This is a genomic window from Subtercola boreus, from assembly GCF_003399645.1.
In the GTDB taxonomy this organism is placed as follows: Bacteria; Actinomycetota; Actinomycetes; order Actinomycetales; family Microbacteriaceae; genus Subtercola; species Subtercola boreus_A.
In genome coordinates this window covers 1-57,671 of the sequence record NZ_NBXD01000007.1, presented here as the reverse complement: position 1 = coordinate 57,671, position 57,671 = coordinate 1, and the positions used below count along the sequence as shown (strand labels likewise).

Here is a 57,671-nt window from a genome sequence, read left to right as displayed (position 1 = left end):
CATGGAGGGAAACAAGATCTTCTGGGCGAGCGACTTTGTCGGATTCCTGTTGCGGATCCAATATTCGGGCCAGTGGGCGTGAAAGACGTCGAACTTCCCGAAAAGCGCTATCCGCCAAGTGAAGAACACGTTTGTCACCTCAGGTGCTGCGCCCTCCACCAGGGACGTGACGTACTCCGTACCCCCAACGGGCTTTTTCGTCGACTGCAGCACCCTGACAGGTGGCCGTTCGGCGGAGACATTCACAGAATTCTTCTTGCCCATCTGGTGCAATCCTTCTCGCAATGCGGGTTCTCTCGTGGCGTGTCTGATGACGTCGTAGGCGGGATTCGGAGGCGGATGTGCGCATCTGAGGGCAGATGCAGATTGAGAACCCCAAGGATATGCCTCCTACGTTTCGGAGAGGTTGCGGGATGCCCAACGGCCTTGCGAATCATTTTGGAAACACAAGGCCGCTAGTATGAGGCCCTCTGATGGGGGTGACGGGGCGTTCGCAGCGCCACGTCTCATCAGTTGAGCAAACAGGGGGAGATCAGCACGATGAGTAGCCATGCAAATGTCAGGTTCAACCATCTACTGCTGACCAAATTCAACATCCTCACCACACTGGAATACGGTCCGTTGGAGCAACGGCTGGATTCTGAGTGGCTACGAGCCCGCCTGGTCGAGTTTGAGACATTCTGCCTCCCATCGGTTGCGGGCCAAGTCGGGGCTGACTTCAGGTGGGTAGTTTTCTGTGATGAAGCGAGCCCAGACTGGTTCAAGCAAAAAATGCGGTCGTTTGGCGATGTGTTGATTCCGCTGTTTGTTTCCGGCATGACAAACGCCACGATGGGCCAGCGGTTGAAGACCGAGGGGTTGACCGACGAACGACCTCTCATCAGCACGCGTCTGGATAACGACGACGCTATTGCTCGAGATTATCTTTCGAATGTTCAATCACACTTCGCTAATCAGGACCGCCTCTTCGTGGATTATCCAATCGGGCTACGAGCTTGTGAAGGTGCTCTATTCTCCGGATTGTGGCGGTCCAATCCGTTCATGTCACTCATCGAAGCCTCGCCCGACAACGGCGTCCCCTACCTCGGTGTTTACTTCAAGCAGCACCACAAGGTGCGGAAGACCGAGCAGATCAAGACGGTTTGGCACTCGCCTGTTTGGCTTCGGGCGATGCATTCGGCCAACACTGTGCAGACCCAAGTGGGAATTCCGCGCCTGTCGTCTCAGGATGAACGATTCAGTGTCGATTGGGCCGGGCTCAAGACACCACCGTCACTATCGAAGAAGGTCAGTATTTCGCTCCTTGGATACAAGGCGCGTTTGGAACGAAGCAGCAAATACAAGACCATCGCACGCCGGTTCTCCAAAATTTGATCGGCCGGTGTCCGCCCTTCGGAAGGAGTCTGCTATCCCGCAGGTAAAGGTAGTGAACTGGAATCCTCGCGAACCACGATTGCCGGGTCGGATCGGGCGCAAGTTTCCGATCGGCCCGCGAAAGAACAACTTCGGTGATTTGCTAGGGCCGAAAATCGTCGAACGCCTTCTCGCAATAAACAACTTAGTAGGCCCGACCTCTTTCGGGCGTTCCAAACGTCTCCTGACCGTTGGATCGATCATGCACTTTGCTCGAAATGGCGATGTTGTTTGGGGCACAGGAATTAACGGAAAGGTCGACCCTAGCCTTCACCGGTACGCTCGGCTGGACGTTCGCGCCGTGCGCGGCCCCCTAACGCGGAACGCATTAATGAAGCGCGGAATCGGCACGCCGGAAGTCTTTGGAGACCCGGGACTTCTTGTCGGGCACATTTGGCCCCGTTCGACTTGGGCGCCCCCCGAGGTGCCAGATCGCGTGCTCGTCATCCCAAACTTGAACGACCATTCAAACACCCCTTCTGACCTGAACCCGTTGAGCCCGCGCAGTCCCCTCTTAAAAATCATCGGCAGGATTGCCCATGCGGAACTTGTCGTCGGCTCGTCTTTGCACGCGATTGTCCTCGCTGACTCGCTAGGAGTTCCAGCTCGGCTCGTTCGCTCGCCCAGCGAAGCCATGTTCAAGTACGAGGACTATTACTACGGCTCCGGTCGATCCTCGTTCAGCCCCGCCAGCTCGGTGTCGGAGGCGGTGCGGCTGGGCGGTGAAGATCTCCTTGAATGGGACGCTCAGCCACTGCTCGGGGCTTTTCCCCTGGACCTCTGGGGTAAATCAGAATGAATCTCATGTCTACCAAACGGAGGGGTCGTTGCCCGCGCTGTGGTAACGACCTCGAAGAGACAAATGTCATTGACGAAGGTGGGGGCAGCCTCGCCGGAGTGATCTATGTATGCACGCACTGCGACTTTGAGACAGCGAGCGGCATCCCCGACACGATCGATACTTTTTGACCAACCGCCCTCCGGGCACAGCCTGATCAAAGGATTGGAATACGGCGCATGAGCACATCTCATACCGGGCGGAAGTTTTTGTTCGTGGCCTCGACGGGGGGCCATCTCGCTCAACTTGTTCGCCTTTCGTCTCGCTTCGATGCTTCGGAAGACTCACTGTGGATCACCTTCCGTTCGCCACAAAGCGAATCTTTACTCGAGGGACGACGAGTGCTGTTCGTCCCGTATATACGACCTCGCGCCTTCATCAAGACAGCGCAAACGGTGTCCGTGGTGCGATCCCTCCTCAAACGGGAGTCCTTTGATGAGGCAATTAGCACCGGGGCTGCTCTTGCTGTATCCGTGCTTCCGCTCGCGAAGCTCCGGGGGATCAAGACCACATATATCGAGAGCGTCTCGCGGGTAAACGGACCTTCTTTATCGGGCCGGATTCTCCGGGCTCTCCACTCTGCCGACCTGTACACACAGCACGCACAATGGGCCGACTCACGCTGGAAACATATTGAGGGAGTTCTCTCTGAATTCGAAACCATCCCGAAAGACACTGTCTCAGTCCCAAGACTGTTCGTGACGCTTGGCACTATCGAACGGTATCGCTTTGATTCGCTGATTGACGCTGTGCTCGATAGCGGGCTTGCCGATGATTCCACAACGTGGCAGCTCGGTGTGACAACTCGTAACGACCTTCCCGGTGAGGTGCACAATCTCATGTCGGCCACGGAGTTCGACGAGGCAGCTCAGGGCGCAGACGTGGTGATCACACATGCCGGCGTGGGTACAATCTTGCAGTTGCTGGAAATGGGCATTTCTCCCATCATCGTGCCGAGACGCAAGAGCCGAGACGAGCACGTCGATGACCATCAAGACCAGATCGCATCCCTGCTGAGACGGTTGGGGGTGGGCAGCGTTCAGCTGATGGAATCTCTCTCCCGCGAATCAATTGTCTCGTCGACAGGGAATTCAGTTCGCGCTGTAGCGAGAGGGTCGATCCAATGAAGAAGCACGTGCCTCGGTCTGGGCAGACTGATCCGCACTCGATTGACTACTTAGTTGGCGGCTTCCGTATCTCTGTCGGCCCAACGAGTAACACACCAGGCCCACGGACACATATCGTCAACTTTGTAAAGGCCCTCGAATCGCGCCGATTCGCAGTACGCACCGTCCTCGCTTCAGACATGCCCTTCATGGCTCGCTTTTCCACCATTCGACAGAGCGACTACACAGCCGCCTCAGACGCGAAGGTGCGACTAGCCGACGCAGTGCGCGTGGGAGCCGCCGTTTGGACTGGGCTCAATGTCTTCCTTGAGACCATTCGGTCTCCGGCCCCATTCATGATCTACGAGCGCATCGCGGTACTGCAGAGCATGACGAGTTTTCACGCTCGGAAAGGCCGAGCAATACGCGTCGTCGAAGCCAACGGTGTCTTGTCGAGGGAGACGGCGCATGATCGGCATGTCCTTAAGGCCGAAAGGCTCGCGGCCTTCTTGGAACGTCGCGTTCTGCGCCGCGCAGCGGTTGTCGTCGCAGTCAGCGAGCCGTTGAAGAGGGAACTCGTCGAATTCGCAGCGATCCCCGAAGCCAAGGTGCTGGTGCTGCCCAACGGTGTTTCCAGTGCTCTCACGGTAATACCGCTCGCACGACCTGCGGGCAGCATCATTATTGGCTTCGTGGGTTCGATAGTGAAGTGGCAACACTTAGATCAGCTCCTCCTCACCTTCGCGAGTATCCTCCCCGCCCTCGAAGAGGCTCACGGCATTCCAGTTATGCTCGAGATCATCGGCGATGGGGCAGAATACAGCTTTCTTGAAAAGCTTATTCGAACGAACCAACTCGGAGATTCAGCGGTGCTTCTTGGTCGACTTTCGCACAAAGAAGTCTTAGAAAGAATGTCCTCGTGGACTCTCGGTTTCGCCGGTCACGAAAAGTCATCGAGCCGTGCCATGTACCACAGCCCGCTCAAAGTCTACGAATACGCGGCTCTTGGCCTGGGCATCGTCTGTACCTACTCTGACGACGCCGCGTCCCTCACCGCTGTCGGAGTTCCCGTGCACTTCTACGAGGATCAACGTTCCTTGGCCGACTCTCTTGAGCAGGCCGTAGCCGATGCAGTTGGGGAGGGTCTAGAGGACATCAACCAAAGACGGTCGCTGGTTGGCAAGACACACTCCTGGGAGAGTCGTGCCGACCAACTACTCTCTTTCACCGCGCAAATCCAAAAAACGCAAGTGAAACGGGAACGGGCAGTCTGAATTGCTCGGAAGCCACGCCCGAAGTAACGAAACCGGCCTCGTGTAACTCGGGCCCACCCGCCGGGGCTAATGCCCCTGGCGGCGACCCTATGATGATGACGTGTCGGCACTGAGGAGGTATCCGAGCGCCCTCGTGCTGGCGATCATCCTGATCCTGTATCTGGCGGCTGCGCTGACGACGCTGCACAGCTGGCTGGCCGCCGGGTTCGTCATCACGGGCGATGCTCCCCATTACCTCGTGATCACCCGCGGCATCCTGATCGACCACACCCTCGAACAGACCGTGCCGTACCGGGAGGCCTTCGAGCAGGGGCTCTTTCTGGGCAGCGGGATCACCGAGCCGCCCTCCCCCGCAAACACGCATGCGTATCTCGGACCGCACGGTCTCTTCAACATCCACAATTTCGGTCTGCCGCTGCTTCTCGTCGTGCCGTATGCCCTGCAGGGGGTTCTCGGGGTGCAGGTGTTCCTCATCCTGGTCGGCGGTATCGGCATCGTCGTTTTCTGGAAGATCAGTGGGGTCTTCACGCCGATGCGGTGGGTGCGGGCGCTGTCTGTCGCAGCGGTCGGGCTCGCCATGCCGCTGCTGTCGAGTTCGAGCCAGATCTTTCCCGACATCCCAGCTGGCGTGCTCTGCCTGGTCGGGCTGTACTGGCTGATCACGGTGCAGAAACACCGGTCGCTCTGGCGGGAGGTTCTGATGGGGCTGGCCGTCGGATACCTGCCTCTGCTGCAGATCAAGTTCGCGGCACCGGCCGCGGTGCTCGCGGTGGCGCTGGCACTGGCGATCGCCAGGCGTCGACCGAACGCGACACGCGCCAGACGCTGGCGGAGCACGGCCGTCATCGTTGTACCGTTCGTCTCTCTTCTCGGGCTGGTGTTCGCGTTCAACCTGTACGCGTTCTCGAACCTGACGGGGCCCTATGAGGCGGGAGCGTTCCGTCTGGCCCCGGTGACGCTCATGGTGTTCGTCGGGCTTGCGATCGACCAGAACCAGGGCTTCCTCTTCCAGAGTCCCCTCGCCTTTCTCGGGCTGGTCGGGGTGGGCATGATGCTCGCGTGGCGTCGCAACGTCACCATCGCAGGGGTGCTGGTGTTCTTCTCCCTCATCGTGCCCAATGTGCTGCTGTCGAACCAGTACGGGGGTTACTCGTTCATCGGCCGGTTCCAGTACCCCGCCGCGCTGGTCTTCGGCGTCGCGACGCTGTTCGTGCTCAGCCGCATCGCGGAGCGAAGCCGGGTGCTGTTCGCCGCCGTCTGTGCTGCCGGCATCGCGGTGCAGGCCCTCTTCTGGGCGTTCTACACGTTCTCGCCGCCCTTCCTCGAATCCGCCGCCAGGCTCTTCTACAATCCGAACGCCGACCCTGGTCTTCTGAACTACAGCGTCTTCTTCTACCCACTGCAGAACGCGCTCGCTGCGCTCTACAACGATCAGTGGGCGTTCGGGTATCTGCCCAACTACGTGTGGGCGGCGGTCGTGGTGGTGCTTCTCGCGGCAGGGGTGCTGCTGGGCATCCGTCGCCACATTCTGAAGAGGGTGTGGATGCCCGTGGCCGCCGTTCTCGCAGCGGGCGTGCTCGGGGCGGCGCTCATCAGCGTCTCGCCGACGGTCACGCGGGTCTACGACACCTCGGGCCTCATCGTGGAACAGGGCACACCGACCGCCGACGGGGTCTCGGTGTCTGCGGCCACCGGTCAGACCGCCGGGCCGGTCACGGCGGGGCCGATCACCCTGATGCGTGCCGGCACCTACACCGTGTCGCTGACGTATTCGAGCACGGCTCCCCCGACCACCCTCGTCGGAACGTGGCAGCCGGCTCCGGCCGACGCTGACGCGCTGCCGGAGCGGCCGCTGGCCGGCACGAATGGGGAGCCGGTCACGGTGAGCCAGACGGTGGTGCTGACGAACGCCGTGCCCCGGCTGCTGCAGTTGCGCACGACGTGGAACGGTGTCGGGCAGCTCACAGTGCTGAACGCCACGTACGTCGTGCCGTCACGATGACCCGTGACCTGCACGGATGCTCAGACCGCATGCCCAAATCGCCGTCGATCGTGAGGTCGAGACCGTGAGGATGGTGTGAGGATAAGGCGCACACGATCATCACTGTCGCGACCTGAAGGAAACCTGTCATGACCATGCCCCCTCCCCCGCCCCTGCCCTCGAACCAGGCATCGACGAACCCCGGGGGCCCTGTGCCGCTGTGGGCGCCGTACTACAACGCGCCGATCGGTGTCGCGGTGCGCCGGTTCTTCACGAAGTACGCAACGTTCTCGGGCCGCGCCAGCCGCGCGGAGTTCTGGTGGTGGTACCTCGTCTCGGTCGTCATCAGTATCGTCCTGAACATCATCTACAGCGCGGCCGGTGGCAACCGCATGAATGCCGACGGCTCGATGCAGAGCATGAGCGGCGGCGCGATCGTTGTGTCCATCGTCATTCTGATCGTCGGCCTCGCGCTCCTCATCCCCAGCCTCGCGCTCGCGGTGCGCCGCCTGCACGACACCGACCACTCCGGCTGGTGGATCTTCATCGGGCTCATTCCCCTCGTCGGTGCGATCATCCTGCTCGTGTTCTATCTCACCGGCCCCAAGCCAGCCGGAGCACGGTTCGACCAGCCCACCTCCTGACGCCTGTACGAAAACTGGTACGAGTACGCGGCCTCCGCGTGCTCGTACTTCTTTCTGTCGGCGCGGTTCTGAGCGTGCTTCCCGGTACATCGGCCGCCGTCACGGTTGCCCTGGATGCGCCCGGTTGCCGCAGTCGTTTGCGGCCGCGGGAGCGGATGCGGTGTCGGCTGACATCGCTGCAGGTCTCCTCCCTGGGCCGCAGAACCCCTGTGGTCGAATGTCGCCGGTGCGGATACTCACCGACAACCCCGACGAAGACGATGAGGGTCGCGCCATGGCCCGGGTGCTGCACAGCGTCGCGCCCGGCGCGGCCATCGTCTTCGCCGCGGCGGGGCCCGAAGACGGGGCCAAGGCAACCTCGATCGATGACCTCGTCGCGGCGGGTGCGACGGTCATCGTCGACGATGTTCAGGGTGAAGACGAACGCGCCTTCCGGCGCGGCCCCTCCGGCGCCGCGGTTCAGCGAGCCGTCGACGCCGGCGTGTTCTACGTGACGGCCGCGGGCAAATACGGGTGAAGGCGGCGTGCGGCGAATGACACAGAAGACCCCGCTCCTCACCGCTCTCTATGCATTCGGCGTCGCGGCGTTCATCATCGGCGCGATACTGCTCTTCGCGGCCTACGCGCCAGACAACGATACCCTCGAGAGCGCCGGCATCATCACCCTGCTCGTGGCGTGGGCTGTTCTCGTCAATGCCGCGATCATGGATGCGCTCCGCCACAGGAGCTGAGAGCTCCCGCCGATCGAAGTGGTCAGTGGAGACGCGCGACGCTCGAATGAGCCTGCCGCGTCAATGCCTGAACTACGAACCAGGCCAGTGCGCCGACGACCGGCAACGCGATGACGACACCCGTCCAGGCGACTTTGGCGGCCGTGCCGGTCATTTCAGACGCCCAGATGGTCGCCAGCGCCGCTGCAACCAAGCCCACAACGACGATCACCGAGACAACCCACAGAACGTTCCCTCCGGCAGGTAGTTCGGGGCTGACTGCCTCAGCAATTCGTAGCTGCTCCGCGTTGATCATGCCCCCACCCTGTTCTCGGCGCAGGTTCATGTCAAGCCAAACCGTCGTAATTTGACAAGTTATTGATGTTTTCTCAGGAAAGTGCCAAGGTCGATTAAGGGCGACGGAACATGGTGGCTCATAAAAGGAAGATTGGACTCTAACTAATGTTGACGAGCAAGAAAATGATCGCAACCCTCCTGGCCGCGTCGGGGGTGGCTCTATGCGTGCTGACTGCGGCCCCCGCCCACGCTGCAACGCCGGCTGGGTTACCGACCGAATTCGTGAACAGCGTCACAGCCGTTTGGTCGTCGAACGGGGTGAGCGATTCGACGCAGCAAGCCCTCTTGGGAGTGCTCGCGGAGGGCGGAGCGATCGATGCTCAGCGCGCCGACAGATCGCCTGTATCGTCGACCGTCAGTGACAGGGGCACATCGTTCGTCGAGGTGAAGAGATACGCAGACGGGTCGATCAACGTCTTCACCCTCGAGAAGCCCGCCGCAGGAGATAACGGCGGCAGCCCGCAGGCCGTACAGGGCTGTTCTGTCGAGTCGACACCTCAGATCTATCGCCGGTGCACCGTGAACGGTCAGTTCACCGGGGTGGCGCTTGCTTTCTTCGCCGACTACCAGCTGAGCGACTCATCGCACGCGGCCATCCTGATGTATGACAGCGCAACCGTGCAATGCTTCTACCCTCTGTCTTGCAGCACACCCGTCTTCGAAGCATTACGAATGCAGCAGAACGGTTCGCTGCCTGCGACGCTCACCCTGACGACCAACTACTCAGGCATCGGAACGGGCACAACACGGCTCGTGCTGACGGTGGCGGGGCTGTCCGCTCAGTCCAACTAGCAGACGACCTGTTAGAGCTTCGGGAGCCTCGCCAGCGCCTCGTCTGCCTTTGACTCGCTGACGCCGAGGTCGTCGACGAGCAGGGTGCGGGCGGGGGCCTGGTCGCCTCGGCGCTGCGACTGGAAGGCGGCATCGGCCCGGGGGCCGAGGTCTGCGGTCGGCTGCTTGGTGATGCCGAGCTGGTCGACGAGTTCCTGCGCCGGCTTCACGCCGTAGGCCGAGTTGACCGCCGAGGGCAGAGGGTAGCTGCTGAGTGGTCCGAGGTTCATCGGAGGTCCTCTCGCGGTGGATGATGGGCCCACGATACGGTCGGCCCGAGCCGCCCGAACGGGGTCGACAGCGTCAGCCCGGTGGAGTAGATACGCCCCGATGATGCGGTAGGGGCAAGGCCCGGCGTTCTGGCGGGTAACGTTCATGAAGACGACGCGACCGACGCGACCCTCGTCAGCATCTACCCTGCACCAGGCGAGGTCACGGATGGGACGCACGCACCGACCGCACCACCACGCGGCCTCAGGCGTCACTCGGCGCCGCCGCCGGCTGGTTCCAGCGGCGCTGGCCGTGCTCGCGCTCTCGACCTCGCTCGCAATCGGTGCCGGTGCAGCACCTGCTTCTGCTGCGAGTTCGCCGCAGCCCACGTCGGATTCCGTGGAGTCGTTCTTCGTGCAGGTACCCTCGGCGCCGGGCAGCAGCACGAGCATCCCGCTCGACGTCGACCTTTACACGCCCGCCGTGACCCCCGCGCCGGCGGTGCTGCTCGCCCATGGTTTCGGGCAGACCAAGGCCGATCTCGGGCCCGAGGCGAGGGAGCTTCAAGACGCGGGATACGTCGTGCTCGCCTACACGGCCCGTGGGTTCGGCCAGTCGGGCGGCTCGATCGGGCTCGACTCGCTCGATGGTGAGGTTCCGGATGCCCGGGCCCTCGTCGACGTTCTGGCCGGTGACCCGGCGGTCGAGCAGCAGAACGGCGACCCGCTCGTCGGAGCGGTCGGCGGATCGTACGGTGGCGCCCTGGCGCTTATGCTCGGTGCGACGGATCCCCGGGTCGACACGGTTGTCGCGGCCATCACGTGGAACGATCTCGCCCAGGCGCTGGTTCCGAGCTCGGCGGGAAGCATCGACGGGGCGACAGCCGCCCCTGCCGCCGCCGAGAAGGCACCCGGCGCGGTTGCATCGGGGGCCCTTCGGGACTTCAAGTCGGGCTGGGCTTCGCGCCTCTACGGCGCCGGGATCACCTCCACCGACCCGTGCGGCCGCTTCACCCCCGAGTTCTGCGCGCTCTACCAGAACCTCGTCACCGGTGCACAACCGACCTCGGCAGAGCTGGGCCTGCTCGCCCGTTCCTCTCCCTCGACCGTGCTCGCCGGCATGCACGCCCCGACCCTCCTCCTGCAGGGTCTGCAGGACAATCTGTTCGGGCTCGACCAGGCCGATGCGAACGCGAAGCAGCTGACGGCGGCCGGCGCGCCCGTGCAGGTGCAGTGGTTCAATGGCGGCCACGACGGCGGGGGCATCGACGGCACCGACACGATCATCCGGTCGTGGCTCGCCGACCACCTGACGGCGAGCCTGCCTGTGCCCGCGACCTTCAGCTACGCAGTGCCGCCGAGCGCAACCGCCTTCGGCAAGACTATCACGGCGACGGCCTACCCGGGACTGAATGGATCGGGTTCAGGGCAGCAACTCGCTCTCGCGGGCCCCGAGTCGACGGTCGTGAACCCACCGGGCGGGCAGCCGGCAGCAGTGACCGGGCTGCCGGGTCTCGATTCCAGCAGCGTGGCGGGCCGTACAGCTGCAGGGTTGCTGTCTGCCGCCAACCCTCCGGCCGAGCAGGCGCGTTTCGTCTCGGCCACACTGACCGATCCCGTCGTGCTCGCGGGGGCCGCCACCGTGCGCCTGCGCGTCAGCCCGGCACCCGGCTCGGCTCCCTCGGAGGCGCTGCTGTACGCGCAACTGTCGGTGAGCACCGGAGACGCGGTACGCGTGCTGCCGGGCGGCGTCGCGCCGATCAGGGTGGCGCTGCCCGCGACGGGTGCCGAGGTCACCGTAACCCTGCCCGCGACGTCGTGGAGCTTCACGCCCGGAGACCGCCTGACGCTCACCGTGCGCACCACCGATTCGCAGTTCGCCGGATCCCCGACCCCGGCCGCGTACCTGGTGGCGGTCGACGGGCCGATCACCCTGCCGACTGTCACGCCGGCGGCGACCGACCAGAGCGCGGGCCAGCCCTCGACCGGAGTGCTCCTCGGTATCGTTGCGACGCTACTGGTGGCGCTCGCCCTGGTGGTCGGGGCCGTGGTTCGCGCGCGGCGCACGGCAGCCCGGGTGGTGGCCGGAGGTGTCGCTGGCGCTGGAGGCCTGCCCGGGGCATCGGGTGGCCGGGCCGTGGCCGGGCCGGGAGCGCCAGAATTGCCAGAAGTGCCGGAAGAGCGACGAGTACCGGAGGAACCGGTCTCGGCCGAAGGGCCTCCGCTGAGCATCCGGGGCCTGACCAAGCGCTTCCGCTCGGGCTTTCTCGCCGTCGACGACGTGTCGTTCACGGTCGAACGTGGGCAGGTGCTCGGCCTTCTCGGCGAGAACGGCGCCGGTAAGACGACCACGCTGCGGATGGTGGCCGGCCTCATCCGCCCCGATTCGGGCACCGCCACGTCGTTCGGAACGACCATCGGCCCCGGCTCACCGGTTCTCGCTCGGCTCGGCTGCTTCATCGAGGGGCCCGGGTTTCTGCCGCATCTCTCAGGACGCCGCAACCTCGAGCTCTATTGGGCTGCGACCGGGCGCCCGCGCTCCGAAGCTCGATTCGACGGGGCGCTCGCCGTCGCCGACCTCGGCGGAGCCCTCGCCAAGCCTGTCCGCGGCTACAGCCAGGGCATGCGCCAACGCCTCGCCATCGCGCAGGCCATGCTCGGGATGCCCGATCTGCTCGTTCTCGACGAGCCGACCAACGGGCTCGACCCGCCCCAGATCACCGCACTGCGGGGAGTGCTGCGGAGGTACGCCGAAGGAGGCCGCACCGTGATCGTCTCCTCCCACCTGCTCGGCGAGGTCGAGCTCACCTGCACCCATGTCGTGGTGATGTCGCACGGTCGTGTCGTGGCAACCGGGCCGGTGGGCGAGATCGCGGGGGATGCGAGCGAGCTCGTGATCGGCGTCACCGACGTGCCGGCAGCGCTCGCCGCGGTGGGGGCTCTGGGCGTCGAGCGGGCCGAGACCCACGCGCCGGAGGGGATCCGGGTCGTGCCGGGTGAGCATCCGGTCGAGGCGGTGGTCGCGGCACTGGTCGCGGCAGGGGTCGGCGTGACCGATCTGCAGCGCGGGCGGCACCTCGAAGAAGCCTTCCTCTCGCTCATCGGTGCGACGGAGCCGTCGGCGTGAGCGGGAGAGTGAACGGGAACGGGAAGGCGGGCGGCGACCTGAGCGGGGCAGAGACAGTGGCTGCGTCGATCCGTGGCGGGGCAGAATCCGTCGGGTACCGACCGAGGGACACCATGCCGTTCCGGGTCGAGCTGGCTCGCCAACTGAGTCAGTGGCGCGTGCGCATCGTGCTGCTGATTCTCGTGCTGCTGCCCGTCATCGTGCGCATCGCCCTGCTCATCGGCGGGCCGCCGCCATCGGGCGGAAGCAGCTCGGCCACGACCCTCGTCGCGCTCGCCCAGGTGAGCGGTGGAACCTTCGCAGCCTTCGTCGTGCAGCTCACACAAGGGTTTCTCGTCACCCTCATCGCCGCGCTGCTCTACGGCGACATGATCGCGGGCGAGGCATCGCGCTCGACACTGAAGTATCTGCTGACCATCCCCGTGCCCCGCCTGCGGCTGCTCTGGGTGAAGGTGGCCGTGGCATCCGTTCTCCTCCTTGCGGGGCTCGTGGCGCTCACCCTGGTCGCGCTCGTGGTGGGCCTTGTGTCGTACGGGCCCGGCGGCATCCAGGTGCCCGGTGGGCCGGAGCTCACCCTTGGCGATTCGGTCGGCAGGCTCGCGCTGGCCACCGCGACCGGTGCCTCCGGATTGCTCTGGGCCGCCGGTCTCGGAACACTGCTCACCGTCGTGGCCAACAGCCCGCTCGCGGCGGCCGGCGGGGTCGTTCTCGTGTCGATCCTGTCACGGCTACTCGACTCGATTCCGACCCTGGGCGACCTGCGCATCATCCTGCCGACGCACTACTCGACCGCGTTCAGCCAGTTTCTGACGACGCCGACAGACCTCGGCCCGGTCGCCGATTCGGTGCTCTCGGGGCTGCTCTGGGCCCTTGTTCTCGGAACGCTCGCCGCCTGGTGGTTCAGCCGCAAAGACATATCAGGCTGACGATCATCGCCCCCACCCGGCGCTTCCGCCTCGGTAGAATGGCGCCCAGTGAGCGAGGGGGATGCACCTACCGGGGTGCCCTGTCAGGTTCGATTTCCTGAATCCTCCACCACGAGTTCAGATGCCCGTGGCGAGCCGCACCCCCGCTGCGATTCGTGTCAGCAGGTAGCTCGGCACACGGCCGACCGGATACGGGTCGAGGTATTCCCGGCTGACCGGGCCCAGTTGAGACACCACAGCGACGGAGTCCTTCCCCAGCCCTGACGCATCAGATGGCACGAGAACATTGCCGGGGATCACGAGCAATCACCAGCTCTCGTTCTCGAGGGTTCGCTCAGCCTCGCGGAGAAGGAGGCCGTCACCGGCAGGCTGGCCAGCACGAGCGATGACCGCGTTTGCCAGAGCCGTGAGCTCCGCTTCGCCTTCCAGCTCATAGGCGAATTTCTTGCCCGCGATCTGATAGAACTCCGAACGATTCAGGCCATGCCGTGCGGCGATCCGTTCGAAGCGATGAAAGTCCCCGTCGGGAACCGAAATCGCGGTCTTCATACCAGAGAGTATGCCCGGTCAGACCCGCGGCTAGTAGGCGCCCTCTGAAGCGAGAACGGCGCGAGCCGTCTTCCAGAGGATGAGTAGATCGCCGGTCATCGACCAGTTTTCGACGTAATAGAGGTCGAGGCGCACCGAGTCCTCCCAGGAGAGGTCGGAGCGCCCGCTGACCTGCCAGAGGCCGGTGATGCCCGGCTTCACCAGGAAGCGGCGGTGCACATGGCGCTCGTACTGCTCGACTTCGCGCTGGATCGGAGGCCGCGGGCCGACGATCGACATCGTGCCGCCGAGCACGTTGAACAGTTGCGGCAGTTCGTCGAGGCTGTAGCGGCGCAGGAACTTGCCGATCGGTGTGACCCGGGGGTCGTTCGCCATCTTGAAGAGGATGCTGTTGCCCTCGGAGCGCTTCTCCTTCTCCAGAAGAGCGAGCCGCGACTCGGCGTCGACGACCATCGAGCGGAACTTGAGCATATTGAACCGGCTGCCGTTCAGCCCGATGCGCTCCTGCCTGAAGAAGATGTCACCCGGTGTGCTCAGCCGCACGCCGATCGCCACGGCGATGAGCAGCGGCGAGAGCCCGAGCAGCAACAGCGAAGACAGCACGATGTCGGTCGCCCGCTTGGTGAAGCGCTTGCCGCCGGCATACCTCGGAGTCTCCACATGGATGAGCGGCAGGCCTGCAACAGGGCGGGTGTGGATGCGCGGGCCACCGATGTCGGTCAGCGACGGGGCCACGACGAGGTGCTGCCTGCCGGGCTCGAGCGCCCAACTCAGCTCACGGACCTTCTCGGGTGCGAGTTCGTCGCTGGACGTGATGACCACCGTGTCAGCACCGCACGAGAGCATCGCGCCCTTGAGGTGGTCGATGTTGCCGAACACCGGGATGTCGGTGCCCGGCAGATAGCCGGCCACCAGTCCGCTGGGTACGCACGCTCCGACCACGCGGTAGCCGGCCTGGGGCTGCCGGGCGAGTTCGCGGGCGATGTGCGACGCGCTGGCGCTGGATCCGACGAGCAGCACCCGCGAACTGTAGAGGCCCGCCTTGCGCTGAACTCCGAGCCAGCGTCGCCAGATACTGCGGGAGAAGACCAGCAGGATCACACCCAGGGGCAGCGAGACGATGATGTACCCGCGGGCGAGGTCGAGCTGGGAGAGGAACGCGATGATGGCGACCAGCCCGAACAGGCGCAGCGTCGCGTCGAGGATCTGCTTGTATTCGGCGGAGCCTGTTCCGACGATGCGGTATTCCCGAGTGCCGTAGATGCTGAGGGCGGCCACCCACGCGGCGATGAGCAGGAACGACACGAGGGTGTAGCTCAGGACGACGTTCGCCGTACCGACTACGGCTGGTTTGACCAGATTCGCACCGAACCAGAGCAGCTGCGTGCCGAAGACGGCAACCACCAGCACGACCAGGTCGTTGATGATCAGCCGCGAGGCATAGACGACCCGCCAGTCGCGGGGCGTCCGCGAGTCGGAGTGCGTCAGGACTGGCGCTTCTTCTTGGATCATGCTCCCCCACGTGACCGCCGAGAACGACGGTCCGCCTCGGCGATCTTCATTGGAATTGAGTCGTATAACTGGGCCGACCCGACCGGCCGGACCTATTTCAAGGAGGTCAGCTCCATGGCGTCATCGGGAACCTCGGCCTTAGTTTTGCGTCGCTTGCGGTCAGAAGCCTTAGTGTTGTCGAACTCCTCGCCGTAACCGTAACCGTAGCCATACCCATAACCGTATCGGCCATATCCGTAGGAGTCCGGCCCCTTCGTCGGGAGCATCGTCATGACGACCCCGGCAATGTCGGAGCCGACGTTGGTCAACGCTGAGATCGCACCCTTGAGCTGGCCGCGGTGTACGCGACCAGCACCCACCATCACCAGCGCACCACCGGTGTGCTTCGCCAGAATGGCAGCATCGGTCACCGGGAGTAGCGGCGGTGCGTCGAAGAGGACGAGATCGAACTCTGCCTCGAGATCCTCGATGAGACCGATCATGGCTTTCGAACCAAGCAGCTCGCTGGGGTTCGGGGGTATGCGGCCAGCCGGGAGAACGTAGAGTTCGTGGGATCCCCAGCGTTGAATGACGTCGGATATCTCGGCTCGACCGACCAACAGGTCCGTGAGGCCAGCCCCACCCTCCAGCCCCAGGTACTCGGCGAGCTTGGGCTTGCGGAGATCGGCGTCGATGATGATTGTTCGAGTGCCCGCCGAAGCTGTGACGATGGCGAGGTTCGCCGAAGAGGTGCTCTTTCCCTCGCCGGGTATGGACGACGTGATGACGTAGCTCTTGGGCCTGTCGAGTGCGACGAGGAACTGAAGATTGGTGCGCAGCGTTCGGAAAGATTCAGCGCGCGGGCTCCGTGGATCATCCTGAACGACGAGCGGCCGCTCGACCGCCTTCGGGTCGAAGGCTATGCCACCCAGAATCGGCGCAGAGGTAACCGCCTCGACGTCGCGTTCGTTCCGCACCTTCGTGTCGAGTGTCTGCCGGAGGATGGCGACACTCACGCCGAGGATCAGGCCGACGATTCCTCCGAGGAGGATGTTGAGCTTGGTATTCGGCGAGGCAGGCTCGTTCGGAACCAGTGCCTCCTGCAGCACAGTGATCTTGACGGGACTGGTGCCTGTGGTGTTTACGGGAACCAGCTGACCGACGGTCGTCTCGAAACTCGAGGCGATGGCATTCGCGATGTCAGCTGCGCGCTGAGGGGAGCGGTCTGTCACACCGATGTCGACGACCACGGTACCTGTCGCTGTGCTGGCGGTGACCTGGCTGGCCAGACTCTGCGCAGAAACCGAGAGGCCCAGCTGTTCGATCACCGGCTGCAGTACGGCAGGTGTCGTGATCACGTCGGTGTAGCTCTTCACCTGGTTCTGCGTGAAGTTGCTGCCCTGCGTGAGCTCACTCACGGTTCCGGCCGACTGAACCGAGACGAACACCTTGCTCGATGCCAAATACAGCGGAGCTGTCGCCAGAGAATACAGCGAACCGAGAGCTACTCCGAGCAGAGTCAGCGCCAGGATGATTATCCAGCCCTTGCGAAGAACTCTCAGGTAGTCGCGAAGCTCCACGTAGTCAGCCTTTCCCCGATGTGACCCTTAATGGTCACCTTTCTCGACAATCTTGACACAGAAGGGAGTCAGATCAATCTCGCAGACGTTTCGAGCGTATTACGGTCTGGTCAGGATCGAGCAGCCAGGGAGAGGGTGTGTACGACCTGGTCGACGGCCGGGATGATCTGGCTCGCCGACAGGGCGTAGGTGTCGTCGTCGCGGCGGTAGGGGTCGATCACGTCGTCGTCGTCGGGCGATGCGGGCGCTTCGGACTGGCCCCGCCGCGACCCCGTGAGGGTCACCATCGCCCTCAGCTTGTCGCGCGTGGTGTCGAATCGGCCCGCAACCGCAACGATCTCCTCATCGGAGATCTGGGCGGCGAGCCGGGCGAACTCCCGCAGGGTGAACGTCACAGCGACCTTGCGCGGCACCAGTTCGACGATGGCTCTGCGGTGTGAGCGTGCCATGGCGAACAGCAGGTCCGCGCCGCCCACGAGCCGCTCGGTCATGTAGCGGGCGTGGTGCTGAGAGAGATCGACGCCGTTCGCGCGGCCGATCTCGAGAATCTCGTCGGTGACCGGTTCGCCGTCACGGGCGATGGCACCGACACTCGAGAATTCGATGGTGGGAATTGCCGCGAGACCGGCGCGCAGCAGCCCCTCGGCGAGCGGCGAGCGGCAGATATTGCCCGAGCACACGGTCATGATCGACAGGTCTGTCACTTTGCACCCTCACGGTCAGCGCCACGAGCGTCGGGCTCGCCAGTCACGCTTCACAGCCTAGAGTCCCGCGTCGGCAGAACGATCATCCCGCGCCTCCGCCCGCGCGGCTCGCACGCGGAGGGCGAGGATGCCTGCGCGTCGGCGATCGACGTCGGTGACGGTGTCCTCGGCTTTGACCCGGCGGAGAAAGGGCAGCACCTCACTCCTCAGGGCTTCGATGTCGTTGCCGAGGAACTCCTCGATCGCGCTGCGACGTTCCCGCAGATCGCGCGCCTCACGCTCGACGGACAGGCGCTTGCGGTCGCGGCGGAGCCCGGCGATGTTCGTGGCCGCGAAGATGACAGCGGCGCCGCCGAGCGCGATGACCGAGACGCAGAACGTAGTGAACCAGACGATCATGCCCGCATCACCCACGGCGGGGCCGTTCACGAACGCCAGGGCGACGACGACAACAACGGCGATGAACACCCGCAGCAGGATCTGGCGCGGGAGTCGGTACGTCGCCGAGACCGCTAGAACCAGCGCGACCGCCAGGGGACCCCAGTCGTTGCGAGAATCGACATCAGACCCGAGCTGAGAGAGAGACTCCAGGATGAACGACAGCAGCACGAGTGAGAACGCGATGTCGTAGCGGGCTTTCGTGACTGTTCTCCTGCGGTAGTCGGCCGCCCAGACGAGGTACCCGAAACCGCTCACAAGGCAGACGAGCGCGAGGCTCATCAGGGGGAACGAGACGACGTCGCCTGCCCCCAGTACCGTCAGCACGGCGGCGACAGCGACAGCCGCAGAGCCGGCGACGATCACCACGATGCGGGACGTCACCCCGGAGATCGGGCTGATCTCCTGGGCCGTCTCGGCCACGGGTACGTAACCTCTGCGGTCGTCGCTCGCCTCTCGGGCGAGCATCGCCTCGTCGACGAGAAGCCCCGGGTGAGCGAGGGAGGCGATGTCCTTCGCCAGGAATGCCCGGTGCTCGTCGAGCAACGGGGTCGGTGCGACGGCGAGGGTCTCCAGGTCATTCAGCACGCTGTCATAGAGGGTCGCCGAGGCGAGCGTGGAGATGCGGCCGCGTTCCGTGCGCCGTTCCTCCACCTCTGCCGCGGCCTGCCACGAGACGGCCTCCCGGAGACTCCGCGACCGCCCTCCCCAGATCGAGAGCAGAGCCACCACGATGCCCAGCCAGACGAACATCGCCGGGGGGTCGATGACGGGGGGAAGACCGGCCACCTGCGTCGCCAGGGCGACGCTGATCGTCGATACGACGAATCCGGCGGTGGTGCGGGCCAGCGCGGCCGGGAGGGATGTTCCAGCCACCCCTGCGAAGGTCACAGCGATCTTCGGGGCGGTGAAGATCGCGACATCCGACCCTTCGTAGAGCCGAGCACCGGTCTGCACCTCGAGGGTGAACACGAAGACGCCGACCCCCGCGACGAGCATCAGCAGGCCGACGAGCCACGGTTTCGAGACCATCAGCGACCACGCGACGCTCAGGCCGGCCGCGCCGAGACCCGCCAGCGCCAGGGCGATGTTGACCTGCGGCAACGAGACGTTGTAGCCGGCGACGAACACGACGGATGAGACGAGGAGCACAGCGCTGCCCCAGATCGCGGCGCGGCCGAGCGCCCTGTCCGTCGAGACCCCGGTGGTGTCGACAGGTGCTGCTTGCGCCATGACGTCCCTTCGGCGCTCCGGCCTTTCCCCCTGTCAAGGCTCTGAGCGCGTCTAGTCATAGTAGGCACAGGCGGCATGTCTGTCACTGGGCTGGTGCGACCCGGCCGGTGTGTGCCAGACGTGGCACGGGTCAGCGAAGCGTCGCCCGCTCGGGAGGCGCGTCGAGCAGAGACGCCCCCGCGTGGTTGAAGGTCTCGGCGGGGTGCGCCCTCGACCACTCGCGCTCGAGGCGCTGCTCGCGCTTCGCGTTCGCGATGAGGCGGCCCACGACGAGAGCGAAGGCGAATGAGATGACTATCCAGCCGAGAAGGCAGGCCGCTACGACTGCGATGATCTGTACCGTTTCCATGACAGAGGAATCATAGCTGAACAATCCTCACTCAGCTAGGGTCGCGGTAAGGATCGCGATCCCGGTCGCTGTCACGGGTTCCGGCAGCGTAGACGATCGCGCCGGTGACGGGAACGAGGAGGAACCAGAGCCAGCTGAAGTTCCAGCCGACGAGTGCGCTGGTGATGAAGAACAGCACTGTGGCCACCAGCGGCGACAGCGACACGGCCACAGTTCCGAGCCGGCCGCCGAGCGGACCCCTGCGGGCCTGCGGGTCGGGAATCGCCTTCGCTGACGCGCCATAACCCAGCGCTGCAGGCGCGAACTCTGCCGGTCGCGCTTCGCTCTGCCGGTCATCCTGAGGCAGATCACGAAAGATCGGCTCGAGATCTGCCTGGGTGACAGCCGACCTGACCGCGCCGACCCGCTCGTCGAACTCGGCGGCGCTGAGACGACCGTCGCGCTGGTTCGCATTCAGACGGGCCACGGCTCTGTCACGCTCGGCATTCGACAAACGCACTGCCCCGCCGTATGCGCCCTGATCGGTCATGCTCCTATTGTGGCTGCTTCTGGCACATCGTGGTAGCTCTCGGCCGCCGCGCGCTCGGCAAAGATCTCGGCGATCTGCACCGCATTCAGCGCGGCACCCTTACGGAGGTTGTCGTTGCTGATGAACAGAGCGATTCCCCGGCCGTTCGGAACGCCTTCGTCCTGACGGATGCGGCCGACGAAACTCGGGTCGGCGCCGGCGGCCTGCAACGGCGTCGGAACATCGGAGAGCTCGACCCCGGGTGCCTCGGCGAGCAGCTGGGTAACCCGTTCCGGACTGAGCGGCCGGGTGAATTCGGCATTGATCGAGAGGGAGTGGCCGGTGAAGACCGGAACCCGAACACAGGTGCCGCTCACGAGCAGGCCCGGCAGCTCGAGGATCTTCCGACTCTCGTTGCGCAGCTTCTTCTCTTCGTCGGTCTCGTTCGAACCGTCGTCGACCAGCGAACCCGCGAGAGGGATCACATCGAAAGCGATCGGGCGAACGTACTTGACCGGGTCGGGAAAGTCGACAGATGCGCCGTCGTGCACGAGGTCGAGCAACTTTCCGGAGGCGACCGCGGCCTCGGCCTGGGTCGCCAGCTCCTCGGCACCCGCAAGCCCACTGCCGGACACTGCCTGGTACGTGCTCACGATGAGCCGCTCGAGGCCGGCCTCGGCGTGCAGTACCTTCAGCACGGGCATCGCCGCCATCGTGGTGCAGTTCGGGTTGGCGATGATTCCCTTGCGGGCCTCGTCGACGGCGTGCGGGTTGACCTCGCTGACGACCAGCGGCACGTCGGGGTCCATGCGCCAGGCGCTGGAGTTGTCGATGACCGTCACACCGGCCGCGGCGAACTTCGGCGCCAAGGCCTTCGATCCGGTGGCGCCGGCCGAGAAGAGAGCGATGTCGAGGCCTGTCGGGTCTGCCGTGGCGGTGTCTTCGACCACGATCTGCTCGCCACGGAAGGTGAGGGTGGTACCTGCCGAACGGGCGGTGGCGAAGAACCGGATGGTGGCAATGGGAAAGTCGCGCTCGTCGAGCAGCTGGCGCATGACCTTGCCGACCTGGCCGGTCGCACCCACGACGCCGACGTTCAACCCTGTTGTAGCCACTGTTCCCTGTCCTTTAGATTCGTTTCCTCACCCTACCAAGCCCCGACATCGCGGGCCCCGGCGGCCAGCGGTCAGCGCCCGGTGCCGCCGTGCACGACCGCCTCGTCGTCGGCGTCGAGTCCGAAGGCGGTGTGCACCACACGCAGGGCGTCGTTCACGGTGTCGGCCCGGGTCACGACCGAGATGCGGATCTCGCTCGTGGAGATCATCTCGATGTTGATGCCGGCCTCGTACAGAGCGGTGAAGAGCTTGGCCGAGACGCCGGCGTTCGTGCGCATCCCCGCGCCGACGAGCGCGAGCTTGCCGATCTGGTCGTCGTACTGCAGGCCGCGGAAGCCGACATCCGTCTGCTCGGCGGTGAGCGCAGTGAGCACGGTCTGGCCGTCGGACTTCGGGAGGGTGAACGAGATGTCGGTCAGGCCGGTCGCGGCCGCCGACACGTTCTGCACGATCATGTCGATGTTCGCGCCGGTCTTGGCCACGATGTTGAAGATCTGCGCGGCCTTGCCGGGGATGTCGGGCACGCCGACGACGGTGATCTTCGCTTCGCTCAGGTCGGTGGCGACCCCGGCGATGAGTGGTTCTTCCACAGGGCTCTCGCTGTTCTCTTCGGTCGGGTTGTAGACGATCGTGCCCTCATTGTTGTTGAACGAGGAACGAACGTGAAGGGTGACGCCGTGTCGTCGTGCATATTCGACGGCGCGAATGTACAGAACCTTGGCACCGTTGGCCGCGAGCTCGAGCATCTCCTCGCTCGAGATACGGTCGATCTTCTGTGCGCGCGGAACGACCCGGGGGTCGGCGGTGAAGATGCCGTCGACGTCGGTGTAGATCTCGCAGACATCGGCGTGCAGCGCGGCCGCCAGCGCGACGGCGGTGGTGTCGGATCCGCCGCGGCCGAGCGTGGTGATGTCGCCGGTACCACGGTTAAAGCCCTGGAACCCGGCGACGATCGCGATGGCGCCCTCGTCGAGAGCGTCCCTGACCCGCACCGGGGTGACGTCGACGATGCGCGCCTGGCCGTGCCGGGCATCCGTGATCATGCCGGCCTGGCTGCCCGTGAACGAGCGGGCGTCGTGACCCATGCTGCGGATCGACATCGCCAGCAGCGCCATGGAGATGCGCTCCCCCGCCGTCAGCAGCATGTCGAGCTCGCGGGGGGCCGGGATGGGCGTGACCTGGTGCGCCAGATCGAGCAGTTCGTCAGTGGTGTCGCCCATCGCGCTGACGGCCACGACGACCTCGTTGCCGGCCTTGCGGGTCTCGACGATTCGTTTGGCGACGCGCTTGATGCTCTCAGCGTCGGCGACGGATGATCCGCCGAACTTCTGCACGATCAAACTCACTGAGGGCACTCCCGACATGACGGTGAAAGACGACTTCCCATACTAGTTGGCGGCTTCACACCCCCGTAACATTCGGGCCCTAGGCTTCGGGCTCCATCCCTTTCCCGCCTGAAAGCCAAGGAGGCAACCGTGACCGGTGCCGCACCGATCGTTCGCAACCTCACCGACCTGCCGGGCTATCTCATCAGCCCCGATGACACCGTCGTGCTCGCCGAACTCGCGGGGCCCGAACAGGGAAGCTCGACGAGTGTGTTCCTGGAGATCTGGGAGCCGGGCGGGGCGCGGCCGCTCAACTCGCACGCCGAGTCGGCCGAGACGTTCATCGTGCTGTCGGGAAGCGGCGCGGCGCACTCCGACGACCAGACACTCGCTCTGGTCGCCGGCGACGTGCTGACGCTGCAGCCGGGATCGGAACACCGCATCGTCAACACGTCGGCGACCGAGAAGCTCTACACGATCACGATCATGGCGAACGACGGCGGGTTCGCATCGCTCGTCACCCGGGGCACGCGCGTGCCGCTCACAATGGCCGATCTGGGCGTTCTGGTTCGATCGCTGGCTTAACCGAGCATTGCTCAGTATCATGACGGTATGAACCTCGCCACACCGCCTCGAGTCATCGTCATGGGTCTTGCGCTGGGGTGCGTCCTGGCCGCCCAGTTCACCGTCGCCGGCCTACCTTCCGCGTCTGCGGTGGGCAGCACCTACACGAACGTCGGCGGCACGCCGTATGCCCTGGTGGTCGACCAGCTCACGCACCGCGTCTTCACCACCGACTACAGCGCAGGAACGGTGACGATCTTCGACGGCAGCGTCGAACATCGAAAGATCACGACCGTCACTGTCGGGTCGGCCGGGGCGCGGCCGGTCGCGATCGCCCTCGACGAGTCGTCGCAGAGCGTGTTCGTCGCGAACGCCGACGCGGGAACGGTGTCGCGGTTCGACGCCGACGACCCCGATCCCGTGGCGGAGGCGCTCGTGCGGGTCGACGACCCCTCGGCGCTGGCGATCGACCCCGCGACGCATCTCGTGTACGTCACGAGCGCGTCGATGAACCGTGTCTCCTGGTTCGACGGCAGCGCTGATGCTCCCGCGCTGAACTCGGTGCCCGTCGGGCGGCAGCCCTCCGGGGTGGCGATCGACACGACTGCTCGCCTGGTCGCCGTGACCAACCTCGCCGACGGCACAGTGTCGCGATTCCCCGCCGTGCAGCCGGCCAGTCCCACACCCTCCGCACCGCCGACTGTGACCACCTTTCCGGTGGGCAGTTCTCCCTCGGCGATCGCTGTCGACCAGTCCAATCACATCGCCGTTGCCACGAACCTGCGCGATGACTCCATCTCGCGATTCGACCTGACCGCGGAGACGCCCGTGGTCAGTTCGGTGACGGTCGGCCGCGGGCCGGCATCGGTCGTGATCGACCCCGCTACGCACTACGCCTTCGTCGCCAATGGCCTCGGTGAGACCGTCTCGCAGTTCGATGTGATGAATCCGGCTCCGCCGGTGATGGTCGTTCCACTCGGCAAGGCTCCACGGGGGGTCGGCTACGACCCGGGCCTGAAGACCGTGTACGCATCGAATCCGCTGAACGGCATCGTCGCCGGCCGGCCGCCCCTGACGCCTGCGCCGCCGCAGATCGTCTCGGAGGATCCTCATGTGCTCACCGTGGGAACGTGGTTCAGTCATGCGTTCGAGGCCTCGGGCACACCGCAGCCGACTCTCTCCCTCTCGAGCCCGCTGCCCGACGGGCTCACCTTCGATGCGTCGAATGGCGGTCTGACGGGAACGCCGACGTCGGAGGGTACCGTGACCGTCACCCTGACGGCGCACAACCTCGCCGGAGCAGACGCGGTGCACACCTACCGGCTCGTCGTCAGGCAGGTGGCGCCATCGCTGATGCCCTCACAGCCGTTGCCCAACGGGACGGTGGGTCGCACGTACAGCTCTCGGCTCGCTCCGGCCGGGAGCGCTCCGGCGACCTGCGTCGTGAGCTCCGGGCGGCTGCCCGCGGGGGTGGCACTGGCGGGATCGACGTGCGCTCTGTCGGGCAAACCGGCGGCGGCGGGGCCGTGGGAGTTCCAGGTGACGGCGTCGAACTCGGGTGGTTCGGTCGCGGCGTCCTTCTCGGTGACTGTGGCGCCCGGCGGGGGCGGGGGTGGCGGCGGGTGCGGTGACGCACTCGGTGACGGACCCGCCGACGTACGCGGTGACGGACGCGGCGACGCCGAGCCGCTGGGACCGGCGTTGGAACTTCCCGCGCCGGCGCCTACGGGGCCTGCGCCGCTGAAACTCATTGAGGAGGGCAAGCCGTCCTGCTAGTGGCGGTCACCCTGCCCCGGGGTGGTGCTGGCGGAGAGCGCATGGGCGTACCGAGGCGCTTCCGGCGCCAGAGCCGTTGCGTCAGAGCGCTTGCGTCAGAACTGGTGCATCAGCGCTCGTGCGTCAGCGCTTACGTCAGCGGCGCGGGGTCGCGAGGTCGATGAGGGCGAGGTCGGCTCCGCGTGAGCCGATGATGCAGAGACCGACGGGGAGGGTTCCGCACCGACCGTAGGGAAGGGTGAGGGCCGGCAGCCCGGAGAGTGAGGCGAGGCAGGTCAGACGCAGCGTCGCTGCACGAACACGGTCGATCTCTGCGGGGGTTGCGTCGAGGGTCGGTGCTGGTCCGGCGGTCGATGGCAGAGCGAGCACCGATCCCGGAGCAATGAGTGCTTCGAGACGCTCGGTGGCCTGCGCCAGCGTGGCCCGGGCATCCTGCGCCTGCTGCTCCGTCAGCGAACTCGCCACCCGGAAGCGTTCGCCGATAGCCGGATCGAGGGCGCCCGGGTTCGCGCTGACGAATGCTCCGTCGGAGGCCCACGCTTCGAACTGCTGCACCACCCGAAAGGCGTCGAACCACTCCTCGAGTCGGTGTGGGTCGATCGTGGTCTCGCCGCGGGACTCGATCACCTCGGCCCCGGAGTTGAGCGCGAGCGCGCGAAGGCCCGCCTGGAACGTCAGCTGCGTGTCGGCGTCGGCGAGCGCAACCAGGGCGCGAGCGACGATGATGCGCGTGATCGGTGCGGGCGGGTTCGAGTCGACCGGCGCGTGGGAATGGCCGGACGGGGCCACGCCTGTCGGGGCCATGTGGGTAGGCGCCACGGCGGTCGGCGCCATGTGGGTCGGCGCCGCGGGCGTGACGGTTGCGCCCGTCGTCAGGATGGCGCGGGCGCCCGCGGCGAGGGTCGCCAGGTCGTTCGCGAGCACTCCGACAGTGTCGAAACTCGGAGCGAGCGGAACCAGACCCTCCCGCGAGACCGCGTCGTGCGTCGTGCGGAGCCCGAAGAGCCCGGTGTACGAGCCCGGAACGCGGATGGAACCGGCCGTGTCGGTACCGAGCGCGAGATCGGCGAGCCCGAGGGCGACGGCCGATGCCGGCCCGCTCGTCGAACCGCCGGAGATGTGGCCCGGTGCCGCGGGGTTCGGCGGGGTGCCGTAGTGCACGTTGGTTCCGGCGATCGAGAAGGCGAGCTCGTCGGTCTGGGCCAGCCCGGTGATCTCGGCACCCTCGTGAAGCAAAGCCTGAACCGCGGGGGCTGTCACGTGCTCGGGCTCGCGGCCTTCCCGAAAACGGGGATTGCCGGCACCGATCGTCTCACCCGCCAGGGCGAAGAGGTCTTTGACGGCGACACGGATTCCCACGAGCGACCCCGGTCGGTCGTCACCGTCGGGATGGGCGAGCGAGGGACGCAGCGGGCGTCTCTCCTGCGGGGTCGCCCAGATCGCACGTTCTTCTGCCTCGGTCAGCTGCGATCCGCTGAACTGCACGCCTGGGACGGTCGACACGTGGGCCACGACGACGGCCCAGACTCCGTCGACGCGTCGCCAGAGCTGCGTCTGGGTGCCCGTTCCGCGGTCACCGCGAACGGATTCCGCGACGATCACCGCCGCATCCGGGGCAATCGGGCGCAGGTGCACACGGCGCAGGTACCGACGAGGCACGGGAGGCCGCGTGGCTCGAAAGGCGGCGATGGCATCATGGCCGACCAGTGCCGAGCCGGCCTCGCTGCGCACGGTGTCGGTACCGGCGGCGAAGAGGGCGTCGAGCTCAGGGATGTTGTTCGTCATCAGGGCCCGCTCGTACCGCCAGAACGCCGCGAGCAGCGCCGGGTCGCCGAACCAGCCCGGGGCGGTGCCCGCCGAGGCTGCGGATTCGGATGCGGACACAGACGCCGACTCCGGCCCGGCGGCGGCCTGCACGGCAGAAGCGTGTGCGGGTCGAGGCGCGGCGGGCTCCAACAACCCCGCAGATGCCGCGGTGGCGCCCGGCGCAAGGGTCTGCGTGTCGCCGGTCTCCGGGTCGCTCGGCTCGAGCCGGGCATCCGGAGCCGCGTGCTGGTGCGCATGCTGGCCCGCCGACTGGCCGGGAACGGGAGGGCGCCACCGCATGGCTACCGCTCCACCAGTCGACGACCCTCGAATGCTCGGCCGAGGGTGACTTCGTCGGCGTACTCGAGGTCACCGCCGACCGGCAGGCCGGAGGCGAGCCGGGTGACGCGGATCTCGAGGGTGGTCAGCAGACGGGAGAGGTACGTCGCTGTGGCCTCGCCCTCGAGGTTGGGGTCGGTGGCGATGATGACCTCCTCGACCGTGGCATCGGCGAGGCGTTTCATCAGCTCGCGGATGCGCAGGTTGTCGGGCCCGATGCCGTCGATGGGGCTGATCGCGCCGCCCAGCACGTGGTATAGCCCGCGGAACTCCCGCGTACGTTCGATGGCGACGACGTCTTTCGCCTCCTCGACGACGCAGATCAGGTTCTGCGATCGACGCGGATCACGGCAGATCGTGCACGTGTCCTGCTCGGAGACGTTGCCACAGATCGAGCAGAAGTGCACCTTGTCGCGCACCTCGATGAGCACCTCGGCCAGCCGCGTTACGTCGAACGACTCGGTCTGCAGGATGTGGAAGGCGATGCGCTGGGCCGACTTCGGCCCGATGCCGGGCAGACGGCCCAACTCGTCGATCAGCTCCTGAACGATTCCCTCGTACACGGCCTAACCTTCCCTGTTGGGTGCCGGGCGGGGGGCCACGGGTCGTTCTTCGATGAAGCTCGCACCGAGAATCTCGCGCACGACCGCCTCGCCATACCGTTGCTTCTCACCGAACTGCGGCACAGGCCGGTCGGGTGCGGCCGAGCGGTTGGGGGGTGCGGGACGATCCGGGGAGGCCCGGTCGGGTGCGGGCCGATCGGATGCGGCCCGGCCGGGTGCGGCTCGATCCGGGGCGGCCGACACAGGTGGGGTGGTTGCAGGCTGGGCATCGGACGGACCCGAGGCGAACGGAACCTCCTCGTCGGCACTCGCCCATTCCGCCGGAGAGTCGTAGTCGGGGATGTCCCCCTCGGGAATGTCTTCCGGTATCTCGGACATCGGGATGTCGACAGTGATCGCACCCGCGCGAACAGGCTCGTCGCCTTCTTCGGGAGCGGAAACGGGGATGGCCACCACCGGCCACGAGGCCCGCGCGCTGGGCCCACTAGCCGGTACGGCACGGGGTGTTGCGGGGGCTGTCGCCCCGGGAGCGGGGGCTGTCGCCCCGGGAGCGGGGGCCGCGCCGGCAGCGTGCGACGCACTGGCGCGCGCAGGGGCGGCTGCGGGTGCGGGCGCACCGGCGGAAGCAGGCCTCCCGGCGGGAGCACCGGCCACAGGCGTGGCGGCGAGCCTCCCGGGCGCGTCCCGGCCCGCCGACGAACCTGCGACCTGAACGGGCGGAGCATCTGCCGAGGACGCGGCGCTGTTGCCCGCCCTGTCAGTGGTGGCGCCCTGGCCGGGCTGGGGGTCTGCGGTGCGCTCGGCCGAGGTGTTGCTGGCGTCGACGCGGGCGATGAACTTCACACGGAGCCCGAGAACGTCGACGATCGCCTGGCGCAGGAACTCGCTCACCCCCTGGCCCGGGCTGTGCTGCTGTTTGAAGTTGTCGACATCGTTCTGGCTCGGGAAGGTGAGCGTCAGCACATCACCGGCGAGCGCCCGCACCGAGCCGGTGTAGACGACGATCCACGCCGCCCGGTTGGCCTTACCGACCGTCTCGAGAATCTCGGGCCACGCGTCTTTGAGCTGCTGGATCGACACGGTCTCCGCAACGGGCACTGACGCCGGCACGGCTGTCGCCGATGTCGCGGTCGCGGGTTCGGCCGACGCAGCGCTAGACGAAGGGGCCGCCGGCTGTGGCTCGCTCTCCTCGCCGCTGGTCGTCGACGAACCCGGCCGCCCGTCGATGCTGTAGGTGCGCTCCGAGGAGTTCGAGCTCGGTGCATCAGAACTGCTCGACCCGGAGCCGGTACCCGTGCCGACGAATAAAGAGGAGCCGACCCCTCCGGCATCCGCCCGGCCGTCACTCTGGCCACCACTCGACGACGCCTCGGCAGAACTACCCGCCGCACCACCCGATCCACCCGTCGACGCGGCCGCTGGAGCGGAAACCGCCGCCCCGGAAGCACCCCCCTCGCCCCTCGATGCACCCGCAGCGCCCGTCGCGACACCGGCAGCGCCCGTCGCCGCACCCGCAGCACCCCTCGAAGCACCCGCACCCAGAACCGCGGCCCCGTGCATCCCGTCGCCCGCACCGTCGACACCGACCCGGCGCTCGAGGCGCTCGACCCGCGCCAGCGCCCCGCGGTTCGTGTCATCACTCGACGGAACAAGCACCCGCGCGATCATCAGCTCCAGGTGCAGGCGCGGCGACGTGGCTCCGGTCATTTCGGTGAGAGCCGCGTTCACGATGTCGGCCGTACGCGAGAGTTCGGCCGGGCCGAACAGAGCCGCCTGCTGCTGCATCTGCAGGATGTCGTCGCTCGGCATTCCGCGAAGCACCGCCGCAGCGCCCTCGGCCGAGCGCGTCGCAGAGACGATGATGACGTCGCGAAGGCGTTCGAGCAGGTCTTCGACGAAGCGCCTCGGATCTTGCCCCGTCTGGATCACCCTGTCGACCGCGCCAAAGGCACCCTCTGAATCGCGGGCGCCCAGCGCATCGATGACTTCGCCGAGCAGTGACGCGTGCGTGTAACCGAGCAGTGCAACCGCGCGCTCGTACTCGATGTGGTTGCTCTCCGACCCGGCGATGAGCTGGTCGAGCAGCGAGAGTGTGTCGCGCGCCGAGCCACCGCCCGCCCGCACCACCAGTGGCAGTACGCCGGGCGCAGCCGTGATGCCCTCGATCTCGCAGAGCGCCTGCACGTACTCGAGCAGCTGCGCGGGTGGGATCAGGCGGAACGGATAGTGGTGCGTACGCGACCGGATCGTGCCGATGACCTTGTCGGGCTCGGTCGTCGCGAAGATGAACTTGATGTGCTCCGGCGGCTCTTCGACGATCTTCAGCAGAGCATTGAAGCCCTGAGGTGTGACCATGTGCGCCTCGTCGAGGATGAAGATCTTGTACCGGTCACGCGCCGGTGCATAAACGGCACGCTCCCGCAGGTCGCGCGCATCGTCGACACCGTTGTGGCTCGCCGCATCGATTTCGACGACGTCGAGCGACCCGGAACCGTCGCGCGCCAGCTCGACACAGCTCGGGCACACGCCGCAGGGCGTGTCAGTCGGCCCCTCGGCGCAGTTCAGGCACCGCGCCAGAATGCGCGCCGACGTCGTCTTGCCGCACCCCCGGGGCCCGCTGAACAGATAGGCGTGGTTGACCCTGTTCGTTCTGAGCGCCGTCATTAGGGGCTCGGTGACCTGCGACTGCCCGATCATCTCGCCGAACGTCTCAGGCCGGTAGCGACGATAGAGGGCTGTGACCATGGCACCAATGGTATCGGCCACCACCGACACTCACCCCCTCACGCGGCAACCTATGGAGACGGCCGCGAGCGCACCGAATGTGCAGGAGATCTCGACGCAGATCAGACGGTGGAAGGCGCGACCAGGGCCGGCGACCCAGACGGCATGACCGGCGCATTCGCCTCGGAGAGCCCCGCACCGAGCGCCGTCAGCAACCGCGGCGAGTCGAGCGGCGGCAGGATCGCCTCGATCAGCACGAGCTTGTCGGTCGTCTCCGTGGCCATCGCCAGCGCCGCCGCCAATTCCCCGCCGTTTCGCACGGTCACCGTGACCGCACGGTCGCCGGCACCGAAGGCAGCGGGAAGTTCCGTCCAGTTCCAGGCCGTCACATCCTGGTAGACCGCCTCGGGGCTCTGGATCGCCCGCTCGATCGTGTAGCCCCCGTTGTTGAGCAGCACGATCACCGGTGTGTGCCCTCTATGCAGGATGGTCGCCAGCTCCTGCACGGTCAGCTGCGCCGAGCCGTCGCCGATCAGGAGCACCGCGCGCTTCTCCGGTGCCGCGATGCAGACGCCGAGTGTCGCGGGCAGGGTGTATCCGATCGACGACCAGACGGGCTGGCCGAGCAGATCGCAGTTGTCGGGCAGCCGCAGGTCGATCGCCCCGAAGAACGACGTTCCCGCCTCAGCGATCAGCGTGGTGTCGGGAGCCAGAAATCCCTGCAGGTGACGCCAGAACGTCTCGTGCGAGAGTGGCCCGACGATCGACGCACCAGGGCCCGCGTCTGTGCGGCCGCCGACAGATCGCGTGGCCTCGGCCGGTTTCAGGATGATCGGCTCGAGGGCATCGAGACGGGCATCCTGAATCACCTCGTCGAGGATGCGCAGGGAATCCTCGAGCTGAACGCCGAAGAACGTCGTCTCGCCGACACGCGCCCAGGTCGTTGCGAGTTCGACGGCCTGCTCGGGGTCGAAGCGGTGGGTGAAGAAGCCCGTGAGCAGGTCGCTCATGATCGTTCCGGCGAGCACGAGCAGGGGCGCTTCATCGATTGCTCGGCGGGCGTCGTCGCTCTGGGTGTGGGCTCCGAGGTAGGTACCGACGCTTTTGGGATGCGACTCGTCGAGAATCGCCTTGGACCCGCTCTGGGTGGCGATGTAGACGCCGGGCGCGTCGGCGAGCGAGCGGATGATCGGCTCGAGTTGGCGGCGGTGAACCCGCGGGCCCACCAGAACGCCGACGCTCACCGCCGAGTAGACGGCTTGGCGGAGTGTCTCGGTGAACCGCTCGAGCTGGCGCGCGTTGCTGCCGAACAGCTCGAGAGGCTCGCGGAGGTTCGCGCCCGAGACGAGCGACACGGCGACATCGGCGGGCACGCCGATGTACACGGGCTTGGACTCGTTGAGCGCCGTCAGCAGGATGCGGTCGATGTCGGCGGGGGCAGTCGCCGTCTTCAGCACGACGGAGGCGGCGGTGACCTGCTCGTACGCCCGCACAAAGTGGTCGAAGTTTCCGTCGGCCAGGGTGTGATGGAGCAGAGCCCCGGCAGTCTGAGCGGAGGTGGAGGGCATCCCGGTGATCTGCACGACAGGAACGTCTTCGGCGAAACTGCCGGCAACGCCGTTGATGGCGCTCAGTTCGCCGACGCCGAACGTGGTGACGACGGCGCCGATACCGCGGCGGATGCGGGCGTAACCGTCTGCGGCGTAGGCCGCGTTCAACTCGTTCGCCGTTCCGACCCACTCCATACCGTCGACGGCGAGCATCTCATCGAGCAGGCTCAGATTGAAGTCGCCCGGAAGCCCGAACAACTGCGGCGCTCCCAGCTGGGAAAGGCGGGTGGCGAGGTATGCGCCCACACTGATGCGGGTCGGGGCCGAGAGGTTCGTCATGGCGTCAAGTAGAGCAAGAGCCGGGCGAACTGTGCAAGTGAATCGGGTTTGACTGATCAGACTGACTAGTATGGTGCACGTGTCATCCCGAAAGGCCACCACATTGCCCAAACCTCCGGCACCCGTCCCGCTCGATGCCACCGACCGTCGGATTCTCGAAGCACTCGACGACGAGCCGCGCGCACCGGCCCTCCTGCTGGCACAGCGTCTGAGCCTGGCGCGCGGAACCGTGCAGTCGCACCTCGAACGGCTGGCACGGGGCACGGCGCTGCGTGCCCACAGTGTTCGCGTGGAACCGCAGTCGCTGGGCCGGCCGCTGCGCGCTTTCGTGACGGCAGAGGTCGACCAGGAGTTGTTCGACCAGACCATCACGGCACTGACCGCCATCCCCGAGGTCATCGAATGCTCGGCCATCGCGGGTGCAGACGACATCATCTGCCAGGTCGTGGCCCGCAATGCCGACGATCTGTACGAAGTCGGGCAGGCGATCCTGCGCTGCCGGGGCATCCGGCGCACGTCGACCTCGATCGTGCTGCGCCAGCTGATGCCGTATCGCATATCGCAGCTGCTGCCGGAGTGAGGGCCCCAGGGGGCGCGCGTCTGCTGGGGCGCCGGTGCACGGGGTGCGCGCCTCGGGTCGGGCCACGAATCGACACGGTTTCGGCGATCCTGGCCCGTGAGCGGTGTGGATGCCCGAAACCGTGTCGATTCCGGATGATCGGCTCCGCTTTATGCTCGAACGATGCTGATGCGCCCCTTCGTTCTGTCTGACACCGAACCCGTCGTCGCCCTGTGGGAGGAGTGCGGACTGGTGCGCTCGTGGAACGACCCCCGCAAGGACATCGCGCGAAAGCTCACTGTGCAGCCGGAGCTGTTCCTCGTGGGGGTGGCCGGCGGCCCGGGCGGTGCGGGCGCGGGGGGCGCGGGCGGTGCGGGCGCAGGCGGCCCGGGCGGTGCGGGCGCGGGGGGCGCGGGCGCGGGCGGTGCGCTGGGCGCGGGCGGTGCGCTGGGCGCGGCGGCGGTTGAGCCGGGCGACGCGGATGCAGCGGGCGAGATCGTCGGCACCGTCATGATCGGGTACGACGGGCATCGCGGCTGGATCAACTACCTCGCCGTCGCGCCCTCGCACCGCGGCCACGGCCACGGCCGCGCGTTCATGGTCAAGGCCGAGAGTCTCCTCAGCGACCTCGGCTGCCCGAAGCTGAACCTGCAGGTTCGCGCGGGCAACGACAGCGTGCTGGCGTTCTACACAGCCATCGGCTACGCGCCCGACCACGCGATCAGCCTCGGCAAGCGCCTCATCGCCGACTGAGCATCGGCCGATCGAGAACAACCCGCCGGATGCGCTGGGCACGCAATGGCGAACGGCCGTCCCGGCGCGAAAGGCCCGCGGGGGGCGCGGGGCGCGAAAGGTCCGACGGGCGGGCCGGGCGGAGCCCGCGGGGCGCGCAGTCGCGCGCGGCCCGACGTGCGCCAGTTCTCGCGGGCCCGGGGGGGTGCCCCCTGAGCCGGGTCAGACGACCGAGAGCGACTGGCGGGCGATCTCCAGTTCTTCGTTGGTGGGAACGACCAGCACGGTCACCGCTGAGTCGTCTGTCGAAATCACACGCGCGCCGCGCTCAGCGGAGGCATTGCGCTCGGGATCGATGCTGATACCCAACCGCTCCAGGCCGGCCAGCGACCGTTCACGCACCACGACGCTGTTCTCGCCGACACCCGCCGTGAACACGATCGCGTCGACTCCGCCGAGCTCGGCGATGTAGGCGCCCACGTAGTGCTTCAGGCGGTGCAAGTACACCTCGAGAGCAAGCTCGGCACGATCATCCCCTGCCCCCGCGGCCTCGACGACGTCGCGCATGTCTCCGCGCCCGCTGAGCCCGAGCAACCCGCTCCTGCGGTTCAGCAGGGTGTCGAGCTCATCGAACCCCAGGCCGGCCTTGCGGTGCAGATGCACCAGCACCGCAGGATCGAGGTCGCCCGACCGGGTGCCCATGACGAGACCCTCGAGCGGGGTGAGCCCCATCGAGGTGTCGACCGATCGGCCGCCGTCGACAGCGCAGGCAGAAGCGCCGTTACCGAGATGGAGCACGATCGTCTTCAGATCGCCGAGAGGTCTACCCAGAAAAGCGGCGGTCGCCTCTGAGACGAACTTGTGGGAGGTGCCATGGAATCCGTAACGGCGCACCCTGTTCTTCTCAGCCAGCTCGGCATCGATCGCGTAGCTGAAAGCGGCGGGCGAGAGGGTGGAGTGGAACGCCGTGTCGAAGACGGCCACATGCGGCACGTTCGGGAAGGCCTTCTGCGCAGCGGTGATGCCGTCGAGGTTCGCCGGATTGTGCAGCGGCGCGAGGTCTGACAGGTCTTCGATGTTGATCTTCACGAGGTCGGTGACGACCGTGGGCTCGAAGAATCGTTTTCCACCGTGCACCACGCGGTGCCCCACGACCACGGGGGCATTCTCCTGGAGCGAGGGCCCGTGCTGCTCGAAGGCCGCGATCATCACGCGGAATGCGGCGGTGTGGTCTGCGACAGGCTCCGTTGTGCGGAAGGTCTCGTCGTCACCGCCCGCCGTCACCGTGTGTTTGACCGAACCGGTCTGCTCGCCGATGCGCTCGATGAGACCGCTGGCGAGAACAGACTCGCCCTCCATCTCGATCAGCTGGTACTTCAGCGATGACGAACCGCTGTTGACGACGAGTACGGCGCTCATCGCGACACCCCCGCACCGGCATCGGCCGCGGCATCCCGAACCGACTCGCTCGCGCCGGCGGCCGCAGCCTCTTGAACCGGCTGAGCCGGGGCATCCGTCTCTTGACTCGTCGCCGCCTGGATCGCCGTGATGGCGATGGTGTTCACAATGTCCTGAACGAGAGCCCCGCGCGACAGGTCGTTGATCGGTTTGTTCAGCCCCTGCAGCACCGGGCCGACGGCCACCGCACCGGCACTTCGCTGCACCGCCTTGTAGGTGTTGTTGCCCGTATTGAGGTCGGGGAAGATGAACACCGTCGCCCGCCCGGCGACGTCTGACTCGGGCATCTTCGCGGCCGCCACCGCCGCGTCGGCTGCGGCGTCGTACTGGATCGGCCCCTCCACGAGCAGGTCGGGACGACGCGAACGCACGAAGGCGGTCGCCTCGCGCACCTTCTCCACGTCGGCACCCGAGCCCGAAACCCCTGTCGAGTACGACAGCATCGCGACTCTCGGGTCGATGCCGAACTGCACGGCGGTCTCCGACGACGAGATCGCGATGTCGGCGAGCTGGGTCGAGGTCGGGTCGGGGATGACCGCGCAGTCGCCGTACACCAGCACCCGGTCGGCGAGCGCCATCAGGAAGACACTCGAGACGACCGACACATCGGGCCGGGTCTTGATGATCTCGAAGGCCGGCCGAATGGTGTGGGCCGTCGTGTGCGCGGCACCCGAGACCATCCCGTCGGCGAGCCCGAGGTGCACCATCATCGTGCCGAAGTACGACACGTCGCTCACGGTGTCTCGGGCCATGTCGAGGGTGATGCCGCGGTGTGCCCGGATGCTCGCATACTGCTCCGCGAAAAGCTCCCGCAGCTCGGGGTCGAACGGGCTCACGATCGCGGCCGCGTCGAGGTCGATTCCGAGCGTGGTCGCCCGCGAGCGGATCTCGTCTTCCTCCCCCAGCAGGGTCAGGCGGGCGATACCCCGCGTCAGCACTGTCGCCGCGGCCCGGAGCACCCGGTCATCCGTTCCCTCGGGGAGAACGATGTGCCGTTGTGCTGCCCGCGCGCGGTCGATCAGCCCGTACTCGAACATCAGCGGGGTGACCACCGCAGACGAGCTCACGTCGAGCAGCTCGAGCAGCCGGGCGCCGTCGACGTACTGCTCGAAGAGCGCGAGCGCGCTGTCGTACTTGCGCTGCGAGTCGGCGGCCAGCCGGCCCCTCGTCGAAGTGATTCGCACGGCCGTGTCGTAGGTACCGAGAGGGGTGCTGATGATCGGCAACGTCGTCTCGAGGCCGTCGATGAGCCGCTCGATCGGCTCGGGAAGATCGAAACCACCGTTCAGGATGATGCCTGACAGGCTGGGGAACGTCGCAGACGCATTCGCCATCAGGGCAGCCAGCAGCACCTCGCTGCGGTCACCCGGAATGACGACCACGGCGCCCTCCATCAGCCGCGGCAGCACGTTGACCATCGACATGCCGGCGACGACGACGCCCAGCGCCTCCCGGGCGAGCAGTCGCGGGTCACCCTTCACCATGGTGCCGCCCGTGGACTCGAGGAGGTTCGACATGCTCGGCGCGACCAGGAGCCGGTCTTCGGGAATCGACCAGATGGGGATGCGGGAACGCAGCTCCCCGGTCGGCTTCGCCACCGACAGCCCGGGCAGGGCATCACCCGTGGCGCGGGCGATCGAATCGCGGATCTTCTCGAGGTTCTCAGGGTCGCTGCGGTTCGCCACGATGCCGAGCAGTGTCGCGTGCGCGGCTTTCAGCTCGACCAGAGCCAGCTCGGTGATCTGCCGCATGTCGTCGGGGGTGCGTGCGTCGGAGTGCCCGAGCATCTCGGTCGCGCCCTGGCCCGCACGACCGCCCAGGACGAGAAGCACGGGAGCCCCGAGGTTTGCGGCGATGCGCGCATTGAATGAGAGCTCGGTCGGACTGCCCACATCGGTGTAGTCGGAGCCGAGAATGACGACGGAATCGCAGAGACGTTCGACGGCCTTGTAGCGTTCGACGATGCGAGAGAGGGCCGCATCCGCGTTGGTGTGCACGTCTTCGTACGAGACGCCTATGGCGCTGTCGTAGTCGAGGTCGATGCCATCGCGGGCGAGCAGCATCTCGAGAACGTAGTCGCGTTCGCTCACCGACCGTGCGATCGGCCGGAAGACACCGACCCTGCCGACGTTCCGCCCGAGAATGTCGAGCACACCGAGCGCGATCGTCGATTTGCCCGAATGCCCTTCGGCGGAGGTGATGTAGATGCTGCGCGCCACGACTCTCCCTGTCTTGTGACAGGCCGGGTGTCCGAGCTGCCGTTGACAAGCCTAGGGAGCGGTGCCTGTGCGCGCACCCCCTGTGTACTGATGGTCAGCAGTCTGGGGGCTGTCAGGGAGTGATCGCCATCAGAGCTCGCGATGCGAACCCCACACCGAGTCATCGTGCGACCGAGGCGCGGCCGCGCGGCGGCGTGGTGCGGGCGCCGCCGGTGCGGCGGCCGGGTGCGGGCGCCGCCGGTGCGATGTCGTGCGCCGCAGGGGCGGCGGCGCACCAAAAGAAGAGACCCCCCGCGCACCCGCCAGAGCCCGGTTACCCTTGCTGCATTTCTGCCCTGGGGGAGTTGGCCTGGATGGCGCCACGCGGGGAGCCGTGCAACAGTTTAGCCGACCGGGGCACCGTGCGCGAAGCCCCGCCCTTCCCCGCACCCACGAGTTGGCAGAACTCCTGCGGGGGCGTTGGATGGAGAAATGAGAATTGCCATCGCGGGCGGCCACGGAGCCATCGCCCTCCACCTCGAAAAACTCCTCTCCGACCAGGGCCACGAGGCCGTCGCGATCATTCGCAACGCCGACCAGGGCGCCGATGTGCTCGCTGCCGGCGGCATCCCGCTCGTCGTCGACCTCGAGAACACGGATGCCCAGACCCTCGCCCGCGACCTGCAGGGTGTCGACGCCGTGGTGTTCGCGGCCGGCGCCGGCCCGAACTCGACGGCGGAACGCAAGTTGACCGTCGACCGTGACGGCGCCATCCTGCTGGCCGACGCGGCGGAGGTCGCGGGCATCGGTCGCTACGTTCTGATCTCGTCGATGGGCGCCGATGACTTCGACCCCGACTCGGAGGAGGTGTTCCAGGTCTACCTGCAGGCGAAGTCCGCCGCCGACGCGAACGTGCGTTCGCGCAATCTGGAGTGGACGATCATCCGGCCCGGTGGGCTCACCGACGACGCACCGACCGGCGAGGTGACGCTGGCCGAGAGCACCGGCCGCGGCACGATCCCCCGAGCAGATGTCGCGGCCCTCGTCGCCGCCGCGCTGCTCGACGGTATCGCGATAGGGGCACAGTTCGAAGCGATCTCCGGCGACATCCCGATTCCGGATGCGCTGGCAGCCGTTCGGTACTGAACCGCGCGGCGGGCGGGGATGCCGTAGGATGCTCTTTGGCCGTTTCTGCATCCGGGAGGCGGTTCGCCAGGAGGATTCGCCTAGTGGCCTATGGCGCACGCTTGGAAAGCGTGTTGAGTGAAAGCTCTCGGGGGTTCGAATCCCCCATCCTCCGCCACCGAGTGAAAGCGCAACACCCACACAGGGGGTTCAAATCCCCCATCCTCCGCCGGTTGTCACAGTATTCTGGGGGCAATGATCCCTGCGACATCGAACGAGCCGGGGGGCCGCGATGACTGACAACAACGTACCTCCGCTGGAGCCGCCGCCGTACTCGGGAGGTGGCCAGAACCCGCCCTACACCCCGCCCCCTGTGCCGCCAGCGTATGGCCAGGGGGCGCCGCCGTACTCGGGAGGTGGCCAGAACCCGCCCTATACGGTACAGAAGCCGGGTGAGACGTGGAACATCCTCGCGATCGTCTCGATCGTCAGCGCGTTCTTCGTCTCCCTGGTGGCGATCATCACCGGCCACATCGCCCTGTCGCAGATCAAGCGCTCGGGCGAGAAGGGGCGCGGCCTGGCACTCGCCGGCACCATCATCGGCTACGCGGGCGTGTTCTTCTCGCTCGTCGTCGGCATCATCCTGCTCGTCGTCTTCGTTTCGGGAGCCAACCGCGCCATCGAGAACTTTCCCACCGTCGCACCGACGAACGGCGGCTCGAACGTTTCGGGCGACCTCGACTGGGATGCCGGGCAGTCGCTCTCACCGAGTGACAGGCCGGAATTCATCGACGTGTTCGCGACAGATCCTGCCTGGGTCGTCTCGTCTGCCGACGACGGCAACGGAAACTGGTCGTACGACTCAGCCGACAAGCTGTGCACCCTGACATTCCAGCAGGGGGTGCTGCCGACCTCCGTGGTCGTGACTCCCGGTGACGACCGAGCCACCACCAGCAGCTACCTGCAGGACATCGACTCCGCGACGGGCGCCGACATCGAGGAGTACGCCCTCGACGATTTTCTCAGCTACGGCAGCGCCGGAGCCGCTTCTGTCGACGTGCTGACCCTCTCGGGAACCGACACCTCAAACAACAACTGGATCACCGCGGCCCGGGCGTTCTCGCAGACGGGCACGGGGCTGTACCTCGATCTCACCTGCAACCAGAGCGCCACTCTCGATGACTACTACTACAGCGTGATCGACAAGGCCGTCGTCAGGGTGCCATAGGCGCGCGGGGCAGGGCAGCCACGCCAGGCCCTGCCAGCAGCGCGCCGCGGGCGATCAGCCGAGTTCGCGCTCGGTGATGTCGTCGGAGTGCATCGTGATCCACAGCTCGGCCGCGTGGCGATCGGCCGACGCGTGCAGGAGCTTGCCCGTCAGACCCTCGATCAGGTACGGCTTCTCGCCGTGCCCGTTCTCCTGTCGGATGTTCGCGACGTGAACGTCGCCGATCCAGATCTCTTCTGCGTCTTTGCCCGTGATGTCAGCCATGGCTCCACGTTACCCGGTCAGCGACCTCAGCCCCGCAGGACTATTCCTGCGAGGCTGACGTCCTGCACGGCGAACTGGAACCTACTTACGGCCCGCGGTACGCCGGCGCATCGTCGCGAAGGCGGCGAGCCCACCGGTCGCAAGCAGCCCCGCCAGTCCCACAAGCCCGGCAGCGGGAAGTCCCGTCTCAGCAAGGCTCCGGCCGGCCGAGCCAGTCGATCCGCCTGTGCGGCCGATCACTCCGGCCGTCTGCGTGGCACCCGGTGTGCCGGTGACGCCAGGGGTCGGCGCAGCCGTGGTGGTGGGCGGCGTCGTCGGCTGCGCTGCGGCAGCGGTGCCCGCGAGCGGGAAGAGAACGTTGACCGCACTCTGCTCAGCGGCACCGGTGACAGGGAACCCGGAGACTTTCACAGTTCCGCTGAGAGTTCCGGTGGCGGTCGGGGCGTACGTCAGCTCGAACGTTGCGCTGGCCCCCGGGTTCGTCACGGCGCCAGCGCTCCCGAACGACGACGCGGTCACCCGAACGTCTGTCAGCTGGTTGCCTGCGATATCGGTGAGGTTGAGCGTGCCGTCGGAGAACCGGATGGGATACACCCCATCGACCTTCACCGTGACGGTCTGCTTCGAGAGGGTGCCGGCGGTCACCTTTCCGAAGTCGAGCGAACCGGCCCCCGCCGAGGAGCTGACAGTGAAGTGGGCCGGGTCGGTGGGAACCGACTCCGCCGTGAAGTCCAGCGACAGGCTCTCCGTGGTGAGATCTTTCTGATCTGTCGCGACGAGGGTGATGGTCTGCTTGGTGATCACGCCCGACGTGGGCTGCGAATAGGTCACCCTAAACGTCGCGTGTCCGTTGTGGGGGATGACGGTCGTCTTGCTGAAGGAGAGGGGACCGGCCGAGAAGGGGTTCACCAGGGCGGTGATCGGCGCCGGGTCGATGGTGATGTCGTCGTCGCCCGAGTTGACGAGATCGAATTCGCGGATCGACACGCTGCCAGCCTTCACGAACCCAAAGTCGGGATTGCCGCCGAAGAGCTGGAAGGAAAGGGCGTCGGCCATCGCGGGTGATGCCGGACCGAAGCCGAGGGCGAGAGCCCCGGCAGCGACGATTGCGACCGTGACTGCCCGAGCAGGAGGTGTAAGACGTGAACGGGTGCGCAGTGCCATGGGTGGTTCCAGCTTTCGTAACGGAGGGAGAGTCACGCCACAGTAGCTTAAAGCCGAGCAAACCTCAAAAGCTCACACCGCGCGGTCTTCCAGACCCCAGGCCTGGCCGTAGCCGCCCTCCTCGACAGGCAGCGCCATCAGCTCGAGGAACGGCAGCGCGTCGAACGCCTCCGGCCCGAGTACACCGACCCCGCCCCACATCCCGAGCGCAAGCAGCTCGAGCGCGATGACGGGGTTCAGAGCCGTCTGCCACACCACGCACTGCGACTCGTACTCGCGCATCGTCCACTCGTTGTCGGCCACGTGGTAGAGGTACACCTCTCGTGGAGAACCGTCGACACCGGTGCCCGTGACCCAGAGGCCAGCGCAGGTCTTGCCGGTCATCCGGGGCCCGAGTGTCGCCGGGTTCGGCAGCCCGGCTGCGACGACATCACGCGGTGCAACCGAGACCGGGCCAGACGCTGAGCGCACCGTCACCGGCGCTGTTTTGTCGAGGCCGAGCTGGTGAAGCGTCTTCAGGATGGCGATGAACTCGTTGCCCAGCCCGTACTTGAACGTCGCGCGCTTCGCGTCGACCCAGCGCGGCATCAGCAGCACCTCTTCATGCTCGACGTTCACGCACTCGACCGGGCCGATGCCGTCGGGAAAATCGAAGACCTCGGGCTCGCTGAACGGCGCTGTGGTGTACCAGCCACGCTCCTTCTCCCAGATCACGGGCGGGTTGAGGCACTCCTCGATCGTTGTCCAGATGCTGAACGACGGAGCGAAGATCTCCTCGCCCGACTCGTCGCGCACGATCAGATTCGCGCCATCTCGCACGCCAAGCTCGTCGATCTCGCTGAACAGGTGGTCTGCGGCATACCGGGCGAAGACATCCGACAGCCCGGGCTCGACACCCATTCCGACGAGCGCCAACGTGCCCGAGGTCTCCCAGTCGGCGGCCTGGGCGAACTGGTCGTCGCCGAGCTTCACGCCGGTCTCGGAGTTCGGGTTCGACGGATGCGGCTCCGACAGGCTCATAGCCATGTCGAGGTAGTTCGCCCCTGCGGCGAGCGCCCCGGCGAAAACCGAGGGCACGAACTTGGGTTCGACCGCGTTCATCACGTGGGTGATGCCGTGCCGGCGGGCGACCTCTTCGACACTCGCCGGGTCGGATGCGTCGATCCGGTCGGCCAGGAACCTCCGGGCGGTCTCCGCACCATGCTTCGACGCGATCCAGGCGACTGTCTCCTCGGCGCTCGCGAGGCTGTAGTCGGTGACCACGATGACCTCGTAGAAGGTGCGCCGCGCGGCGATCTTCGCAATCGAATCCCCGACGCCACCGCTTCCGACCAACAGAATCTTCATGGCGAGAGACTACCGCGAGAGACGGATGCCCGGCAGCACCGGCGCCGCTCAGAACGCCGTGCCGGCCGGATCATCGAGCAGCCCCGCCAACACGAGCTCCGCGGCCCCGATCGTCAGCAGCCGCGACCGCAGCTGGGCCCGCTCGAGCCGCACCGGCTGGGCCTGCCCGGTGAACGACAGCGCGTCGACGGAGGCGCGCAACCGCGCCGGGTTCGCCTCGTACAGCGACCCGAGAAAGCCGCCCAGAATGATCGATTCGGGGTCGAAGATGCTCACGAAGTTGCCGATCGCCAGCGCCAGAACGTCGAGCTGTCGATCGATCTCCTGCCGGGCATCCGGAACCGCTGCAATCAGCGCATCGAGCTCGTCGAGCCCCGCCCCGCTGTGGCCGAGCACCGCCTGCAGCCGTCCGAGGTTGACCTCCGTCTCGAGGCAGCCGGTCTTGCCGCAGTGACACCGGATGCCGGCACTGTTCACGAGCGTGTGGCCGAGCTCGGCGGAGTAACCCTGGGCCCCGCGCAGCATCGAGCCCCCGGCGAGCACTCCCCCGCCGATGCCGCTCGCGCTGCCGTTGAGGTAGACGAGGTCGTGCACCCCGCGCCCCGCGCCGAACAGGCTCTCGGCGACCGTCGCCAGCGTGGCGTCGTTGGCGACCGTCACGGGCCGGCCGAGTGCCGCAGCGAACGGCGTGACCACGTCTGCGTCACGCCAACCCAAATGCGGGGCGAGCGTCACCACGCCGTCGCGGGAGTTGACCAACCCAGGCACCGCGATGCCGACCCCCACCACGCGGAACCCGGCGTCGAGCTCGGCCTGCAGACCCCGCACGAGCCCCGAGGCGACGTCGACGCTCTGCTGCACGGTCGGCACCGCATCGGTCGGAGAACGGATGCTGCGGTGCAGCACCCCGCCGAGCCCCACGACCCCGACCGTGATCGCATCGACATCGGGGTTGATCGTGATCGCTGCGATCCGCTCGTTCGGATGCACCACCGGGCTCGGCCGACCCACCAACCCGGACTCGGCGGGTTCCGTCTCATAGGCCAGGTCGAGATCGACGAGCTCGGCGACGAGCGCGCCGATCGTCGAACGGTTGAGCCCGGCGAGACGGGTCAACCGGGCACGGGTCTGGGCGCCGTCGTGGTGCAGCATGGTGAGGATCGTCGACAGATTGTGCCGGCGTGTCTGGTCGTTGCTGTTGCCGACACCCGCCGAGAGGGTGCGCCTGGTGCGCGGAAGATCCGTCATCGCCGTGTCGCCATCCTCTGTTCGTTCGAGAAACATATCGCGCCGACGCGTCGCCGGGCAAAGGCACGGGAACGGTCGAAACCTTTGACAGCAGCCGTGCATCCGGAATATGTTGGGCGTGGTAACTTTTACGGCGAACGGCCGCAAATGACCTCGTACCCTCACCAACGATGCTGACTGGAGCACTACAGCATGTCTTTGACGCCCACCCGCGCTGACAAATTCTCTTTCGGACTCTGGACGATCGGCTACAACGGCTCCGACCCGTTCGGCGGGCCGACCCGCTCGCACCTCGACGTGGTCGAGGCCGTCGAACGCCTCAGCGAGCTCGGCGCCTACGGCCTGACCTTCCACGACGACGACCTCTTCGACTTCGGATCGACAGACGCCGAGCGCCAGACGCAGATCGACCGCCTGAAGGGTGCCCTGGCATCCACGGGTCTCGAAGTGCCGATGATCACGACGAACCTGTTCAGCGCCCCCGTGTTCAAAGACGGTGGCTTCACCTCGAACGACCGTGCCGTTCGCCGCTTCGCACTCCGCAAGGTCATCCGCAACATCGACCTCGCCGCCGAGCTCGGCGCCAAGACCTTCGTCATGTGGGGCGGGCGCGAGGGCGCCGAGTACGACGCAGCCAAAGACATCCGTTCGGCGCTGGAACGGTACCGCGAGGCCGTCAACCTGCTGGGCGACTATGTCACCGACAAGGGTTACGACATCCGGTTCGCCATCGAGCCCAAGCCCAACGAGCCCCGCGGCGACATCCTGCTGCCGACCGTCGGGCACGCCATGGCGTTCATCCAGACGCTCGAGCGCCCCGAACTCGTCGGCGTGAACCCCGAAGTCGGGCACGAGCAGATGGCCGGCCTCAACTTCGCCGCCGGAATCGCGCAGGCGCTGTACCAGGGCAAGCTCTTCCACATCGACCTCAACGGCCAGCGCGGAATCAAATACGACCAGGACCTGGTGTTCGGCCACGGCGACCTCTACAACGCGTTCGCGCTCGTCGACCTGCTCGAGAACGGCTCGCCCGAGGGCGGACCGGTCTACGACGGCCCCCGCCACTTCGATTACAAGCCCTCCCGCACCGAAGACATCACGGGCGTCTGGGACTCGGCCGCGGCGAACATGCGCACCTACCTGCTGCTGAAGGAGCGGGCGGCGGCGTTCCGCGCCGATCCCGAGGTTCAGGATGCCCTGGCCGCATCGCGCGTGCCAGAACTCGCGCAGCCGACGCTCAACGAGGGTGAGACGTACACCGACCTGCTCGCCGACCGTTCGGCCTACGAGGACTTCGACCCGACCCCCTACTTCGACGGCAAGGGTTTCGGCTTCGTGCGCCTCAACCAGCTCGCGCTCGAGCACCTCACCGGCGCCCGCTAGGCGCATCCGCCCCCCTTCCCGCACCCGCCCTCCCGCACCCCGCACCCCCTCCCCTCCTGCACCCCCCTCCCCTCCTGCACCCCCCCCTCCCCCCGCTCCCGCTGTATCGGTTCGGTTTTGCGCAAAAGCACCCAACGCACCTGGCTTGAGTGCTTTTGAGCAAAACAGGCGCTCGCCGGCGTGGGCGGCGGGGCGGGTGGGGCGGGCGGGCGGGCGGGCGGGTGTGCGGGGCGGGCGGGACTGAACGTAAGGACAGATCGTGACGTTGGTCGCCGGTGTCGATTCGTCGACCCAGAGTTGCAAGATCGTGATTCGGGATGCTGCCACCGGCGCTCTCGTCAGGAGCGGTCGCGCCGCCCATCCCGAGGGCACGTCAGTCGACCCCGAGGCATGGTGGGGTGCGCTGCAGACGGCGATCGCTGACGCGGGCGGGCTCGACGACGTCGCTGCGATCTCCATTTCCGGGCAGCAGCACGGCATGGTGGTTCTGGATGCTGCGGGTGCGGTCATCCGCGACGCCCTGCTCTGGAACGACACCCGCAGCGCCCCGGCGGCGGCCGCGCTGCTCGAAGAGGTGGGCGCGGCCGCGTTGGCAGAGAGGGTCGGATCGCTGCCTGTGGCCTCCTTCACCGCGACCAAGCTGCGCTGGCTGCGAGACGCCGAGCCAGCGAACGCCGCGCGCGTCGCGGCAGTGGCGCTGCCTCACGACTGGCTGACCTGGCGGCTGCTCGGCTACGGCCCCGCCGCTGACGTCGGCGAAGGCCCGGGGTCTGGGCCTTCCGGAGTCGATCCGGCGGCGGGCCCTCTCGGCACCGACCTCGACGCACTGGTCACCGATCGCTCCGACGCGAGCGGAACCTCCTACTGGAGCCCGGCACGGAACGCCTACGACCTCGATCTCTTCGAGCTCGCCTTCGGCCGCCCGGCGGTCGAGGCGCAAGGCGCTCGAGGCGGTGGCGACGCGACGACGACACCCGGCGCCTCAGCGCCCGTCATCCTCCCCCGGGTGCTCGAGGCCGGAGCCACCGCTGGCACCACCGTCGCGATCACGGCCGCGGGCATTCCCGCCGGCATCCGTGTCGGCCCCGGAGCCGGCGACAACGCGGGCGCGGCCCTCGGACTCGACGCCACCGCAGGCGACATCGTCGTCAGCATCGGAACGTCGGGGACCGCTTTCGGGGTCACCGATCATCCGGTCGCCGACCTCACCGGAACCGTCGCCGGTTTCGCCGACGCCGCCGGCACCTACCTCCCCCTTGTCGCCACCCTCAATGCCGCGCGCGTACTCACCTCGATCAGCACCCTGCTCGGCGTCGACTACGACGAGTTCGCGCGCCTCGCCCTGGCCGCCGAACCGGGCGCCGGCGGGGTCGTGCTCGTGCCCTACTTCGAGGGCGAACGCACCCCGAACCTGCCCGACGCGACGGCCACCCTCGCCGGGCTCACCCTCGGATCCGCGTCCCGCCAGAACTTCGCGCGCGCCGCGATCGAGGGGATGCTCTGCGCGCTGTCCGACGGCGTCGACGCCGTTCGTGCTCTGGGGGTGGATGCCCGGCGAATCCTGCTCATCGGCGGCGCCGCCCAGAACCCCGCCCTACAGGCGGTCGCGGCCCAGGTCTTCGATGTGGCTGTCTCCATTCCCACCCCCGGTGAGTACGTCGCCGACGGAGCCGCACGCCAGGCCGCCTGGACCCTCACCGGCACACGCCCCACCTGGCCCCTGTCATTCGCGGCCGAGCTCGCTGCCGACACTGTCCCGGCCATCACCGCCCAGTACCGCCGCGCCCAGTCGCTCGGCTCCATCCCGCGCCCCTGACCGCCGAGCGGCTGCACCCGCTTTCCCCGGCAACGACCACGGTGAGATCCGCCGCCTCACCACTCCAAGGAACACCGTTCGGCGAAGCATCCTGAGCCGGCGGCAGCCAACGCGAAGCCTCGTGCCCGGCCACGGCGCTCAGCCCTCGGCGCCCAGCCACGGCGATCAGCCCTCGGGCGTCTTCGCAGCACCGGTCGCGAGCGCCCGGCCGGCCGCCCAGAGAAACGGCAGCGGGTTCTCGATCGCCGCCGCCGAGCTCCCCGCAAGCTCGCTCAGCGAAACGGATGCGGCGAAGGCCGCTGCGTCAGCGTCAGCGTCTATGCTCCCAGCGACCAGCAGCGCGAACGTCCCGTGACGCTCCGCCAGCGCCGCCACGTGCGCCGGCACCTTGCCCGCCGCCGACTGCGCATCGAATCGCCCCTCGCCCGTGATCACCACGTCGGCCCCGGCGATGTCGCGTGCGAGCCCTATCGTCTCGCTCACAACGGCCGCGCCGTTCAGGATGCGGGCGCCCCACACAGCCAGGCCCCACCCTGTTCCGCCGGCGGCGCCCGCACCGGGCGCCCACGGATCAAGCCGGTCCGCGGCCCCCCGCGGATCGAGCCGGCCCGGTGTCTGCGGATCGAGCGGGCCAACGGCCCCCCGAGAGTCGAGCCCACGGAACTCCCGCGGCTCAGGCGGGCGGAGTTCTTCGTTGACGACCCGGAGGAGGGACGCCAGGCCGCGTTCGAGTGTGCTCACCTGTCGAGCATCCGCGCCCTTCTGCGGCCCGAACACCGCCGCCGCTCCCTCCGGGCCGAGGAGCGGGCTCGTGACGTCGGTGACCACCTCGGCGCCGCCCGCGGGCAGTGACCGCAGGGCGCCCAAGTCGGCGCCGGCAATCGCGGAGAGCCCCGCACCGCTGGGCGGCACCGGCACACCATCCGCGTCGAGAAACCGAGCCCCGAGCGCGGTGAGAGCGCCAGTACCTCCATCTGTCGACGCACTGCCGCCGATCGCGAGCACCAACCTCTCGACACCGTGGTCGAGTGCAGCGGCGATGGCCTCGCCGAACCCCGTCGTCTGGGCATCCATCGGCCGCAAGTGCCGCAACAGTGTCACACCACTCGTACGGGCGAGCTCGACCACCCCGATCCCGCCCTCCGCGCCGGGCGCACCACCGCCCCTCGCTGCACCCGCACCCGCACCCGCACCCGGCGGCAACCACAACCACTCGGCCTCGACCGGCTCACCGATCGGCCCCGTGATGGTGATCGGCATCCGTACCGCCCCCGGGACAGCCAACGCAAAAGCATCGAGCGTGCCCTCACCGCCGTCGGCCATCGGCCGCAGCAGCACCGTATCGCCGGGCCGCGCCTCACTCCACCCACCCCCGATCGCCGCGGCTGCCTCAGCCGCGCTCGCGCTTCCCTTGAACGAATCCGGAGCGACGACGACAGTCAGGGAGGGGCTCATCCCACCATCCTGCCCCTGCACCGGCTGTCGACGATGCCATGACCGCAGGAGCGGCCGGGAGACCAGAACTCAGAAGTCCCAGTCCTCGTCTTCGGTGTTCACGGCCTTGCCGATGACGTACGACGAGCCCGACCCTGAGAAGAAGTCGTGGTTCTCGTCGGCGTTCGGCGAGAGCGCCGAGAGGATGGCCGGGTTCACATCGGTCACGCTCTTCGGGAACATCGGCTCGTAGCCGAGGTTCATCAGCGCCTTGTTCGCGTTGTAGTGCAGGAACTTCTTGACGTCTTCGGTCAGGCCGACCTCGTCGTACAGGTCTTGCGTGTACTGCGTCTCGTTCTCGTAGAGATCGTAGACGAGCGAGAACGTGTAGTCCTTGATCTCGTCGCGCTTGGCCTGGTCGACCTTTTCGAGACCCTTCTGGAACTTGTAGCCGATGTAGTACCCGTGCACGGCCTCGTCGCGGATGATGAGACGGATGAGATCGGCCGTGTTCGTGAGCTTGGCCCGCGACGACCAGTACATCGGCAGGTAGAACCCCGAGTAGAAGAGGAACGACTCGAGCAGGGTCGACGCGACCTTGCGCTTCAGCGGGTCATTGCCGTGGTAGTCGTCGAGAACGATGTCTGCCTTCTTCTGCAGGTTCGGGTTCTCGGTCGACCAGCGGAACGCCTCGTCGATGTCTTTCGTGTTCGACAGCGTCGAGAAGATCGACGAGTACGACTTGGCGTGCACCGACTCCATGAAGGCGATGTTGGTGTACACCGCCTCTTCGTGCGGGGTGACCGCATCGGGGATCAGCGAGACGGCGCCGACCGTGCCCTGGATCGTGTCGAGAAGCGTCAACCCGGTGAACACCCGCATGGTGAGCTGCTGCTCGGCCGGAGTCAGCGTGTTCCACGACTGCACGTCGTTCGAGAGCGGAACCTTCTCGGGCAGCCAGAAGTTGTTGACAAGCCGGTTCCACACCTCCACGTCTTTGTCGTCCTGGATCTTGTTCCAGTTGATCGCCTGTACGTGGCGGGCGAGCTTCAGCATTTCAGGCACGGTCTTCTCTTCTTCTCATTACAAACGAAAGGCGAACGGATGCTCGAACCTCACAAGGTGCAGCTGACGCAGCCCTCGACCTCGGTGCCCTCCAACGCCATCTGGCGCAGGCGGATGTAGTAGATGGTCTTGATGCCCTTGCGCCACGCGTAGATCTGCGCCTTGTTGATGTCGCGGGTCGTGGCGGTGTCGCGAAAGAACAGGGTCAGCGAGAGGCCCTGGTCGACGTGCTGGGTCGCAGCGGCATACGTGTCGATGACCTTCTCGGCACCGATCTCGTACGCGTCCTGGTAGTACTCCAGGTTGTCGTTCGTCAGGAACGGCGCGGGGTAGTAGACGCGACCGATCTTGCCTTCCTTGCGGATCTCGATCTTCGACGCGATCGGGTGAATGGATGCCGTGGAGTTGTTGATGTACGAGATCGAGCCGGTCGGGGGTACGGCCTGCAGGTTCTGGTTGTAGATGCCGTGCTCCATCACCGACGAGCGGAGGGCCGCCCAGTCGGCCTGCGTCGGGATGTGGATCGACGCGTTGTCGAACAGCGACGCGACCTTCACCGTCGCCGGCGTCCACGCAGCGTCGGTGTACTTGTCGAAGAACGAACCCGTCGCGTAGGTCGAGTCGGCGAATCCGTCGAACACCTCGCCACGCTCGATCGCGATGCGGTTGGAGGCCCGCAGCGCGTGGAACAGCACCGTGTAGAAGTAGATGTTCGTGAAGTCGATGCCCTCGTCGGAGCCGTAGAACACCCGCTCCCTGGCGAGGTAGCCGTGCAGGTTCATCTGGCCGAGGCCGATGGCGTGCGAACGGTCGTTGCCGGCTTCGATCGAGCGCACCGAGGTGATGTGGCTCTGGTTCGACACCGAGGTGAGCCCGCGGATGGCCGTTTCGACCGTGAGTCCGAAGTCGGGCGAGTCCATGGTGAGCGCGATGTTCAGCGACCCCAGGTTGCAGGAGATGTCTTTGCCGATGTTGTCGTACGACAGGTCTTCGTTGTAGGTCGTCGGCGTGTTGACCTGCAGGATCTCCGAGCAGAGGTTCGACATGTTGATGCGGCCCTTGATCGGGTTCGCCTTGTTGACGGTGTCTTCGTACATGATGTACGGGTAGCCCGACTCGAACTGGATCTCGGCCAGCGTCTGGAAGAACTCGCGCGCCTTGATCTTCGACTTGTGGATGCGCGGGTCGTCGACCATCTCGCGGTACTTCTCAGACACGGAGATGTCGCCGAACGGCACGCCGTAGACGCGCTCGACGTCGTACGGCGAGAACAGGTACATGTCCTCGTCGTTCTTGGCGAGCTCGAACGTGATGTCGGGAACCACGACGCCCAGCGAGAGCGTCTTGATGCGGATCTTCTCGTCGGCGTTCTCACGCTTGGTGTCGAGGAAGCGCAGGATGTCGGGGTGGTGCGCGCTGAGGTACACCGCGCCCGCGCCCTGGCGGGCACCGAGCTGGTTGGCGTAGCTGAAGGAGTCTTCGAGCAGCTTCATCACGGGGATGATGCCGGAGGACTGGTTCTCGATCTGCTTGATGGGGGCGCCGGCCTCACGGATGTTCGACAGCAGCAGCGCGACACCGCCGCCGCGCTTGGAGAGCTGCAGCGACGAGTTGATCGCCCGGGAAATCGACTCCATGTTGTCTTCGATGCGCAGCAGGAAGCAGGAGACGAGCTCGCCGCGCTGGGCCTTGCCCGTGTTGAGGAATGTGGGGGTGGCGGGCTGGAAACGACCGCCGATGATCTCCTCGACGAGGTTGATCGCGAGGGCCTCGTCGCCGTCGGCCAGCCCCAGGGCGGTCATGACCACGCGGTCTTCGAACCGCTCGAGGTAGCGCTTGCCGTCGAACGTCTTGAGCGTGTACGAGGTGTAGTACTTGAACGCCCCGAGGAACGTCTCGAACCGGAACTTCTTCGAGTAGGCGAGGTCGTTCAGCTTCTGGATGAACTCGAACGAGTAGCTCTCGATGAGCGCACCCTCGTAGTACTCCTTCTCGACCAGGTAGTCGAGACGCTCACGCAGGTTGTGGAAGAAGACGGTGTTCTGGTTGACGTGCTGCAGGAAGTACTGCTTCGCCGCCTCTTTGTCTTTGTCGAACTGGATGTTGCCCGCGGTGTCATAGAGGTTCAGCATCGCGTTCAGCGAGTGGTAGTCGAGTGCCGAGGCCGCTGCCGGCGACTCGATCAGTGTGCTTTCCAAAATGCTTCCAATCCTGTTGTGACCGCCTCGACATCGTCGGGCGTTCCGAATACTTCAAATCGATAGAGCGTGTCGACACTGCACTTCTGGGCGACGATGTCGCCGGCGAGACAGTAGGCCTCGCCGAAATTCGTGTTCCCCGCCGCTATGACGCCTTTGATGAGGGATCGGTTCTCTGCGTCGTTCAGGAACCTGATGACCTGTTTGGGAACCGCACCCCCACTCACCCCGCCCCCGTATGTGGGCAGAACCAGCACGAACGGTTCGTCGACCTTCAGTGGTGCATCCGTGGCGTAGAGCGGGATGCGATGGGCCGGCCTTCCGAGCTTCTCGACGAACCGCTTGGTGTTGCCCGAAACGCTCGAGAAATAGACTAAGTCAGGCACTACGCAGTGCGAGTTCTGCGATCTTGTCGGGGCGGAATCCGCTCCAGTGGTCGTCGTCGGTGATGACGACGGGAGCCTGGAGGTAACCCAGCTCCTTGACTGCTGCCAGAGCCTTCTCATCGACGGAAACGTCGAAGATCTCGTATTCGAGACCCTTGTTCTCGAGGGCGCGGTAGGTGGCAGTGCACTGAACGCAGGAGGGCTTGGTGTAGACCGTGATTGCCATGGTGTGCGCCTTTCTCTTCAAACTCAGGTGACGGGAGTCCAACACTACATCTAGTTGTCAGCTTCGGAACAGACCCCTAGATGAAGTAGTTACACCCGTGTAATTTTCACAGTTTCTGCGGAGTTTCCACACCTTCTCAACACCCTGAGTGCACAGGCAATTCCGCGAGAAGACGCCTTTCGGGACTCGTCTGTGGATAACAGCGACCCTCACGCCTGAGGATAACTTCGACCACTGACACCACGCCGTTCCGGCGTGTCGCACCCCAGGAGCGCACCCTAGGAGCGCGCCCTGCCGCTCACCGCGAACGCCACGAGCGAAAGCACCGCAGCCAGCAGAAAGCACTCCGTGAAGGAGAACGCGGTGACGTTCCCGGCCGTGCTGAAGATGGCCGCTGTCAGGGCCAGGGCCGACGCCGCACCGATCGAGTCCGAGATGGCGAGCGCAGACGAATTGAAACCCTGGTTCGACGCGTTCGACAACCGCAGCATCGCCACCGACAGTCGCGGGTACATCGCCCCCATACCCGCGCCCGCGATCAGCCAGCCCACGATCGCCAGCACAGCGGGCAGCGCGAACAACGAGCAGGCCAGCACGACCGCGAGTGCCACCAGCACGAGGCCGATTCCGATCCGGATGCTCGCCACGTCACTGATGCGCGCCGAATACCTGCCCTGCAGCCACGACGCCCCCGCCCAGGAGAGCCCCGCGATCGACAGCGCGAGCCCGGCCAGCGCCGGCGACAGCGCGTACTGGCTCGTGAAGAAGTACGGCAGGTAGGTCTCCGCCGCGAAATACGACCCCGACACGAGTCCGCGCAGCAGGATGATCGTAGGCAGCCCAGCGCGGGCCAGCAGTGCGCCGGCGGGGAGCAGGGTGCAGAGGGCGACGACGGCGATCACGATGGCGCCCACCGCGAGCATCCAGACCACCGTGGTGCTCGCCCGCTCGGCGACCTGCCCCGACAGACTGGCGGCCAGCACGGCTGTGGCGGCCACCACCGACCAGGCGATGCGCGAGATCTTCCATGGCTCACCCGTCTCGCGCGAGGTGAACCCGCGCATGACCGGCACGACCATCACCATCGCGAACACGACCAGAACCACCACTCCGAGGAAGACCCAGCGCCACCCGACGGTCTGGGCGACGATGCCCGCCACGAGCGGTCCCACCAGCGACGGAACCACCCAGGCCGCAGCGAAGGCGGCGAACACCTTCGGGTGCAGCCGCTCGGGAAAGACCCGCGCCACCAGCACGAACAGCGCCACCGTCAAGCCGCCGCCGCCGAGCCCGGAGACCAGGCGCCCCAGCACGAGCAGCTCCATATTCGTCGATAGGCCGGCCACCAGCAGGCCGCCCGCGAAGAGCGCGACCGAGGTGAAGAGCGGTCGCCGCGGGCCACTGCGGTCCGACCAGTTGCCGGCCGTGACCATCCCGACGATGCCGACGGCGAGCGGCCCCGAGAACGCCAGTGCATAGAGCGAGCCACCGTCGAACTCGGCGCTGATCGTCGGCATCACTGTCGTGACGGCGAGAGCCTCGAACGCCGACAGCAGAATCAGCGCGAGCATTCCCACGGTGACCCACCGGTAGGGCAGATTCAGGATGCCCGCGCCTGGGTCGTCGGCACGGGCATCCCGGCCCGTCGCCCGTTGGGTGCTCACCCGGCAAGGCTACGCGAGCCTCACGTCAGGCGGGCGCGTCGACCGTTGCGAACGCCCGCACCGGGAACGTGCCGAACCCTCTGACCTTCGGCGGCACCGCGGTGAAGCGCGACCCACGGAACGGCAGCGCCCCGAGACCGGTGAGGTGCTCGACCACGTGGATACCCGCGTCGAGCAGCAGCGAATGGGCCGGTCGTTCGCCGCCCGACTCCGTGTCGTCGATGTTCAGGGAGTCGATGCCGACCAGCGCCACGCCCCGCTCGACCAGCAGCTGCGCCCCGTCTGCGGTGAGGAAGGGGGCCCCTCTCGCGTATGACGGGGTGCCGAACAGCGCGTCCCACCCCGTGTTCAGCAACACGGCGGTGCCGCGCAGATCTTCGGTGCCGAACGCGTCTCGGGTGATGCCCCGCCCGTCGAAGCCCGGCTCGGACTGGTCTTCGGGCGCAGCTCCCGGAGTCTCGTCGCCAGCAACACCGGGGAACGTGAACACCACGGCCGGCAGCTCGGCCAGCGTCTCGAGCGAGAGGGTCGAAAGATCTCCCCCGTCGGCATAGCGGTGGTACGGGCTGTCGAGATAGGTGCCCGTGTTGCCGATCATGGTGATGATGTCCATCGCGAACTCGGTGCCGGCTGCATACTTCGCCTTCGAGTCTTCGCGTGTGAGGTGCGGGGTGATGGTCGGCGCGGGCAGGCCCGGATACGTGACCAGGCCCTCGTGGATGGTGTGGCTGAGATCGACGAACCGGCGGCTCATGGGCGGGCCCTCTTCCTTCTTCTGTGACGGGCCAACGGTACTACCCGTGCCCCAGCGGTAGAGTGTGACTCCCCAGCCGCCGCCGAGAAGAACCAGGGCCACGCATGACACTCCCACGACGCGTTTCGGTGGCCGACATCGGGGGCAGCCACATCACGGCCGCGGTCGTCGAGCTCGCCGGGTCAGAAGCCACCGTCGTCGCCTCTGCGGGGAGAGACACCGACCCGCACGGCTCGGCCGACGACATCCTGCAGGCGTGGGCCGGAGCCTGCCGCACAGCGGCCGCGAAGGCTGGGCTCCCGAGCCGAGCCCCCTGGGGGATCGCGATGCCCGACCCCTTCGACTTCGAGCGGGGCACCGGCACCTTCGACGACGTCGGCAAGTTCGAGCACCTCTCGGGCGTCGACATCCGCGGCGAACTGGCCGCCCGCCTCGGCGCTCAGCCGAGCACCGTGCGGTTCGTTCACGACGCAGCTGCGTACGGCATCGGCGAATGGATGTTCGGGGCGGCCTCCGGCCACGACCGTGCCGTCTGCATCACCCTCGGCACCGGCGTCGGCTCCAGTTTTCTCGACCACGGCGTACCTGTGCACCACCGCGACGACGTTCCGGCGAACGGAACCGTGCATCTGCTCGAGATCGCCGGCATGCCCCTGGAGGAGTCGGTGTCGACCCGCGCGCTGGTCGCGTCGTACTCCGCACGTGCCTCGGAGACCATCACGGTGAAGGCGATGGCCGAACGGGCCCGCGGCGGCGAGGCCATGGCGATGGAAGTGCTCGAGACGGCATTCTTCGCGCTGGGTGCCGCCCTCGGCCCCTGGCTCGACGCCTTCGAGGCGAGCGTGCTGGTGGCCGGCGGATCCATGTCGCGGTCGTGGGACCTGCTCGACACACCGTTCCGGGCCGGTGTCGCCGAGGCGCGGCCGGAGGTCGCAGAGAAGATCGAAATCACACCGTCGACACTCCTCGACGACGCGCCGCTGCTGGGTGTGGCGGGCTGGCTCGGCGCGGGCTGCAGAACCGCCCGGCCGGGCGTCTAGAAGCCCAGCTGCGAGAGGTCCTTCTCCGGCTCCAATGCCCTCTTCGCGGCCCGGCGGTCGTGCACGGTCGCGATGAGAGCGGCGGTGTAGAACAGCACGATCATCGGTATCGCCAGCAGGAACATCGATGCGACATCCGCAGCGGGCGTGGCGATCGCGGTGAACAGGATGATGACCATGATGGCGATGCGCCAGCTCTTCAGAATCGCCTTCGCCGAGACGACGCCCGCGAAGTTGAGCAGCACGAGCAGCACCGGCAGCACAAAGGCGACCCCGATGGCGACCATGAGCTTCAGAACGAAGTCGTAGTAGGGCCGCGCGTCGATGATCGAGGTGGAGCCCTGGGGTGCGAACCCTGTGAGGAGCCCGACCATGTGCGGCAGGACGTACCACCCGGCGGTCGCCCCGGCCAAGAAGAGCGGAACAGCGGTGAGCACGAAGCCCACCGCATACTGCTTCTCTTTGCGCACGAGGCCAGGAACCAGGAACGCCCACAGCTGATAGAGCCAGATGGGCGAGGAGATGATGACGCCCACCGTGAAGGCGATCTGCAGGCGCAGGTCGAACGCACTCGACACGTCGGTGAAGTTGAGGGAAGCGGCGCGGCCCTGTGAGTCGACGATGTCCCGTACGGGCTGGTTCAGAGCGCTGAGGATCGGGTCCGAGAGGATCCAGCCCACCACGCCGCCGACGACGATGCCGAGCGCGGCACGGAACAGTCTCTTGCGAAACTCCCTCAGGTGCGCACCCAGCGACATGCGGCCGTCGTGGCCACGAACCTTCTTCTCAGCGACCGCGGTCATCAGTCGGTCAGCGCGTGTGGGTTGACTCTGCGACGGGCGTCTCTGCAACCGTCACAACGGGTGCGGCAGGCGCAACGGGCTGTGTCGAGGCCGCAGCGGCAGGAGTCGCGGTCGTTGCCGTGGGCGCCGCCGTGTCGGCGGGAGCCGTGGCCGGCTCGTCGTCTTTCATCGTCTTGACTTCGCTCTTGAAGATGCGCATCGACTGGCCGACGCTGCGGGCGAGACCGGGCAGCTTGGGAGCGCCGAAGAGAAGCAGAACGATAGCGAGAATGACGATGAGGTGCCATCCCTGAAGATTTCCGAGCATGTCGCGTCCTAACAGTTGGAGGAGAACCCCTGATTCGCTGACGGACTGCGACCGACCGCAACCAGAGCGTACACAGTATCGACCCAAATAGATATGTGACGTCAGATCGAAAGATTATCTGGAGAATATTCCTCCAAATGCAATACTTGTGCGCGAGGGGCTCCGAACAACACGCTGATCTAAAGGATGTCATTTTGTTTGAGAAAAAATTTATTGCGAATGCGATTGATCGCAGCTCGCAGAGCGAGCTCGACCGCCGTCTGCTCCTCAAGGGCTTCGGCCTCGCGGGTCTCGGCGTCGGGGCATCAGTGCTGATCCCGACGATCGGCGCCCAGGCTGCAGAAGACCCCAACGCTGCGGCGACGGATGCTGCTGTGCTGAACTTCGCGCTCAACCTCGAGTACCTCGAGGCCGAGTTCTACCTGCGCGCCTCGACCGGCTCGGGCCTTGTTCCCAACGACATCTCGGGAACCGGTACCGCCGGCGCCGTGTCGGGTGGCCGCCAGGTGCAGTTCAAGGACTACAACATCCGCCAGTACGCCCGCGAGATCGCCCAGGACGAGAAGAACCACGTGCGCTTCCTGCGTGCCGCGCTCGGCAACTCGGCCGTCGCCCGCCCCGCGATCAACCTCGACGCCGCGTTCACGGCTGCGGCAACCGCTGCCGGCCTGATCAAGCCCGGCCAGACCTTCGATGCCTTCGCGAGCGATGAGAACTTCCTGCTCGCGTCGTTCATCTTCGAAGACGTCGGAGTCACCGCGTACAAGGGTGCCGCCCCGCTCATCACGAACAAGACGTACCTGGAGGCCGCCGCCGGCATCCTCGCCGTCGAGGCGTACCACGCGGGCATCATCCGCACGAGCCTCTACGCCAAGGGACTCGCCGACGCCGCGAACGCCATCT

General features: G+C 66.5%; 53 protein-coding genes, 1 tRNA gene and 1 other RNA gene (1 of these 55 running past the window's edge). 22 read left to right on the top strand and 33 right to left on the bottom strand.

Features of this window, described 5'->3' with window-relative positions:
- Positions 1-264: the start of a glycosyltransferase gene (locus tag B7R24_RS02610; RefSeq protein WP_116417438.1), read on the bottom strand. Its footprint begins 792 nt before the window's first position; 264 of the gene's 1,056 nt are visible here — the first part of the coding sequence; the start codon lies at positions 262-264; its stop codon lies beyond the left edge, outside the window.
- Between the two features lie 276 nt (positions 265-540).
- Between B7R24_RS02610 and B7R24_RS02605 the strand changes: the two genes are divergently transcribed.
- The 8 genes from B7R24_RS02605 (at position 541) to B7R24_RS02570 (ending at position 7,987) form a co-directional block, all read left to right on the top strand.
- Positions 541-1,374: a glycosyltransferase gene (locus tag B7R24_RS02605; RefSeq protein ID WP_147303942.1), complete on the top strand. Its 834-nt coding sequence runs from the start codon at positions 541-543 to the stop codon at positions 1,372-1,374.
- Positions 1,375-1,426: 52 nt separating this feature from the next.
- The gene (locus B7R24_RS02600) at positions 1,427-2,212 is read left to right on the top strand and encodes a polysaccharide pyruvyl transferase family protein (protein ID WP_172582677.1); all 786 of its coding nucleotides are present in this window, start codon (positions 1,427-1,429) and stop codon (positions 2,210-2,212) included.
- 218 nt (positions 2,213-2,430) lie between these two features.
- Positions 2,431-3,378: a glycosyltransferase gene (locus B7R24_RS02595; RefSeq protein ID WP_116417435.1), complete on the top strand. Its 948-nt coding sequence runs from the start codon at positions 2,431-2,433 to the stop codon at positions 3,376-3,378.
- Entirely contained in the window at positions 3,375-4,631 is a 1,257-nt protein-coding gene (locus tag B7R24_RS02590; protein WP_116417434.1) for a glycosyltransferase, read from the top strand. Before B7R24_RS02595 ends, B7R24_RS02590 begins: the two co-directional genes overlap by 4 nt.
- A 100-nt stretch (positions 4,632-4,731) precedes the next feature.
- Positions 4,732-6,633 carry a hypothetical protein gene (locus B7R24_RS02585; protein WP_147303941.1) on the top strand — a complete coding sequence of 634 codons (1,902 nt, stop codon included), beginning with the start codon at positions 4,732-4,734 and terminating at the stop codon, positions 6,631-6,633.
- Between the two features lie 128 nt (positions 6,634-6,761).
- Positions 6,762-7,256 (top strand): DUF805 domain-containing protein, encoded by a 495-nt coding sequence (locus tag B7R24_RS02580; RefSeq protein WP_116417432.1) that lies wholly within the window; start codon positions 6,762-6,764, stop codon positions 7,254-7,256.
- A 226-nt stretch (positions 7,257-7,482) separates the two neighbouring features.
- Entirely contained in the window at positions 7,483-7,773 is a 291-nt protein-coding gene (locus B7R24_RS02575) for a hypothetical protein (RefSeq protein WP_147303940.1), read from the top strand.
- 16 nt (positions 7,774-7,789) lie between these two features.
- Positions 7,790-7,987 carry a hypothetical protein gene (locus B7R24_RS02570; RefSeq protein ID WP_116417430.1) on the top strand — a complete coding sequence of 66 codons (198 nt, stop codon included), beginning with the start codon at positions 7,790-7,792 and terminating at the stop codon, positions 7,985-7,987.
- 22 nt (positions 7,988-8,009) lie between these two features.
- Here B7R24_RS02570 and B7R24_RS02565 read toward each other — a convergent pair whose 3' ends face one another.
- Complete coding sequence (locus B7R24_RS02565) at positions 8,010-8,282, bottom strand: PLD nuclease N-terminal domain-containing protein (protein WP_116417429.1); 273 nt, start codon at positions 8,280-8,282, stop codon at positions 8,010-8,012.
- 299 nt (positions 8,283-8,581) lie between these two features.
- On the opposite strand from B7R24_RS02565, the gene B7R24_RS02560 reads away from it, so the two are divergent.
- Positions 8,582-9,115: a hypothetical protein gene (locus B7R24_RS02560; protein ID WP_147303939.1), complete on the top strand. Its 534-nt coding sequence runs from the start codon at positions 8,582-8,584 to the stop codon at positions 9,113-9,115.
- A gap of 11 nt (positions 9,116-9,126) precedes the next feature.
- On the opposite strand, the gene B7R24_RS02555 is transcribed toward B7R24_RS02560, so the two are convergent.
- A complete protein-coding gene (locus tag B7R24_RS02555; protein WP_116417427.1) occupies positions 9,127-9,384 on the bottom strand; it encodes a hypothetical protein in 258 nt (85 codons plus the stop codon).
- Positions 9,385-9,592: 208 nt separating this feature from the next.
- Between B7R24_RS02555 and B7R24_RS02550 the strand changes: the two genes are divergently transcribed.
- Entirely contained in the window at positions 9,593-12,490 is a 2,898-nt protein-coding gene (locus B7R24_RS02550) for an alpha/beta fold hydrolase (RefSeq protein WP_116417426.1), read from the top strand.
- 8 nt (positions 12,491-12,498) lie between these two features.
- A complete protein-coding gene (locus tag B7R24_RS02545; protein ID WP_116417425.1) occupies positions 12,499-13,416 on the top strand; it encodes an ABC transporter permease subunit in 918 nt (305 codons plus the stop codon).
- Between the two features lie 117 nt (positions 13,417-13,533).
- On the opposite strand, the gene B7R24_RS17485 is transcribed toward B7R24_RS02545, so the two are convergent.
- From B7R24_RS17485 to B7R24_RS02495, 10 genes are all read right to left on the bottom strand, one after another.
- The gene (locus tag B7R24_RS17485; protein ID WP_172582676.1) at positions 13,534-13,695 is read right to left on the bottom strand and encodes a hypothetical protein; all 162 of its coding nucleotides are present in this window, start codon (positions 13,693-13,695) and stop codon (positions 13,534-13,536) included.
- A 27-nt stretch (positions 13,696-13,722) separates the two neighbouring features.
- Positions 13,723-13,965, bottom strand: a complete 243-nt coding sequence (locus B7R24_RS02535; RefSeq protein ID WP_116417423.1) for a CopG family transcriptional regulator — start codon at positions 13,963-13,965, stop codon at positions 13,723-13,725.
- 30 nt (positions 13,966-13,995) lie between these two features.
- Positions 13,996-15,477, bottom strand: coding sequence for a sugar transferase (locus B7R24_RS02530; protein ID WP_116417422.1), 1,482 nt, complete (start codon positions 15,475-15,477; stop codon positions 13,996-13,998).
- Positions 15,478-15,569: 92 nt separating this feature from the next.
- Positions 15,570-17,036, bottom strand: a complete 1,467-nt coding sequence (locus B7R24_RS02525) for a polysaccharide biosynthesis tyrosine autokinase (RefSeq protein ID WP_116417421.1) — start codon at positions 17,034-17,036, stop codon at positions 15,570-15,572.
- 110 nt (positions 17,037-17,146) lie between these two features.
- Entirely contained in the window at positions 17,147-17,740 is a 594-nt protein-coding gene (locus B7R24_RS02520; protein ID WP_116417420.1) for a low molecular weight phosphatase family protein, read from the bottom strand.
- A 57-nt stretch (positions 17,741-17,797) separates the two neighbouring features.
- Positions 17,798-19,411 (bottom strand): hypothetical protein, encoded by a 1,614-nt coding sequence (locus B7R24_RS02515; protein ID WP_116417419.1) that lies wholly within the window; start codon positions 19,409-19,411, stop codon positions 17,798-17,800.
- A 130-nt stretch (positions 19,412-19,541) separates the two neighbouring features.
- Entirely contained in the window at positions 19,542-19,760 is a 219-nt protein-coding gene (locus tag B7R24_RS02510) for a hypothetical protein (RefSeq protein ID WP_116417418.1), read from the bottom strand.
- 31 nt (positions 19,761-19,791) lie between these two features.
- Complete coding sequence (locus B7R24_RS02505; protein WP_116417417.1) at positions 19,792-20,289, bottom strand: DUF1707 SHOCT-like domain-containing protein; 498 nt, start codon at positions 20,287-20,289, stop codon at positions 19,792-19,794.
- Complete coding sequence (locus B7R24_RS02500) at positions 20,286-21,383, bottom strand: aspartate-semialdehyde dehydrogenase (protein WP_116417416.1); 1,098 nt, start codon at positions 21,381-21,383, stop codon at positions 20,286-20,288. The genes B7R24_RS02505 and B7R24_RS02500 overlap by 4 nt, the downstream gene beginning before the upstream one ends.
- Positions 21,384-21,454: 71 nt before the next feature.
- A complete protein-coding gene (locus B7R24_RS02495) occupies positions 21,455-22,729 on the bottom strand; it encodes an aspartate kinase (protein ID WP_116417719.1) in 1,275 nt (424 codons plus the stop codon).
- A 129-nt stretch (positions 22,730-22,858) separates the two neighbouring features.
- On the opposite strand from B7R24_RS02495, the gene B7R24_RS02490 reads away from it, so the two are divergent.
- A complete protein-coding gene (locus B7R24_RS02490) occupies positions 22,859-23,293 on the top strand; it encodes a cupin domain-containing protein (protein ID WP_116417415.1) in 435 nt (144 codons plus the stop codon).
- 27 nt (positions 23,294-23,320) lie between these two features.
- Entirely contained in the window at positions 23,321-25,048 is a 1,728-nt protein-coding gene (locus B7R24_RS02485; protein WP_116417414.1) for a putative Ig domain-containing protein, read from the top strand.
- Between the two features lie 135 nt (positions 25,049-25,183).
- On the opposite strand, the gene B7R24_RS02480 is transcribed toward B7R24_RS02485, so the two are convergent.
- From B7R24_RS02480 to B7R24_RS02465, 4 genes are all read right to left on the bottom strand, one after another.
- A complete protein-coding gene (locus B7R24_RS02480) occupies positions 25,184-27,154 on the bottom strand; it encodes an AtzH-like domain-containing protein (RefSeq protein ID WP_116417413.1) in 1,971 nt (656 codons plus the stop codon).
- Between the two features lie 2 nt (positions 27,155-27,156).
- Positions 27,157-27,756, bottom strand: coding sequence for a recombination mediator RecR (gene recR, locus B7R24_RS02475; protein WP_116417412.1), 600 nt, complete (start codon positions 27,754-27,756; stop codon positions 27,157-27,159).
- A 3-nt stretch (positions 27,757-27,759) separates the two neighbouring features.
- Complete coding sequence (locus tag B7R24_RS02470) at positions 27,760-30,501, bottom strand: DNA polymerase III subunit gamma and tau (RefSeq protein ID WP_116417718.1); 2,742 nt, start codon at positions 30,499-30,501, stop codon at positions 27,760-27,762.
- A gap of 101 nt (positions 30,502-30,602) precedes the next feature.
- Positions 30,603-32,369: an alpha-keto acid decarboxylase family protein gene (locus B7R24_RS02465; protein ID WP_116417411.1), complete on the bottom strand. Its 1,767-nt coding sequence runs from the start codon at positions 32,367-32,369 to the stop codon at positions 30,603-30,605.
- Between the two features lie 70 nt (positions 32,370-32,439).
- Here B7R24_RS02465 and B7R24_RS02460 point away from each other — a divergent pair, with 70 nt between their 5' ends.
- Positions 32,440-32,949 carry an Lrp/AsnC family transcriptional regulator gene (locus B7R24_RS02460; protein ID WP_116417410.1) on the top strand — a complete coding sequence of 170 codons (510 nt, stop codon included), beginning with the start codon at positions 32,440-32,442 and terminating at the stop codon, positions 32,947-32,949.
- Positions 32,950-33,111: 162 nt separating this feature from the next.
- The gene (locus B7R24_RS02455; protein WP_216364023.1) at positions 33,112-33,681 is read left to right on the top strand and encodes a GNAT family N-acetyltransferase; all 570 of its coding nucleotides are present in this window, start codon (positions 33,112-33,114) and stop codon (positions 33,679-33,681) included.
- A 201-nt stretch (positions 33,682-33,882) separates the two neighbouring features.
- Here B7R24_RS02455 and B7R24_RS02450 read toward each other — a convergent pair whose 3' ends face one another.
- From B7R24_RS02450 to ffs, 3 genes are all read right to left on the bottom strand, one after another.
- A complete protein-coding gene (locus B7R24_RS02450) occupies positions 33,883-35,079 on the bottom strand; it encodes an acetate/propionate family kinase (protein ID WP_116417403.1) in 1,197 nt (398 codons plus the stop codon).
- Entirely contained in the window at positions 35,076-37,337 is a 2,262-nt protein-coding gene (gene pta / locus B7R24_RS02445) for a phosphate acetyltransferase (protein ID WP_116417402.1), read from the bottom strand. Before pta ends, B7R24_RS02450 begins: the two co-directional genes overlap by 4 nt.
- Positions 37,338-37,616: 279 nt before the next feature.
- Positions 37,617-37,713: signal recognition particle sRNA small type (gene ffs / locus B7R24_RS02440), an RNA gene on the bottom strand.
- A gap of 95 nt (positions 37,714-37,808) precedes the next feature.
- On the opposite strand from ffs, the gene B7R24_RS02435 reads away from it, so the two are divergent.
- The 3 genes from B7R24_RS02435 (at position 37,809) to B7R24_RS02425 (ending at position 39,669) form a co-directional block, all read left to right on the top strand.
- The gene (locus tag B7R24_RS02435) at positions 37,809-38,462 is read left to right on the top strand and encodes an SDR family oxidoreductase (RefSeq protein WP_116417401.1); all 654 of its coding nucleotides are present in this window, start codon (positions 37,809-37,811) and stop codon (positions 38,460-38,462) included.
- A gap of 69 nt (positions 38,463-38,531) precedes the next feature.
- Positions 38,532-38,619: transfer RNA gene (locus B7R24_RS02430), tRNA-Ser, on the top strand.
- A 114-nt stretch (positions 38,620-38,733) separates the two neighbouring features.
- Positions 38,734-39,669 carry a DUF4190 domain-containing protein gene (locus B7R24_RS02425; RefSeq protein WP_116417400.1) on the top strand — a complete coding sequence of 312 codons (936 nt, stop codon included), beginning with the start codon at positions 38,734-38,736 and terminating at the stop codon, positions 39,667-39,669.
- A gap of 54 nt (positions 39,670-39,723) precedes the next feature.
- Here the strand turns inward: B7R24_RS02425 and B7R24_RS02420 are convergent, their stop codons facing one another.
- The 4 genes from B7R24_RS02420 to B7R24_RS02405 form a co-directional block, all read right to left on the bottom strand.
- A complete protein-coding gene (locus tag B7R24_RS02420) occupies positions 39,724-39,933 on the bottom strand; it encodes a hypothetical protein (RefSeq protein ID WP_116417399.1) in 210 nt (69 codons plus the stop codon).
- 81 nt (positions 39,934-40,014) lie between these two features.
- Positions 40,015-41,097, bottom strand: a complete 1,083-nt coding sequence (locus B7R24_RS02415) for a hypothetical protein (RefSeq protein WP_116417398.1) — start codon at positions 41,095-41,097, stop codon at positions 40,015-40,017.
- A 72-nt stretch (positions 41,098-41,169) separates the two neighbouring features.
- Positions 41,170-42,444: a saccharopine dehydrogenase family protein gene (locus B7R24_RS02410; RefSeq protein ID WP_116417397.1), complete on the bottom strand. Its 1,275-nt coding sequence runs from the start codon at positions 42,442-42,444 to the stop codon at positions 41,170-41,172.
- 48 nt (positions 42,445-42,492) lie between these two features.
- Positions 42,493-43,692, bottom strand: a complete 1,200-nt coding sequence (locus B7R24_RS02405; protein ID WP_116417408.1) for an ROK family protein — start codon at positions 43,690-43,692, stop codon at positions 42,493-42,495.
- Positions 43,693-43,884: 192 nt separating this feature from the next.
- Between B7R24_RS02405 and xylA the strand changes: the two genes are divergently transcribed.
- Both xylA and B7R24_RS02390 read left to right on the top strand, forming a co-directional pair.
- Positions 43,885-45,075, top strand: coding sequence for a xylose isomerase (xylA, locus tag B7R24_RS02400; protein ID WP_116417396.1), 1,191 nt, complete (start codon positions 43,885-43,887; stop codon positions 45,073-45,075).
- 259 nt (positions 45,076-45,334) lie between these two features.
- Positions 45,335-46,891, top strand: a complete 1,557-nt coding sequence (locus B7R24_RS02390; RefSeq protein ID WP_116417395.1) for a xylulokinase — start codon at positions 45,335-45,337, stop codon at positions 46,889-46,891.
- A 165-nt stretch (positions 46,892-47,056) separates the two neighbouring features.
- On the opposite strand, the gene B7R24_RS02385 is transcribed toward B7R24_RS02390, so the two are convergent.
- From B7R24_RS02385 to B7R24_RS02355, 7 genes are all read right to left on the bottom strand, one after another.
- Positions 47,057-48,346, bottom strand: coding sequence for a glycerate kinase (locus tag B7R24_RS02385; protein WP_116417394.1), 1,290 nt, complete (start codon positions 48,344-48,346; stop codon positions 47,057-47,059).
- A gap of 69 nt (positions 48,347-48,415) precedes the next feature.
- Positions 48,416-49,390: a class 1b ribonucleoside-diphosphate reductase subunit beta gene (gene nrdF, locus B7R24_RS02380; protein WP_116417393.1), complete on the bottom strand. Its 975-nt coding sequence runs from the start codon at positions 49,388-49,390 to the stop codon at positions 48,416-48,418.
- Between the two features lie 50 nt (positions 49,391-49,440).
- Entirely contained in the window at positions 49,441-51,588 is a 2,148-nt protein-coding gene (gene nrdE, locus B7R24_RS02375) for a class 1b ribonucleoside-diphosphate reductase subunit alpha (RefSeq protein ID WP_301182454.1), read from the bottom strand.
- The gene (nrdI, locus tag B7R24_RS02370) at positions 51,573-51,974 is read right to left on the bottom strand and encodes a class Ib ribonucleoside-diphosphate reductase assembly flavoprotein NrdI (RefSeq protein ID WP_216363598.1); all 402 of its coding nucleotides are present in this window, start codon (positions 51,972-51,974) and stop codon (positions 51,573-51,575) included. Before nrdI ends, nrdE begins: the two co-directional genes overlap by 16 nt.
- On the bottom strand, positions 51,967-52,200 hold the full coding sequence (gene nrdH, locus B7R24_RS02365) for a glutaredoxin-like protein NrdH (RefSeq protein ID WP_116417390.1): 234 nt from the start codon (positions 52,198-52,200) through the stop codon (positions 51,967-51,969). The genes nrdI and nrdH overlap by 8 nt, the downstream gene beginning before the upstream one ends.
- A 278-nt stretch (positions 52,201-52,478) precedes the next feature.
- Positions 52,479-53,864 carry an MFS transporter gene (locus B7R24_RS02360; RefSeq protein WP_253259238.1) on the bottom strand — a complete coding sequence of 462 codons (1,386 nt, stop codon included), beginning with the start codon at positions 53,862-53,864 and terminating at the stop codon, positions 52,479-52,481.
- Positions 53,865-53,889: 25 nt separating this feature from the next.
- Complete coding sequence (locus B7R24_RS02355) at positions 53,890-54,618, bottom strand: cyclase family protein (RefSeq protein WP_116417406.1); 729 nt, start codon at positions 54,616-54,618, stop codon at positions 53,890-53,892.
- A 104-nt stretch (positions 54,619-54,722) separates the two neighbouring features.
- Between B7R24_RS02355 and B7R24_RS02350 the strand changes: the two genes are divergently transcribed.
- Complete coding sequence (locus B7R24_RS02350; RefSeq protein WP_116417389.1) at positions 54,723-55,658, top strand: ROK family protein; 936 nt, start codon at positions 54,723-54,725, stop codon at positions 55,656-55,658.
- On the opposite strand, the gene tatC is transcribed toward B7R24_RS02350, so the two are convergent.
- A complete protein-coding gene (gene tatC / locus B7R24_RS02345; protein ID WP_437123500.1) occupies positions 55,655-56,461 on the bottom strand; it encodes a twin-arginine translocase subunit TatC in 807 nt (268 codons plus the stop codon). The genes B7R24_RS02350 and tatC overlap by 4 nt on opposite strands.
- A gap of 7 nt (positions 56,462-56,468) precedes the next feature.
- Positions 56,469-56,768 carry a Sec-independent protein translocase subunit TatA gene (gene tatA / locus B7R24_RS02340; protein ID WP_116417388.1) on the bottom strand — a complete coding sequence of 100 codons (300 nt, stop codon included), beginning with the start codon at positions 56,766-56,768 and terminating at the stop codon, positions 56,469-56,471.
- Between the two features lie 194 nt (positions 56,769-56,962).
- On the opposite strand from tatA, the gene B7R24_RS02335 reads away from it, so the two are divergent.
- Positions 56,963-57,671: ferritin-like domain-containing protein (locus tag B7R24_RS02335; RefSeq protein ID WP_147303936.1), on the top strand; the 709-nt coding region annotated here is incomplete at its 3' end.

Bases quoted from the DNA above. Each gene is read 5' to 3' on its own strand.
- B7R24_RS02465 (WP_116417411.1), bottom strand. From the start codon at position 32,369: ATGACGAACCTCTCGGCCCCGACCCGCATCAGTGTGGGCGCATACCTC.
- B7R24_RS02350 (WP_116417389.1), top strand. From the start codon at position 54,723: ATGACACTCCCACGACGCGTTTCGGTGGCCGACATCGGGGGCAGCCAC.
- B7R24_RS02510 (WP_116417418.1), bottom strand. From the start codon at position 19,760: ATGGAAACGGTACAGATCATCGCAGTCGTAGCGGCCTGCCTTCTCGGC.
- tatA (WP_116417388.1), bottom strand. From the start codon at position 56,768: ATGCTCGGAAATCTTCAGGGATGGCACCTCATCGTCATTCTCGCTATC.
- B7R24_RS02505 (WP_116417417.1), bottom strand. From the start codon at position 20,289: ATGACCGATCAGGGCGCATACGGCGGGGCAGTGCGTTTGTCGAATGCC.
- B7R24_RS02565 (WP_116417429.1), bottom strand. From the start codon at position 8,282: ATGATCAACGCGGAGCAGCTACGAATTGCTGAGGCAGTCAGCCCCGAA.
- B7R24_RS02550 (WP_116417426.1), top strand. From the start codon at position 9,593: ATGGGACGCACGCACCGACCGCACCACCACGCGGCCTCAGGCGTCACT.
- B7R24_RS02530 (WP_116417422.1), bottom strand. From the start codon at position 15,477: ATGATCCAAGAAGAAGCGCCAGTCCTGACGCACTCCGACTCGCGGACG.
- B7R24_RS02480 (WP_116417413.1), bottom strand. From the start codon at position 27,154: ATGCGGTGGCGCCCTCCCGTTCCCGGCCAGTCGGCGGGCCAGCATGCG.
- B7R24_RS02470 (WP_116417718.1), bottom strand. From the start codon at position 30,501: ATGGTCACAGCCCTCTATCGTCGCTACCGGCCTGAGACGTTCGGCGAG.
- B7R24_RS02595 (WP_116417435.1), top strand. From the start codon at position 2,431: ATGAGCACATCTCATACCGGGCGGAAGTTTTTGTTCGTGGCCTCGACG.
- xylA (WP_116417396.1), top strand. From the start codon at position 43,885: ATGTCTTTGACGCCCACCCGCGCTGACAAATTCTCTTTCGGACTCTGG.
- tatC (WP_437123500.1), bottom strand. From the start codon at position 56,461: ATGACCGCGGTCGCTGAGAAGAAGGTTCGTGGCCACGACGGCCGCATG.
- B7R24_RS02420 (WP_116417399.1), bottom strand. From the start codon at position 39,933: ATGGCTGACATCACGGGCAAAGACGCAGAAGAGATCTGGATCGGCGAC.
- nrdH (WP_116417390.1), bottom strand. From the start codon at position 52,200: ATGGCAATCACGGTCTACACCAAGCCCTCCTGCGTTCAGTGCACTGCC.
- B7R24_RS02405 (WP_116417408.1), bottom strand. From the start codon at position 43,692: ATGACGGATCTTCCGCGCACCAGGCGCACCCTCTCGGCGGGTGTCGGC.
- B7R24_RS02425 (WP_116417400.1), top strand. From the start codon at position 38,734: ATGACTGACAACAACGTACCTCCGCTGGAGCCGCCGCCGTACTCGGGA.
- B7R24_RS02455 (WP_216364023.1), top strand. From the start codon at position 33,112: ATGCTGATGCGCCCCTTCGTTCTGTCTGACACCGAACCCGTCGTCGCC.
- B7R24_RS02435 (WP_116417401.1), top strand. From the start codon at position 37,809: ATGAGAATTGCCATCGCGGGCGGCCACGGAGCCATCGCCCTCCACCTC.
- B7R24_RS02385 (WP_116417394.1), bottom strand. From the start codon at position 48,346: ATGAGCCCCTCCCTGACTGTCGTCGTCGCTCCGGATTCGTTCAAGGGA.
- B7R24_RS02580 (WP_116417432.1), top strand. From the start codon at position 6,762: ATGACCATGCCCCCTCCCCCGCCCCTGCCCTCGAACCAGGCATCGACG.
- B7R24_RS02590 (WP_116417434.1), top strand. From the start codon at position 3,375: ATGAAGAAGCACGTGCCTCGGTCTGGGCAGACTGATCCGCACTCGATT.
- B7R24_RS02535 (WP_116417423.1), bottom strand. From the start codon at position 13,965: ATGAAGACCGCGATTTCGGTTCCCGACGGGGACTTTCATCGCTTCGAA.
- B7R24_RS02555 (WP_116417427.1), bottom strand. From the start codon at position 9,384: ATGAACCTCGGACCACTCAGCAGCTACCCTCTGCCCTCGGCGGTCAAC.
- B7R24_RS02355 (WP_116417406.1), bottom strand. From the start codon at position 54,618: ATGAGCCGCCGGTTCGTCGATCTCAGCCACACCATCCACGAGGGCCTG.
- B7R24_RS02605 (WP_147303942.1), top strand. From the start codon at position 541: ATGAGTAGCCATGCAAATGTCAGGTTCAACCATCTACTGCTGACCAAA.
- B7R24_RS02450 (WP_116417403.1), bottom strand. From the start codon at position 35,079: ATGAGCGCCGTACTCGTCGTCAACAGCGGTTCGTCATCGCTGAAGTAC.
- B7R24_RS02415 (WP_116417398.1), bottom strand. From the start codon at position 41,097: ATGGCACTGCGCACCCGTTCACGTCTTACACCTCCTGCTCGGGCAGTC.
- B7R24_RS02485 (WP_116417414.1), top strand. From the start codon at position 23,321: ATGAACCTCGCCACACCGCCTCGAGTCATCGTCATGGGTCTTGCGCTG.
- B7R24_RS02410 (WP_116417397.1), bottom strand. From the start codon at position 42,444: ATGAAGATTCTGTTGGTCGGAAGCGGTGGCGTCGGGGATTCGATTGCG.
- B7R24_RS02570 (WP_116417430.1), top strand. From the start codon at position 7,790: ATGACACAGAAGACCCCGCTCCTCACCGCTCTCTATGCATTCGGCGTC.
- B7R24_RS02460 (WP_116417410.1), top strand. From the start codon at position 32,440: ATGGTGCACGTGTCATCCCGAAAGGCCACCACATTGCCCAAACCTCCG.
- B7R24_RS02515 (WP_116417419.1), bottom strand. From the start codon at position 19,411: ATGGCGCAAGCAGCACCTGTCGACACCACCGGGGTCTCGACGGACAGG.